The sequence below is a fragment of the Actinotalea alkalitolerans genome (genome assembly GCF_023369855.1).
Taxonomy (GTDB): Bacteria; Actinomycetota; Actinomycetes; order Actinomycetales; family Cellulomonadaceae; genus Actinotalea.
Map to the genome: position 1 here is coordinate 1 of NZ_JAMBPP010000018.1, position 56,997 is coordinate 56,997.

49 protein-coding genes, 1 pseudogene and 1 riboswitch (1 of these 51 only partly in view) are annotated in these 56,997 nt (G+C 72.3%); of the genes and pseudogenes, 26 read left to right on the forward strand and 24 right to left on the reverse strand.

Annotated elements, in window-relative coordinates:
- Positions 1 to 289: 289 nt before the first annotated feature.
- The 3 genes from M1R94_RS17815 to M1R94_RS17825 all read left to right on the forward strand — a co-directional run bounded on the left by M1R94_RS17815 (position 290) and on the right by M1R94_RS17825 (position 3,885).
- A complete protein-coding gene (locus M1R94_RS17815) occupies positions 290 to 1,789 on the forward strand; it encodes a nitronate monooxygenase (RefSeq protein WP_249383080.1) in 1,500 nt (499 codons plus the stop codon).
- 623 nt (positions 1,790 to 2,412) lie between these two features.
- A complete protein-coding gene (locus tag M1R94_RS17820) occupies positions 2,413 to 2,604 on the forward strand; it encodes a hypothetical protein (RefSeq protein ID WP_249383081.1) in 192 nt (63 codons plus the stop codon).
- Positions 2,605 to 2,712: 108 nt separating this feature from the next.
- Positions 2,713 to 3,885 carry a N(5)-(carboxyethyl)ornithine synthase gene (locus M1R94_RS17825; RefSeq protein ID WP_374109492.1) on the forward strand — a complete coding sequence of 391 codons (1,173 nt, stop codon included), beginning with the start codon at positions 2,713 to 2,715 and terminating at the stop codon, positions 3,883 to 3,885.
- Here M1R94_RS17825 and M1R94_RS17830 read toward each other — a convergent pair.
- On the reverse strand, positions 3,868 to 4,533 hold the full coding sequence (locus tag M1R94_RS17830) for a hypothetical protein (RefSeq protein WP_249383083.1): 666 nt from the start codon (positions 4,531 to 4,533) through the stop codon (positions 3,868 to 3,870). The two genes, M1R94_RS17825 and M1R94_RS17830, sit on opposite strands and share 18 nt — an antisense overlap.
- A gap of 144 nt (positions 4,534 to 4,677) precedes the next feature.
- Between M1R94_RS17830 and M1R94_RS17835 the strand changes: the two genes are divergently transcribed.
- On the forward strand, positions 4,678 to 5,937 hold the full coding sequence (locus M1R94_RS17835) for an arginine deiminase (protein WP_249383084.1): 1,260 nt from the start codon (positions 4,678 to 4,680) through the stop codon (positions 5,935 to 5,937).
- A 51-nt stretch (positions 5,938 to 5,988) separates the two neighbouring features.
- Here M1R94_RS17835 and M1R94_RS17840 read toward each other — a convergent pair whose 3' ends face one another.
- Positions 5,989 to 6,618, reverse strand: coding sequence for an NAD(P)-dependent oxidoreductase (locus tag M1R94_RS17840; protein WP_249383085.1), 630 nt, complete (start codon positions 6,616 to 6,618; stop codon positions 5,989 to 5,991).
- Positions 6,615 to 7,571: an NmrA family NAD(P)-binding protein gene (locus tag M1R94_RS17845; protein WP_249383086.1), complete on the reverse strand. Its 957-nt coding sequence runs from the start codon at positions 7,569 to 7,571 to the stop codon at positions 6,615 to 6,617. Before M1R94_RS17845 ends, M1R94_RS17840 begins: the two co-directional genes overlap by 4 nt.
- Positions 7,572 to 7,621: 50 nt before the next feature.
- Between M1R94_RS17845 and M1R94_RS17850 the strand changes: the two genes are divergently transcribed.
- A complete protein-coding gene (locus tag M1R94_RS17850) occupies positions 7,622 to 8,101 on the forward strand; it encodes a MarR family winged helix-turn-helix transcriptional regulator (protein ID WP_249383087.1) in 480 nt (159 codons plus the stop codon).
- Positions 8,102 to 8,109: 8 nt separating this feature from the next.
- On the opposite strand, the gene M1R94_RS17855 is transcribed toward M1R94_RS17850, so the two are convergent.
- Positions 8,110 to 9,147 (reverse strand): LysR family transcriptional regulator, encoded by a 1,038-nt coding sequence (locus M1R94_RS17855; RefSeq protein WP_249383088.1) that lies wholly within the window; start codon positions 9,145 to 9,147, stop codon positions 8,110 to 8,112.
- 95 nt (positions 9,148 to 9,242) lie between these two features.
- Here M1R94_RS17855 and M1R94_RS17860 point away from each other — a divergent pair, with 95 nt between their 5' ends.
- The 3 genes from M1R94_RS17860 to M1R94_RS17870 all read left to right on the forward strand — a co-directional run bounded on the left by M1R94_RS17860 (position 9,243) and on the right by M1R94_RS17870 (position 11,711).
- On the forward strand, positions 9,243 to 9,620 hold the full coding sequence (locus tag M1R94_RS17860; protein ID WP_249383089.1) for a DUF5997 family protein: 378 nt from the start codon (positions 9,243 to 9,245) through the stop codon (positions 9,618 to 9,620).
- 16 nt (positions 9,621 to 9,636) lie between these two features.
- A complete protein-coding gene (locus M1R94_RS17865) occupies positions 9,637 to 10,155 on the forward strand; it encodes a mycothiol transferase (RefSeq protein WP_249383090.1) in 519 nt (172 codons plus the stop codon).
- A gap of 173 nt (positions 10,156 to 10,328) precedes the next feature.
- Positions 10,329 to 11,711: a sensor domain-containing phosphodiesterase gene (locus M1R94_RS17870; protein WP_249383091.1), complete on the forward strand. Its 1,383-nt coding sequence runs from the start codon at positions 10,329 to 10,331 to the stop codon at positions 11,709 to 11,711.
- Between the two features lie 4 nt (positions 11,712 to 11,715).
- Here M1R94_RS17870 and M1R94_RS17875 read toward each other — a convergent pair whose 3' ends face one another.
- From M1R94_RS17875 to M1R94_RS17890, 4 genes are all read right to left on the reverse strand, one after another.
- On the reverse strand, positions 11,716 to 12,468 hold the full coding sequence (locus M1R94_RS17875; protein WP_249383092.1) for a Crp/Fnr family transcriptional regulator: 753 nt from the start codon (positions 12,466 to 12,468) through the stop codon (positions 11,716 to 11,718).
- Between the two features lie 13 nt (positions 12,469 to 12,481).
- A complete protein-coding gene (locus tag M1R94_RS17880; protein WP_249383093.1) occupies positions 12,482 to 14,464 on the reverse strand; it encodes a heavy metal translocating P-type ATPase in 1,983 nt (660 codons plus the stop codon).
- Between the two features lie 13 nt (positions 14,465 to 14,477).
- Positions 14,478 to 14,744, reverse strand: a complete 267-nt coding sequence (locus tag M1R94_RS17885) for a cation transporter (protein WP_249383094.1) — start codon at positions 14,742 to 14,744, stop codon at positions 14,478 to 14,480.
- Positions 14,745 to 14,853: 109 nt separating this feature from the next.
- A complete protein-coding gene (locus M1R94_RS17890) occupies positions 14,854 to 15,123 on the reverse strand; it encodes a DUF6343 family protein (protein WP_249383095.1) in 270 nt (89 codons plus the stop codon).
- 175 nt (positions 15,124 to 15,298) lie between these two features.
- Between M1R94_RS17890 and M1R94_RS17895 the strand changes: the two genes are divergently transcribed.
- Together M1R94_RS17895 and M1R94_RS17900 are read left to right on the forward strand one after the other, a co-directional pair.
- A complete protein-coding gene (locus tag M1R94_RS17895; RefSeq protein ID WP_249383096.1) occupies positions 15,299 to 16,621 on the forward strand; it encodes a TrpB-like pyridoxal phosphate-dependent enzyme in 1,323 nt (440 codons plus the stop codon).
- A gap of 5 nt (positions 16,622 to 16,626) precedes the next feature.
- The gene (locus tag M1R94_RS17900; RefSeq protein WP_249383097.1) at positions 16,627 to 17,763 is read left to right on the forward strand and encodes a dienelactone hydrolase family protein; all 1,137 of its coding nucleotides are present in this window, start codon (positions 16,627 to 16,629) and stop codon (positions 17,761 to 17,763) included.
- A gap of 52 nt (positions 17,764 to 17,815) precedes the next feature.
- Here M1R94_RS17900 and metE read toward each other — a convergent pair whose 3' ends face one another.
- Both metE and M1R94_RS17910 read right to left on the reverse strand, forming a co-directional pair.
- Positions 17,816 to 20,197, reverse strand: a complete 2,382-nt coding sequence (gene metE / locus M1R94_RS17905) for a 5-methyltetrahydropteroyltriglutamate--homocysteine S-methyltransferase (RefSeq protein ID WP_249383098.1) — start codon at positions 20,195 to 20,197, stop codon at positions 17,816 to 17,818.
- A gap of 116 nt (positions 20,198 to 20,313) precedes the next feature.
- Positions 20,314 to 21,267 (reverse strand): methylenetetrahydrofolate reductase, encoded by a 954-nt coding sequence (locus tag M1R94_RS17910; protein ID WP_249383099.1) that lies wholly within the window; start codon positions 21,265 to 21,267, stop codon positions 20,314 to 20,316.
- A gap of 4 nt (positions 21,268 to 21,271) precedes the next feature.
- Positions 21,272 to 21,366, reverse strand: a riboswitch (SAM riboswitch).
- A gap of 206 nt (positions 21,367 to 21,572) precedes the next feature.
- Here M1R94_RS17910 and M1R94_RS17915 point away from each other — a divergent pair.
- The 7 genes from M1R94_RS17915 to M1R94_RS17945 all read left to right on the forward strand — a co-directional run bounded on the left by M1R94_RS17915 (position 21,573) and on the right by M1R94_RS17945 (position 27,256).
- The gene (locus M1R94_RS17915; protein ID WP_249383100.1) at positions 21,573 to 22,721 is read left to right on the forward strand and encodes an LLM class flavin-dependent oxidoreductase; all 1,149 of its coding nucleotides are present in this window, start codon (positions 21,573 to 21,575) and stop codon (positions 22,719 to 22,721) included.
- Positions 22,718 to 23,347 carry an FMN reductase gene (locus tag M1R94_RS17920; protein ID WP_249383101.1) on the forward strand — a complete coding sequence of 210 codons (630 nt, stop codon included), beginning with the start codon at positions 22,718 to 22,720 and terminating at the stop codon, positions 23,345 to 23,347. Before M1R94_RS17915 ends, M1R94_RS17920 begins: the two co-directional genes overlap by 4 nt.
- Before the next feature lie 10 nt (positions 23,348 to 23,357).
- Positions 23,358 to 23,864 (forward strand): methylated-DNA--[protein]-cysteine S-methyltransferase, encoded by a 507-nt coding sequence (locus M1R94_RS17925; RefSeq protein ID WP_249383102.1) that lies wholly within the window; start codon positions 23,358 to 23,360, stop codon positions 23,862 to 23,864.
- Positions 23,864 to 24,796 carry a DNA-3-methyladenine glycosylase family protein gene (locus tag M1R94_RS17930; protein ID WP_249383103.1) on the forward strand — a complete coding sequence of 311 codons (933 nt, stop codon included), beginning with the start codon at positions 23,864 to 23,866 and terminating at the stop codon, positions 24,794 to 24,796. The genes M1R94_RS17925 and M1R94_RS17930 overlap by 1 nt, the downstream gene beginning before the upstream one ends.
- A gap of 103 nt (positions 24,797 to 24,899) precedes the next feature.
- The gene (locus M1R94_RS17935) at positions 24,900 to 26,459 is read left to right on the forward strand and encodes a histidine kinase N-terminal 7TM domain-containing diguanylate cyclase (RefSeq protein ID WP_249383104.1); all 1,560 of its coding nucleotides are present in this window, start codon (positions 24,900 to 24,902) and stop codon (positions 26,457 to 26,459) included.
- Positions 26,456 to 26,956, forward strand: a complete 501-nt coding sequence (locus tag M1R94_RS17940) for a GNAT family N-acetyltransferase (RefSeq protein ID WP_249383105.1) — start codon at positions 26,456 to 26,458, stop codon at positions 26,954 to 26,956. Before M1R94_RS17935 ends, M1R94_RS17940 begins: the two co-directional genes overlap by 4 nt.
- Before the next feature lie 63 nt (positions 26,957 to 27,019).
- On the forward strand, positions 27,020 to 27,256 hold the full coding sequence (locus M1R94_RS17945) for a DUF6480 family protein (RefSeq protein ID WP_249383106.1): 237 nt from the start codon (positions 27,020 to 27,022) through the stop codon (positions 27,254 to 27,256).
- On the opposite strand, the gene M1R94_RS17950 is transcribed toward M1R94_RS17945, so the two are convergent.
- The 4 genes from M1R94_RS17950 to M1R94_RS17965 all read right to left on the reverse strand — a co-directional run bounded on the left by M1R94_RS17950 (position 27,249) and on the right by M1R94_RS17965 (position 33,741).
- Positions 27,249 to 28,364, reverse strand: a complete 1,116-nt coding sequence (locus M1R94_RS17950; protein ID WP_249383107.1) for an FAD-dependent oxidoreductase — start codon at positions 28,362 to 28,364, stop codon at positions 27,249 to 27,251. The genes M1R94_RS17945 and M1R94_RS17950 overlap by 8 nt on opposite strands.
- A gap of 127 nt (positions 28,365 to 28,491) precedes the next feature.
- Positions 28,492 to 30,117 (reverse strand): FAD-dependent oxidoreductase, encoded by a 1,626-nt coding sequence (locus M1R94_RS17955; protein WP_249383108.1) that lies wholly within the window; start codon positions 30,115 to 30,117, stop codon positions 28,492 to 28,494.
- Positions 30,114 to 32,354, reverse strand: coding sequence for a molybdopterin oxidoreductase family protein (locus tag M1R94_RS17960; protein WP_283253626.1), 2,241 nt, complete (start codon positions 32,352 to 32,354; stop codon positions 30,114 to 30,116). The genes M1R94_RS17955 and M1R94_RS17960 overlap by 4 nt, the downstream gene beginning before the upstream one ends.
- Position 32,355: 1 nt before the next feature.
- Positions 32,356 to 33,741, reverse strand: coding sequence for an MFS transporter (locus M1R94_RS17965; RefSeq protein ID WP_249383109.1), 1,386 nt, complete (start codon positions 33,739 to 33,741; stop codon positions 32,356 to 32,358).
- A 228-nt stretch (positions 33,742 to 33,969) separates the two neighbouring features.
- Here M1R94_RS17965 and M1R94_RS17970 point away from each other — a divergent pair, with 228 nt between their 5' ends.
- Positions 33,970 to 34,911, forward strand: coding sequence for an aldo/keto reductase (locus M1R94_RS17970; protein ID WP_249383110.1), 942 nt, complete (start codon positions 33,970 to 33,972; stop codon positions 34,909 to 34,911).
- A gap of 25 nt (positions 34,912 to 34,936) precedes the next feature.
- On the opposite strand, the gene M1R94_RS21005 is transcribed toward M1R94_RS17970, so the two are convergent.
- A complete protein-coding gene (locus M1R94_RS21005; RefSeq protein WP_249383111.1) occupies positions 34,937 to 35,659 on the reverse strand; it encodes a YyaL domain-containing protein in 723 nt (240 codons plus the stop codon).
- 42 nt (positions 35,660 to 35,701) lie between these two features.
- A pseudogene (locus tag M1R94_RS17980) lies at positions 35,702 to 37,125 on the reverse strand (thioredoxin domain-containing protein); the annotation flags it as partial.
- Between the two features lie 287 nt (positions 37,126 to 37,412).
- Between M1R94_RS17980 and M1R94_RS17985 the strand changes: the two are divergent.
- Positions 37,413 to 38,258 carry a peptidoglycan-binding protein gene (locus tag M1R94_RS17985; protein ID WP_249383112.1) on the forward strand — a complete coding sequence of 282 codons (846 nt, stop codon included), beginning with the start codon at positions 37,413 to 37,415 and terminating at the stop codon, positions 38,256 to 38,258.
- A 6-nt stretch (positions 38,259 to 38,264) separates the two neighbouring features.
- Here M1R94_RS17985 and M1R94_RS17990 read toward each other — a convergent pair whose 3' ends face one another.
- Positions 38,265 to 38,885 carry a TetR/AcrR family transcriptional regulator gene (locus M1R94_RS17990; protein WP_249383113.1) on the reverse strand — a complete coding sequence of 207 codons (621 nt, stop codon included), beginning with the start codon at positions 38,883 to 38,885 and terminating at the stop codon, positions 38,265 to 38,267.
- 204 nt (positions 38,886 to 39,089) lie between these two features.
- Here M1R94_RS17990 and M1R94_RS17995 point away from each other — a divergent pair, with 204 nt between their 5' ends.
- The gene (locus M1R94_RS17995) at positions 39,090 to 40,433 is read left to right on the forward strand and encodes a DUF2254 domain-containing protein (protein WP_249383114.1); all 1,344 of its coding nucleotides are present in this window, start codon (positions 39,090 to 39,092) and stop codon (positions 40,431 to 40,433) included.
- 39 nt (positions 40,434 to 40,472) lie between these two features.
- Positions 40,473 to 42,134: a phospholipase D family protein gene (locus tag M1R94_RS18000; RefSeq protein ID WP_249383115.1), complete on the forward strand. Its 1,662-nt coding sequence runs from the start codon at positions 40,473 to 40,475 to the stop codon at positions 42,132 to 42,134.
- 167 nt (positions 42,135 to 42,301) lie between these two features.
- Here M1R94_RS18000 and M1R94_RS18005 read toward each other — a convergent pair whose 3' ends face one another.
- The 3 genes from M1R94_RS18005 to M1R94_RS18015 form a co-directional block, all read right to left on the reverse strand.
- Positions 42,302 to 43,666, reverse strand: a complete 1,365-nt coding sequence (locus M1R94_RS18005; RefSeq protein WP_249383116.1) for a ferredoxin reductase family protein — start codon at positions 43,664 to 43,666, stop codon at positions 42,302 to 42,304.
- A 256-nt stretch (positions 43,667 to 43,922) separates the two neighbouring features.
- Positions 43,923 to 45,275, reverse strand: coding sequence for an HNH endonuclease signature motif containing protein (locus M1R94_RS18010; protein ID WP_249383117.1), 1,353 nt, complete (start codon positions 45,273 to 45,275; stop codon positions 43,923 to 43,925).
- 165 nt (positions 45,276 to 45,440) lie between these two features.
- Positions 45,441 to 46,082, reverse strand: coding sequence for an arsenate reductase/protein-tyrosine-phosphatase family protein (locus M1R94_RS18015; protein WP_249383118.1), 642 nt, complete (start codon positions 46,080 to 46,082; stop codon positions 45,441 to 45,443).
- A gap of 166 nt (positions 46,083 to 46,248) precedes the next feature.
- Between M1R94_RS18015 and M1R94_RS18020 the strand changes: the two genes are divergently transcribed.
- Entirely contained in the window at positions 46,249 to 47,346 is a 1,098-nt protein-coding gene (locus M1R94_RS18020; RefSeq protein WP_249383119.1) for an LCP family protein, read from the forward strand.
- 4 nt (positions 47,347 to 47,350) lie between these two features.
- Here M1R94_RS18020 and M1R94_RS18025 read toward each other — a convergent pair whose 3' ends face one another.
- A complete protein-coding gene (locus M1R94_RS18025; RefSeq protein WP_249383120.1) occupies positions 47,351 to 47,917 on the reverse strand; it encodes an arsenate reductase/protein-tyrosine-phosphatase family protein in 567 nt (188 codons plus the stop codon).
- A gap of 49 nt (positions 47,918 to 47,966) precedes the next feature.
- Entirely contained in the window at positions 47,967 to 49,571 is a 1,605-nt protein-coding gene (locus tag M1R94_RS18030) for a tyrosine-protein kinase domain-containing protein (protein WP_249383121.1), read from the reverse strand.
- Between the two features lie 231 nt (positions 49,572 to 49,802).
- Here M1R94_RS18030 and M1R94_RS18035 point away from each other — a divergent pair, with 231 nt between their 5' ends.
- From M1R94_RS18035 to M1R94_RS18050, 4 genes are all read left to right on the forward strand, one after another.
- Positions 49,803 to 50,729 carry an NAD-dependent epimerase/dehydratase family protein gene (locus M1R94_RS18035; protein ID WP_249383122.1) on the forward strand — a complete coding sequence of 309 codons (927 nt, stop codon included), beginning with the start codon at positions 49,803 to 49,805 and terminating at the stop codon, positions 50,727 to 50,729.
- On the forward strand, positions 50,726 to 51,988 hold the full coding sequence (locus tag M1R94_RS18040; RefSeq protein WP_249383123.1) for a nucleotide sugar dehydrogenase: 1,263 nt from the start codon (positions 50,726 to 50,728) through the stop codon (positions 51,986 to 51,988). Before M1R94_RS18035 ends, M1R94_RS18040 begins: the two co-directional genes overlap by 4 nt.
- A 61-nt stretch (positions 51,989 to 52,049) precedes the next feature.
- Complete coding sequence (locus M1R94_RS18045) at positions 52,050 to 53,249, forward strand: glycosyltransferase (protein ID WP_249383124.1); 1,200 nt, start codon at positions 52,050 to 52,052, stop codon at positions 53,247 to 53,249.
- Positions 53,250 to 53,259: 10 nt separating this feature from the next.
- The gene (locus tag M1R94_RS18050) at positions 53,260 to 54,450 is read left to right on the forward strand and encodes an MATE family efflux transporter (protein WP_249383125.1); all 1,191 of its coding nucleotides are present in this window, start codon (positions 53,260 to 53,262) and stop codon (positions 54,448 to 54,450) included.
- Positions 54,451 to 54,460: 10 nt separating this feature from the next.
- Here the strand turns inward: M1R94_RS18050 and M1R94_RS18055 are convergent, their stop codons facing one another.
- Positions 54,461 to 55,798 (reverse strand): O-antigen polysaccharide polymerase Wzy, encoded by a 1,338-nt coding sequence (locus M1R94_RS18055; RefSeq protein WP_249383126.1) that lies wholly within the window; start codon positions 55,796 to 55,798, stop codon positions 54,461 to 54,463.
- 157 nt (positions 55,799 to 55,955) lie between these two features.
- A protein-coding gene (gene wecB / locus M1R94_RS18060; RefSeq protein ID WP_249383141.1) for a non-hydrolyzing UDP-N-acetylglucosamine 2-epimerase crosses the window boundary here: on the reverse strand, positions 55,956 to 56,997 show its 3' portion. Its footprint extends 92 nt past the window's final position; only the last 1,042 of its 1,134 coding nucleotides appear in the window; the start codon falls outside the window, past its right edge; the stop codon is at positions 55,956 to 55,958.

Sequence of the window (56,997 nt, forward strand, 5' to 3'; positions counted from 1 at the left end):
TCCTCAGGGTGTGCCGTTGAGAACGAACCTAGGCACCCGACCCCACCCACGCCGACACCCACGAGGACGAACCTGGGCCTGCCCGGCGTACCTCCCACGGACGACGAGGTCATCCTTCGCGCGGTGCTCTCGGGCGTCTCGAGGAGGAGCGCGGGGCGGGCCTCACCGGTGCAGGGCGGGTCGGGCGCGACCACCCGAGGGACCTTCGTCCTAGGTCTCCACGGGTCCCTGATGCGAACCTACGGTGTCGTAACCTACGCAACCGTAACCAATCAGTTGGGTGCCCACCATGTCCGCCCCAGCCCTCGAACGATCCGTCCCGCGCCAGCCGCCCCGCTCTCAGCCCGTCGTGATCCAGGGAGGGATGGGGGTCGCCGTCTCGTCCTGGCGCCTGGCCTCGTCCGTCGCCCGCGCAGGTCAGCTCGGCGTCGTCTCGGGAACCGCGCTCGACCTGGTGCTCGCGCGGCGGCTGCAGGACGGCGACGTCGACGGATCGGTCCGGCGGGCTCTCGCGGCCTTCCCGGTCCCCGTCGTGGCGGAGCGTGCCGTGGCGCGCTACCACCGTCCCGAGGGCCGCGCGCCGGGGCGCCCCTACACGCCGATCCCTCGGCTCGCGCTGCGGCAGACCCGGCTCGCCCAGGAGCTCACGATCCTCGGCAACTTCGTCGAGGTCTGGCTCGCCAAGGAGGGCCACGAGGGTCTCGTCGGCATCAACTACCTCGAGAAGGTCCAGATGGCCACCCCCGCCGCCGCCTACGGGGCGATGCTGGCCGGGGTCGACCACGTCCTGATGGGGGCCGGCATCCCCCGCGACATCCCGCACCTGCTCGACGGGCTCGCCGGTCACGAGACCGTCCGGCTGCCGATCGAGGTCGCCGGTGCGGCCGCCGGTGACCACGTCGTCGAGCTCGACCCCCGGGCGCTGCTGGGCGAGGACCTCCCCGCCCTGACCCGCCCGACGTTCCTGGCGATCGTCTCGGCCCACGTGCTCGCCGAGTACCTCGCCCGTGATCCCCACATCCGACCCGACGGCTTCGTCGTCGAGGGCCACCTCGCGGGTGGTCACAACGCGCCGCCGCGTGGGCGGCTGACCCTCGACGACCTCGGGCAGCCGGTCTTCGGCCCGCGGGACCAGGCGGACCTGGCCAAGGTCGCCGCCATCGGCCTGCCGTTCTGGCTCGCCGGCTCGGTGGGCACACCGGGTGCCGTGGACGCCGCCCGTGCCGCGGGTGCGGCAGGCGTCCAGGTCGGCACGCTCTTCGCGCTGAGCACCGACTCGGGGCTCGAGCCCGGCCTGCGGACGGACATGCTCGACCGGCTGCGCGCCGGGACCCTCGAGGTGCGTACCGACCCGCTGGCCTCACCGACGGGCTTCCCGTTCAAGGTCGCCCAGCTGCCCGGGACCCTCTCGGAGACCTCGGTGAGCGCCGCACGGCCGCGGCTGTGCGACCTCGGCTACCTGCGGACCCCGTACCTGCGCCCGTCGGGTGAGGTGGGCTACCGGTGCGCGGCCGAGCCGGTGCACACCCACGTGCGCAAGGGCGGCTCGGTCGAGGACACCGTCGGTCGGGCGTGCCTGTGCAACGCCCTGAGCGCCAACGTGGGGCTGGGCCAGACCCGGGCTGACGGCTACGCCGAGGAGGCGCTCGTCACGCTCGGTGCCGACCTGGACGGGGCACGCCACCTGCTGGGGACCCACCCCGAGGGGTGGACGGCCCTGGACGCCCTCGACTGGTTGCTGGGCGGGGTGTCCGTGACCCGGCCCGGGACGGCCACCGCGATCTCCTGACCCAGTCGGGCAGCGCCGCACAGGGCGAGGTCGTCACCGCTCCAGAAGCGGCCCGGGTCGTACCAGTTCGGCCGACGACCCGGGGCGAGCAGCCCCATCGCCTCGTAGGTGACCGCGACGATCTCCGCGCAGTACGCCGTCTCGAGGTTCCCCTCGGAGATCGCCCGGCGGAAGGTCGGTGTGCGTCCGTGCACCCAGCGGGTCACGAGCCGGGTGGTGGAGGGGAACGGGGTCCCGTCGAGCCGCGCGACGGTGTGCAGGATGGCGTCCTCGCCCGCGGCGTCCACCGGGTGGTCGAGCTGTCGCAGCCACGCCTGCTGGCCGTAGCGCTCCGACCAGGCGACCACCGCGTCGCGCAGGTCGTGCAGCTGCGCGCCGCGCTGGTGGGTGCCCGACCACAGGTCCGGCAGCGACCGGCCCAGCTCGGCGTGCCACATCAGGGGTGGCAGGTCGTCGATCACGACGGACATCCCGACGTGGTTGACCGGGCTGTTGGTGCCCACCTGGATGGCACGGTCGGTCATCCCGCGCCCCCGGAACAGCCAGACGTCTCCCGTCCGGGTCAGGTCGACGGCGCGGTCGAGGTCGATCGGGGTGCGGGGCACAGCGCTAGCGTAGGGACCATGCGATGGTGGCGGGTGCTGGGCGTGGCCGGGTTCGCCGGGGTCGCCACGACAGGTGTGCTGGTCGCGCGTGAGGAACGGCGCCGACGGGCCTACACCGCCGACGAGGTCCGGGAGCGGCTGCACGAGCGGCACGAGGCGGCCCTGCTGCCACCTGCGCCGACCGACACCCCCGCCACAGACCGGCACTGACCGGCCCTGACCGGCACTGACCGGCGACCCTGCGCCTGCGGCCATGACGTACTGTCACTGGGGCAGAGCCGTCCGGGTTCGGCGCGAAGGAGCGACCATGTCCGGTACGTGCCCGCTGTGAACCCTGCCGACCTGCTCTCCCTGGGAGTCGTGGCGACCTCCCGGAAGCCCGACGAGCGGCGGCTGCCGATCCACCCCGAGCACCTGGGGCGTATCGACCCGGACCTGCGTGCCCGCATGGTGCTCGAGGAGGGGTACGGCGACCGGTTCGGGACCAGCGACGCACGGCTCGCCCCGCTGGTCGGGCGGATCGCCCCGCGGGCCGAGGTGCTCGCGACCTCGGACGTCGTCCTGCTGCCCAAGCCGCAGGCCGCCGACCTCGAGGAGCTGCCCCACGGCGCGGTGCTGTGGGGCTGGCCGCACTGCGTCCAGGACCCGGTCGTCACCCAGGTCGCGATCGACCGTGGGCTCACCCTCATCGCGTTCGAGGCGATGAACCACTGGGCCTCGGACAGCGGCTTCGGGTTGCACGTCTTCCACATGAACAACGAGCTCGCGGGGTACAGCTCGGTGCTGCACGCGCTGCAGCTCGCCGGTGTCACCGGCGTCTTCGGACGTCCGCTGCGCGCCGTGGTCATCGGCTTCGGCGCCACGGCGCGGGGCGCGGTCACGGCCCTCGCCGGCCACGGGATCACGGACGTCACGGTGCTCACGCACCGGGGTGTGGCCGCCGTCGGCTCACCGATCCACTCGGTACGGATCGCCCAGCTCGACCACGACTACGTGGCCCCCGAGCGGAGCCACGTGATCACCGTCGGCGGCCGCATCCCGCTCGCCCCGTTCCTGGTCGGGCACGACATCGTCGTGAACTGCACGCTCCAGGACACCGACGCACCGCTGACGTACCTGCGCACCGACGACCTGGCGGGGTTCCGCCCCGGGAGCCAGATCATCGACGTCTCCTGCGACGAGGGCATGGGCTTCAGCTGGGCCCGGCCGACGTCTTTCGCCGACCCGGTCTTCGTCGTGGGCGAAGGCGTGACGTACTACGCGGTCGACCACAGCCCGTCGTTCCTGTGGAGCTCCTCGACCTGGGAGCTCAGCGCGGCCCTGCTGCCCTTCCTGCGCCCTGTCCTGGCCGGGCCGGACAGCTGGGACGCCGACGAGACGCTGCGTCGCGCGCTGCACGTGCGGGCCGGTCACGTGGTGAACCCGGCGATCCTGACCTTCCAGGGTCGATCTGCCGAGTACCCCCACGCCCGCTCAGACCCTCAGCGATGAACGTTCCCCGGTCCTCGCCGCGCCGGCCCGTCGAGCGAGGTGCTCGCACCGGCTGATGACGGCCTCGAGCAGCCCGACCAACCGGTCGTCGACCTGCATCCCGCCGGCGTTCACGACCGCCCGCACCGCGAAGTCGACGATCTCGCGCCCGGGGTGACGCGTGCCGTGGGTCGGGCTCAGCCCCGCGGTGTACTGCTCGGCCCACCGCGCGGCCGACGGTGCGGCGGCGAAGGCCTCGAGGGTCCACGGGTGCAGGTCGACCAGCGGCTTGCCGTCGGTCAGGGCCAGCAGGCGCTCGCAGGTCAACGCACCTGCGGCGAGCGGCAGGCGGTCCTCCTCGTGGACCACCGGCAGGGCGCGCGCGGCGACCAGCAGGGCGATCTCGTGGTCCCACCGGGGGTCGGTGCTGCGCAGCCCGATGACCGAGGGGACGAGCGGCGCCAACCTCGACCGCGCGTCGTCCGTCGTGAGGTCGTTGACGAGTCGCGCGAGGTGGGCCAGCAGCGGATGGGTGCACTCGGGGCTGTCGCTCCAGGGCTCGCCCGCGAGCACCCCGGCGATCTCCATGAAGCACGCGCCCTCATGGACGTCGTGGTGCCGGCCTCGATCCAGGAGCGGCAGACCCTCGGGTGCTCGGCTCATGTCCATGGTGCTCACCTCGACCGGTGCGTGCGACCTCGTGACCCCCTCAGTCTGCGACGGGGTGGGCGCGGAGGCAATGCCTGGGCGGGTCTCGCGCAGTAGCGTCGTGGAGGGCGTCGACCTCTCGGCGCGCCGGGTGAGGAGGCTGCCATGACCCCCGCGCCGTACGGCGTCCACTCCGAGGTGGGTGCGCTGCGCTCGGTGATCGTCCACCGTCCCGACCTCTCGCTCGAGCGGCTGACGCCCTCGAACCACCACGAGCTGCTGTTCGACGACGTGCTGTGGGTCGAGCACGCCCGGAAGGAGCACGACGCCTTCGTCGAGCTGCTGCGCGGCCGGGGGATCGAGGTGCACGAGCACCAGCAGCTGCTGGCCGAGGCCCTGGAGGCCGACCCGCGGGCCAAGCAGGACGCCGTCGAGCGGACGGTCAGCCATCTGACGGTCGGTCCGGTGATGGTCGACGACGTGCGGGCCGAGCTCGCCTCGTGGGACGGTGTGCGGCTGGCGCGGCACCTCATCGGCGGTCTGACCAAGGAGGAGCTCGGCTCGGCCCGGGGGGACGCCGGGTCGCTCGTGGCGGTCGCGGCACGGCCCACCGACTTCATCCTGCCGCCGCTGCCCAACTCGTTGTTCCAGCGTGACCCGGCGGCCTGGCTCTACGACGGGCTGTGCCTCAACCCGTTGTTCTGGCACGCCCGGCGGCTCGAGACGGTCAACCAGGCGCTGATCTACCGCTACCACCCGATGTTCGCCGACGCGGGCATCCGCTTCTGGTACCCGCCGCAGGGGGACGACACACGGCTCGACGAGGAGGACTTCGGCCGGGCGTCGGTCGAGGGCGGGGACATGATGCCGATCGGCCGCGGCACGGTGGCCATCGGGATCAGCGAGAGGTCCACGGCACACATGGTCGAGAAGCTCGCGCTGACCCTCTTCGAGGGCGGGGGCGCCGAGCGGGTCATCGCGGTGACCATCCCGCCGTCGCGCACCTACATGCACCTCGACACCGTCTTCACCTTCCTCGACGTGGACAAGGCGACGGCCTTCATGCCGGTCATGGAGGGGGCGACGGCCTACTCGCTGCGGCCGGGGGACCGGACCGAGAGCCTGGACGTGCACCCCGAGCGCTCGGTCTTCGCGGCGTTCGAGGACGCACTGGGCATCTCCTCGCTCGACGTGGTCCCGACCGGCGGCGACGACGTGCAGCAGGCCCGTGAGCAGTACGGCTCGGCCAACAACTTCCTGGCGCTCGAGCCGGGGGTGGTGGTGGGCTACCACCGCAACCAGTGGACCAACGCCCGGATCGCCGAGCACGGGGTCGAGGTGCTCGAGATCGAGGGCTTCGAGCTCGGCAAGGGACGCGGCGGGGCACGGTGCATGACCTGCCCGACACGCCGGGACGGGATCTGAGCGACCGCGGCGAACCGCGAGACGTACCGGTCGCGGGTGCGTCGGGGAACGTCAGGCGTTCGCGACCAGCGGGGCCTGCCGCGGGTACAGGTCCTCCTCGAGCACCCGGACGACGAACAGTCCCAGGTCGGCCCGGGTCATCGTGGTGCGCCTCGCGGACCGGTGCGCGTGGTGCTCGACGCGTCCGGTGGCCGGGCCGTCGTTCAGGCGCGGTGGTCGCACGAGCGTCCATCGCAGCGGGCTCCCGAGCCACACCGCGAGCTCGGCGGGCTTGTCGGTGACGACCTGCCCGCCCAGCCGTTGGAGCAGCGTGCTGATCAGGCGGTCCCGCCGGGACTTCTGGTCGCCGGGGGCGTCGACGCCCGCGCCGCTGATCCCGACGAACCGGTGCACGCCGCTGCGGCCCATCACCTCGGTGAGGGCTGTGGCGGTGTCCCGGTGCAGGGCGGGCTCCCGCCCCGACGGCCCGAGTGCGGACAGGACGGCGTCGGCACCCCCGACCAGCCGCGCCAGGACGGCCGCGTCCCGGGAGTCGCCGGTCACCACCTCGACCTCGTCCGCGTGGGTACCGAGCGCGGTGGGGTCCCGCACGAGGACCACGACGTCGTGGCCGTGGTCGAGCAGGGTGGTCAGGACGTGGCGCCCGGTCCGGCCGGTGGCGCCGAGCAGGGCCACTCTCATGCGGTGCTCCTCGTGGTCGTGGTCGTGGTCGTGGTCGTGGTGGAGGGGACGTGGGTGGTGGCCGTGGGGATCCAGGCCGCACGCTCACGGTGGGCGAAGGTCGTGAGGTCGATCGGCTCCCGGCCGAGCACGGTGCGCACGTCGTCGCTCAGCCCGGCGGCCAGGCCGAGCCGTGCGGTGGTGTAGATCGCGGAGGTGACGGCGACCATGCCCGGGCTCATGGCCAGGGACCGGCTCGCGTGCCGGGCGTAGCGCAGCACCCCGGGTCGTTCGTAGCGGATGCTGCGGCCGAGCTCGTCGCTCAGGATCCGGGCGACCTCGCCGTAGGTGAGCGCCCGGGGGCCGGTGACGGTCCAGGCGCGTCCGCGATGGGCGGCGGGGTCGGCGAGGGCGCGGGCCGCGACAGCCGCGACGTCGACGGCGTCGACGAACGCGGTGCGGCCGTCACCCGCTGGGACCACGATCCGATCGAGGTCGCGGACGTCGTAGGCGTGCGTCGTCGAGAGGTTCTGGTGGAAGAAGGAGGGCCGGACGAAGGTCCAGTCGAGCCCCGATCCGCGCAGCCACTGCTCGATGGTGTGGTGCGGCGCCACCTTGTTGCGTTCGGCGCCCTGGAGGGACAGGAAGACCACGTGCCGGACCCCGGCGTCGCGGGCGGCGGCCACGGCGGGCAGCAGGTCGCGCCGCACGTTGCCGACCGCGGGAGGGCGGACCAGGAACATCGTGCTCACGTCCGCGAACGCGGCGGGCCACGAGGTCGGGTCGGTGAGGTCGAGGCGGACGCTCGGTGACGGAGCATGGCCCGGCAGGTGCGGTGAGGGCGTCGCGGCGTCGCGGTCGGCGGGGACCCGGCGCGTGGCTGCGCGGACGGGCAGGCCGGTCGGTCGCAGGGCGTCGAGCACGGCTGAGCCCACCGTGCCGGTGGCGCCCGTCACCAGGATCGTCCCGTTCATGGTCCGTGCTCCGTCCGCAGGGGTGGTCGATGTATGTGTACGGTACACCTATGATGGATGACGGAGACCAGGACCTGCATCGCCTCGACCAGGCGCTGCTCGGCCTGCGGCGCTTCTTCGCAGCACCGCCGGCGGTCCTCGACGGGAACCACCCCGTCGAGCTGTCGACCCTCTTGGTGCTCGACGCCGTCGTCGGCGTGGGGGGCGGCGCGGCGACCGTCCGCCGGGTCGCCGAGCATCTCGACGTCACCGCCTCGACGGCGAGCCGCCTCGTCGAACGCGCCGCAGCTGTCGGTGCGGTCGTCAAGGTGCGGGGTGAGCACGACGCTCGTCAGGTGGTGCTGCACCCCACGCCCGACGGCGTCGCCCTCGCCGAGCGGGCGACGGCCTACCGGCACGCGCGGCTCGAGGCGCTCCTCGAAGGATGGTCAGAGCGCGATCGTCACGAGCTCGCCCGCTCGCTCGAACGGTTCGCGACGGCCGCCCGGGGCGGTGGTGCGGCGGCGTCGGACGGCGAGGGTCGGGTCTGACCTCCCGCTCACCGCCCGCCGCGTCGCCGGTTGCGTTGCTGGCCGCTTCCGGTGGCGCGGCGCGCCGACGAGCGGCGGCCCCCGGCGGAGCCTGTGCCGGTCCCCGCCGCCGGGCGCGGTGTCGCCGACGTCGCGCCGTCAGGGGCCGCACCTGCGGCCTCGGGGGCGGCGCCCGTGCCGGAGGACCCGCGTGAGCTGCGTGCCGTCCGGCCCCGCAGGATGCCGATCAGCTCCTCGACGAGGTCGGTGCTGCGCTCGGCCGGCCAGGCGAAGGCGATGTGCGTGGGGTCGATCCCGCTGACCTCGCGGTAGGTCACGTCCTTGCGGGCGTGCAGGCGGGCGACCGACTGGGGGACCACGAGCACACCCACCCCGGCGGCGACCAGGGCGACCGCATCGGCGGTCGAGCGCATCGCCGGCAGTGGGCGGACCGGCTCGGTGCGCAGCGCTGCGGCGGCCTCTCGCCACTGGGGCAGTGCGTCGGTGTCCTGGAGCAGGTGCTCGTCGACCAGGTCGCGGACGTCCACGTGGTCCAGGACCGTGGCGGGGTGGTCCTGGGGAACCACGACCACGGGCACCTCGGAGTAGAGCGGGATGAGGCTCAGGCCCTCCCGGTCGACCGGGAGCCGCACGAAGCTGACGTCGAGCGTGCCGTCGTGCAGCCCGGCCCCCTGGGTGCCGGGATCGGTCCGCACGATCTCGACCGGGACGTCGGGTCGCCGCTCGGCCCACACCCGGGTCCACTTGGTGACGGTCACCCCGGGGGCGATCCCGATGCGCAGCACGCGTGCCTCCGACGGCGAGGCAGGTCGCGCGTCGGCCGCGAGCAGGTCCACGGCGCGCGCATGCAGGGCCCGTCCGGCGTCGGTCAGCTCGGTGCGGTCGGAGGGCCGGACGAACAGCTCCGTGCCGAGCTGGTCCTCGAGGTCGACCACCGCGCTGCTCAGCGCACGGCGGCTGATGCCCAGGGCCGCCGCGGCACGGCCGAAGTGCAGGTGCTCGGCGACGGCCACGAACGAGCGCAACGCCACGAGGTCGACGTCCACCGTTCCTCCTCGCCCGCTCCGCCTGCTCAGCCACCTGCACGCGCCGGCCGGGACACCGACGGCGTCGGTCAAGGGTAGAGGGATACGCTCGTGCGATGACCGCTGGACGAACGACGCAGACCATGAAGCCCATGACGGCGGCGAAGAAGCTGGGCATCTACCTGCCGGCCACCCCCGAGTCCTTCCGCGAGGCGGGCGAGATCACCCGCTCCGAGCTCGCCCGGCTGATGACCTCCCCGCCCGAGTGGCTGGTCCGGCTGCGCGAGGCGGGCCCCCACCCGCGCGAGGTCGTGGCCAGCAGGCTGCGGGTCTCGATCGCGGGCCTGGCCAGGGCCGGGGTGACCGAGGCGCTGACCACCGAGCAGATCGAGGACCTCCGGCAGGAGCCGCCCGTCTGGCTCGTGCAGGAGCGGGAGACCTTCGCCCGGGTGCAGGCCGACGAGGAGCAGGCCGCCCACCGCCGCAAGGCCTGACGTCAGGGAGCTCGCCATGGATGTCGCCGCAGTGCTGCTGGACGCCTTCGGGCGGGTCCGCCAGACCGTCCACGACGCGGTGGACGGTCTGACCGCCGGGCAGCTCGCCGTCCCCGAGGACGGTCGGACCAACTCGATCGCCTGGCTCGTCTGGCACCTGACCCGCGTCCAGGACGACCACCTCGCCCAGGCGTTCTCGACCGACCAGGTGTGGACCACCGAGGGGTGGGCCGAGCGTTTCGAGCTGCCTTTCGACGCCGCGGCCACCGGCTACGGCCAGGACGCGCACGACGTGTCAGCGCTCGCAGGCGTGACCTCGGAGCTCCTGCTCGGGTATCACGACGCCGTCCACGCCCGCACCGTCGAGCACCTCGCGACGGTGACCGCCGAGCAGCTCGACCGGGTCGTGGACGAGGGATGGGACCCGCCGGTGACCCTCGGCGTGCGGCTGGTGAGCGTGCTGAGCGACGACCTGCAGCACGCCGGCCAGGCCGGCTACCTGCGCGGGGTCGTGACGCAGGCTGACGCGGGCTGACGCGGGCTGACGCCCGTCCCGTCGCGCCCCCGGCGACGCCCGGGGCGGGTGCGGGCAGCCACTGCCCTCAGGACCGGCCCTGCCCGGTCGATGGGACGGGTGAGCACCACGCCCCGGTGGGGCAGACCGCCGGCCGTCTCCGGTCCGGTGGCCCGGTGGGCAAGGAGCATGGCATGAGCACCCCCTTCGCAGCGTCCACCGCGGTCACCGCGGCTCGAACGGTGGACGAGGTCCTCGACCGTCGCGACGTGCACATGGTCTTCCAGCCCGTGCTCGACCTGCGCTCGCAGGAGGTCGTCGGCTACGAGGCGTTGGCGCGTGGTCCGGTCGGCAGCCCGTGGGAGAGCCCGCTCAACCTGTTCGCCGCGGCTCGTGAGCGCGGTCGCAGCGCCGAGCTCGACTGGGTCTGCCGTGCCGCGGCCTTCGCTGCCTTCCTGGAGGCAGGCATGCCGGCCTCGACCTCCCTGTTCGTGAACATCGAGTCCGACTCGGTGACCTCGGTGTGCCCGGCCGACCTGGTGGGCGTCGTCGCGCAGGCCGAGTCGCTGCTGAGGGTCTTCGTCGAGGTCAACGACCGCGCCCTGGTCGCCGACCCGGCCGGGCTGCTGGCCACGGTCGACCGGGCGCGCGGGATGGGCTGGGGCATCGCGCTGGACGACGTCGGGTCGAGCCGTGCGCCGCTGGCTGTGCTCCCGGTCGTCGGGGCCGACGTCGTCAAGATCGACCTGCAGCTGCTCGCCGGCTGCGAGGAGGAGGACGCCGCGGCGGTGGTGGTCGGTGTGCTGCGTCACCTCGAGCTCAGCGGCGGGTCGTTGTGCGTCGAGGGCGTCCAGACCCAGGAGGACGTGGAGTGGGCGCTGGCGATGGGGGCCTCCTACGGTCAGGGGCGCTACCTCGCCGAGGTAGGCCCGCTGCCGACCGGGACCGCACCCTCCCGCGGGGTCGTGCCCCTGCTCCAGGTGGACGGCGACGACGCCTCGGTCAGGTCTCCCTACGAGGTCGTGGACGACCTGCCGTCCCGCCGGATGGGCCTGCCGCAGATCGTCGACCTCGCCCGGATGGTGTCCTTCGCGGTGCGTGCCCCGGGTGCCAGGCCCGTCGTCCTGGCCGGCATCGCCTCCGACGGTGTGATCTCGCCCGAGGCCGCGGCGGGCTTCCCGCAGCTGTTCGACTCGGCGCTCCTGCTCGTCGTGCTCGGAGTGGGCGTCGGGGTCGAGCCCGTGCCTGGTCTGCGCGGCCTGAGGGTCGAGCCGCAGGACCCGTTGGCTCGCGAGAGGTTCCTCGTGGTGCTCGCCGCGACCGGCCCCTGCGCGGTCCTGGCACGCCCCGCAACGGACGGCGCACCCGGTCTGCACGACGTCGTCGTCACGCACGACCCGGACCGGGTCCACGACATCGCCCGACTGCTGATCCGGCGCATCCCCGCCGCGGGTGCGTCCGACGTGGCGCTGCCGCTGCCCGGGGTGGCCGGCGTCGAGGACACCCGCGGGCCCACGGAGCCCGTGGGTGCGGTGCCGACCCCGCGCGGCGGCTGGCGGGACCGCATCCGCGGTTGAGGGGTCAGGGAGTCCCGGCGAGCCGGGTGAGCCGTCCGTGGTCGACCAGTGCGGTCCATCGTCGACCTGTGTCGATGATCCCCTCACCCCGCAGCCGACTCATCACCCGGCTGACGGACTCGGGGGTGGCGCCGGTCATCGAGGCCAGGTCGGTGCGGGTCAGCGGGACCTGCAGCAACGTGCCGCCGCCGGGCCGTTCCTCGCCCACCGCGCGGGCCAGGGTCAGCAGCGTCGAGGCGACCCGGCTCTCCACCGAGGCCCCTGCCATCCGCCGCAGGGCGTCGTGCGCCTGCTCGAGCCGCCGTGCGACGTCGTCCAGGACGGCCAGCGCCACCTGCGGGTGCTCGCGCAGGACGGCCCGGAAGTCGGCCGCCGAGAGGGACAGCGCGCACGCAGGCGTGAGCGTCTCGGCGGTGTCGGGGTACGTCGTGTCGCCCAGCGCGGCGAGGGACCCGACGAGTCCGCCGGGGGAGACGACGTCGACCAGGACGTCCTGGCTGTCCGTGGCCGGGCGCACCACCTTGACCTGCCCGCTGGCCAGCACGAAGAGGTATCCGGCATCGTCGCCGATGCGGTGGACGGTCTCACCGGGCCCGTAGGCCCGCTCGCGGGTCCGGCGCTCGACGGCGTCCAGCGCCTCCGGGGAGAGGCCCGCGAAGTAGGGTGCCCGCGCGAGCACGTCGAGCCGTACCGGCCGCGGGCACGAGTGCGGCCCGGGCGGTCGGGCGAGCGGTGTGGTGCGACGGGTGGCGGCCACGGGTCCCTCCTCCTCAGCGTGCGGAGGGTGTCGCGGCGCCCTCGACGTCGACGGTAGCCCGACGCGTGCGCAGCAGCCGCATGCCGTTGGCGATGACGACGAGCACCGAGGCCTGGTGCACGAACATCCCCAGGGCCATCGTCACCCCGCCGAGCAGCACCCCGGCGATCAGCACGGTGACCGTCACCAGTGACACCGCGACGTTCTGGCGGACGGTGCGGACCGTGGCCCGGGCCAGCGCGACCGCCTCGGGGACGCGGAGCAGGTCGGCGGCCAGGAGCGCGACGTCAGCGGTCTCGACCGCCACGCCGCTCCCGGCAGCTCCCATCGCGATGCCCACGTCGGCGGCCGCGAGGGCCGGCGCGTCGTTGACGCCGTCGCCGACCATCGCCACGACGTGACCCTGGGCCTGCAGGGCGCGCACGGCGTCCAGCTTGTCCTCCGGCAGCAGGCCCGCGCGGACGTCCTGGATCCCGACCGTCGCAGCGACCGCCCGGGCGACCCGGGCGTCGTCGCCGGTGAGCATCACCAGGGTGGCGCCCCCGGCGCGGAGCGCGTCGACCGCGGCGCGTGCCTCGGGCCGGAGCTCGTCGGCGACGCCCAGCACCCCGAGCACCCCCTCGTCCAGCGCCACCACCAGGGGTGTGCGTCCGGCGGCGGCCAGGGCGCGGACCGTCTCGCGGGTCGCGGGGTCGAGGGTCAGCCGGGCGTCCTCGATCATCCTGAGACTCCCCACCAGCACGCGGTGCGTCCCGGTCCGGGCCTCGATCCCTCGGCCGGGGTGGGGCAGGACGGCGTCGGGCAGGGCGGGTGGGGTCAGGCCGGCCCGCTCGGCAGCGACCAGGACGGGGCGGGCCAGCGGGTGCTCGGAGCCGGCCTCGGCCGTTGCGGCCCAGTGCAGCAGGTCGTCGCGGGTGGTCCCCGGCGCGGGGATCACGTCGGTCAGCACGGGGCGTCCCCGGGTCAGCGTCCCGGTCTTGTCGAAGGCGACGGCGGTGATCCGGGCGGCGGTCTCCAGGTGCTCGCCGCCCTTGACCAGGATGCCGCGGCGCGCGGCCTGCCCGATGCCGGCGACGATCGAGACGGGGGTGGAGATGACCAGCGCCCCCGGGCAGCCGATGACCAGGAGCGTCAGGGCGAGCTCGACGTCGCCGGTGACGACGCCTGCCACCACCGCGCCGACGATGATGCCGGGGGTGTACCAACGCGCGAACCTCTCGATGAGCCGCTGCGCCGGGGCCTTCTCCTCCTGCGCCTGCTCGACCCGGTGGATCACGCGGGCGAGGGTCGTGTCCTGCCCGACCCCGGTCGCCCGGACCACCAGGAACCCGCCCTGGCTGATCGTCCCGGCGAAGACCTGGGCGCCGGCGGACTTCTCGACCGGGATCGACTCCCCGGTGATGCTCGCCTCGTCCACGGCGGCTCCGCCGTCGAGCACCCGGCCGTCGACGGGCACGCGGTCGCCGCTCTTGATGACGACCGTCTCGCCGGTCAGCACCTCACCCGCGAGCACCACGACCTGGATCCCGTCACGCAGAACGGTCGCGGTGCTCGGTGCCAGGTCGAGCAGCTCACCCAGGGCGCGACGCGTCCGTCCGAGGGTCATCGCCTCGAGGGCGTGCCCGACGGCGAACAGGAAGGTGACCGCGGCCGCCTCCCACCGTTCGCCGATGACGATCGCCCCCCCGGCGGCCACCGTGACCAGCAGCTCGATGCCCACCGAGCCCGTGCGGAGTGAGGACAACGCGCGGCGGGCGATCGGCAGGCCCGCGACAGCCGCGGCGAGGAGCATCGGTGGCGCACCCAGGTCCGGGCGGTCGGCGAGGTGCTCGGCGACCAGCGCGAGGGCGATGAGCGTGCCGGCGAGCAACGAGGTCGTCCAGGGTCCGCGCGCAGCGGACCGGACGCGGACCAGCACGTCGCCGCGCGTGGTTGGCGTGACGGCTCCTGGCGCGGCGGTCTCGGGGACGGGGACGGGGGGCACGGTGGCGGTCATGAAGGCTCCGGTCTCAGATCGAGGCGACGTGCGCGGTGTAGCCCGCGCGTGCCACTGCGGCCACGAGGGCCTCAGGCGTGGTGTCGGACGCGTGGGAGACCTCGATGCGCCCGGTCGAGAAGTGCACGGTCGCGTTGACCACCCCGGGCACCCGGCGCAGCTGCTTCTCGATCGTGGCGACGCACGACGGGCAGGTGAAGCCGGTGCTGCGCAGCAGGGTCTGCGCGGTCCGGGTCTGCGTCGGGGTCGCGGTGGTCGTGGGGGTCGGGCGTCCGGTCATGATCTGCTCCTCGGTCGGGCCACGGAAGGTGGCTCCTTCGACGCTAGGAGGGCCCGCGTGGCCGGACCATGACGTGCGTCAGGTTGCTGCACGGGATGTCGGCCGCCGGTCAGCCGGGCTCCCCGCGCACCTTGCGGCGGGTGACGACGACGAGGTCGACCGCGGCCACGACGGCCAGCAGCACGAGCCCGCCGACCAGGACACCCGGAGCGCCCGCCCCGCCCATCACCGCGGCGAGCGCCGCGCAGGTGACCAGACCGAAGGCCGCGAGCACGATCCGCAGGGTCAGCGCGCTGCGGGCCGGCGGCGCCCCGCCGATGCGGGAAGTCGGGTCGTGGTGGTCGAGCCGGCCCTGGGGGTGGGGGTCCTCGGGTGCCATGGCGTGATCTCCTGACGGGTGAGGTCTCGTGGTCTCCTCCCATCCTGCGGGGGTTCCGGACGGCGTGCGATCTGCCGCAGACCGTCCTGGCCCGGGTCCCGACCTCGGCTCGCTAGGCTCGTGGCGACGACCTGAAGGACTGCCCCCACCTCCCTCGACGACGAAGGACCGCGCCGTGAGCACTGTCGACCAGCCCGTCCCCGCCCCGGTGATCGCCCGCAGCACCGACCCGCTCGGCGTCGAGGTGCCGTCCACCGTCCCCACGCACTGGTACAACCTCAACGCCGACCTGCCCGAGCCGGTCCCGCCGCACCTGCACCCCGGTACCCACCAGCCGCTGACCCCGCCCGACCTGGCGCCGCTGTTCCCGATGGCGCTCATCGAGCAGGAGGTCAGCACCGAGCGGTACGTCGAGATCCCGCAGACCGTCCGGGAGATCTACGCCATGTGGCGCCCGTCGCCCCTGGTCCGTGCCCACCGGCTCGAACGGGTGCTCGGGACCAGAGCACGGATCTACTACAAGTACGAGGGTGTGAGCCCGGTGGGTTCGCACAAGCCCAACACCGCCGTCGCCCAGGCCTACTACAACGCGGTCGAGGGCATCACCAAGCTCACCACCGAGACCGGCGCCGGGCAGTGGGGCGCGTCGTTGTCGATGGCCTGCTCGCTGCTCGGGCTGACCTGCGAGGTGTGGCAGGTGCGGGCCTCCTACGACGCCAAGCCGTACCGCCGGTTCCAGATGGAGACCTACGGCAGCGTGTGCCACCCCTCGCCCTCGGACCTGACCGAGGCGGGGCGGGCCATCCTGGCCGAGATGCCCGACACCACGGGTTCGCTGGGGATGGCGATCAGCGAGGCCGTCGAGGCAGCGGTCAAGGACCCCGAGGCGCACTACTCCCTGGGGAGCGTCCTGAACCACGTGATGCTCCACCAGACGGTGATCGGCCAGGAGGTGCTCGTCCAGCTCGCCGAGGCGGGGGAGCGCCAGGCCGACGTGGTCTTCGGGTGCGCGGGTGGCGGGTCGAACCTGGCCGGTCTGACCTTCCCGCTCATCGGGCAGAACCTGCGGGAGGGGACGACCACCCGCTCGGTGGCCTGCGAGCCTGCCGCGTGCCCGTCGCTGACCCAGGGGGAGTACCGCTACGACCACGGGGACGTCGCGGGGCTCACGCCGTTGCTCAAGATGCACACGCTGGGCAAGGACTTCGTGCCGCCGTCGATCCACGCGGGCGGTCTGCGGTACCACGGGATGTCGCCGATGGTCTCGCACGCGGTGAACCTGGGACTGATGGAGGCGGTCGCGGTCGAGCAGGACGACGCGTTCGCGGGCGGTGTGCTCTTCGCGCGGGCCGAGGGGATCATCCCTGCCCCCGAGTCCACGCACGCCGTGGCCACGGCCATCGACTACGCCCGCACCGCCCAGGAGGGCGAGGTCATCCTCATCGGCCTGTCCGGCAACGGCGTGCTGGACCTGCCGGCCTACTCCGCGTACGTCTGAGCCGCGTGAGCGGCTTCGCGCACCTGGGCGCCTACAGCGACTGGGTCGCCCACGCGCCCGGGCCGCGGGCACGGGCTGCTCGCCCGCCGGCGAAGGACGTCCACCGGGCCGTCCGGGAGGTGCTCGCCGTTCCCGTCGATGCCCCTCAGGGTCCGCAGGACCTGCGCGTCGAGCACCGCTGGGTCGCTGACGGTGTGCAGGGCGAGGAGCTCTCGTGGTCGGTGGGCTTCGGTCCGCGGACCTCGGCCTGGCTCCTCGCACCGCAGGGCGCCCACGAGCCCTTGCCCGGGGTGCTGGCGCTGCACGGCCACGACGGGTTCAAGCTGTACGGCAAGGAGAAGATCGCCGACGGCCCTGAACCGGTACTGCCGGTCGTCGCAGCCCTGCGGGCGACGTACTCCGAGGGTCGGGCGTGGGCGAACGACCTGGCCCGCGAGGGGTTCCTGGTCCTGGTGCCCGACGTGTTCGGCTGGGGCAGCCGCCGGTTCCGGCTCGAGGACATGCCTCCCCTCATGCGGGTGCTGGGCCAGACCACCGCCGGGGTCGCCCCGCCCGACGAGGTGGGCGGCTCCACCCCGCAGGACGTCGCCGTCTACAACGCCGCGGCCTGGCATCACGAGCACGTGGTGGAGAAGTACTGCCGCCTGCTGGGGACCACGATGGCGGCGGTCGTGAGCCGCGAGGACCGGATCGCGCTCGAGGTGCTGCGCGGACGGGGAGCCGGGAGGATCGGCACCGTGGGGCTGTCCGGTGGCGGGTGCCGCTCGGCGCTGCTGCGGGCGACGAGCGACCACGTCACCGCCGCCGTCGTGGTCGGGATGATGAGCAGCTACGACGCGCTGCTGGACCACGACGTGGTCAACCACACCTGGATGCTCCTGCCCGGAGACCTGCCAGGACGGTTCGACTGGCCCGACGTCGTGGCGTCCGGAGCACCCGCGCCCCTCCTCGTGCAGTACGCGCGCGGTGACCAGATCCTCCCGCTCGAGGGCGCGCTCGCCGCGCACGGCCGGATCGGTGCCCACTACGCCGCGGCCGGGGATCCGACGGCGTACACGGGACAGTTCGTCGACGGGCCGCACGCGTTCGACCTGGCCATGCAGCGGGTCGCGTTCGACTGGCTGGCTGCTCACCTGCGCTGAAGGATCCTGCCGAGCCCTGCTGCTCACCCACCAGTTCGAGGCCGCCCTGTGCTCATAGCCGCGCGCGCACGGTCGCTGTGGCTGCGACGAGGTTCCGGAGCGCCGCCGCGACCTCCTGCGGCCGGCGGGTCTTCAGGCCGCAGTCCGGGTTGACCCACAGGCGGTCGGCAGGGACCGTCCGCAGGGCACGCTCGAGCAGGTCCTCGATCTCGGCGACGTCGGGCACGCGCGGGGAGTGGATGTCGTAGACACCGGGGCCGACCCCGCGGGAGAAGCCGGTCCGGCCGACGTCGTCGAGCACCTCCATCCGCGAACGTGCGGCCTCGATGCTGGTGACGTCGGCGTCGAGGGCGTCGATCGCCTCCATGACGGCCCCGAACTCCGAGTAGCACAGGTGCGTGTGCACCTGGGTGGAGTCCGCGACCCCGGACGTGGCCAGCCGGAAGGCGTCCACGGACCAGCGCAGGTAGGCGGGGCGGTCGACCGCGCGGAGCGGCAGCAGCTCCCGCAGCGCGGGCTCGTCGACCTGGATGACGCCCACCCCGGCCGCCTCGAGGTCCGTCGCCTCGTCGCGCAGCGCGAGGGCGACCTGCCGGGCGGTGTCGGCCAGGGGCTGGTCGTCCCGGACGAACGACCAGGCCAGGATCGTCACCGGGCCGGTGAGCATGCCCTTGAGCGGCCGGTCGGTCAGCGACGCCGCGTAGGTCGTCCACGGGACGGTCATCGGCTCCGGTCGCACGACGTCGCCCCACAGCACGGACGGTCGCGTGCAGCGCGACCCGTAGGACTGCACCCACCCGTGCTGGGTCACCGCGAAGCCCTCGAGCAGCTCCGCGAAGTACTGCACCATGTCGTTGCGCTCGGCCTCGCCGTGCACCAGGACGTCGAGCCCGAGCTCCTCCTGGCTCGCCACGACCTCGGCGATGTGGGTGCGCATCACGGCGGTGTACTCGGTCGAGGTGAGGTCGCCGCGCCGGTGCGCCGCCCGCGCCCGGCGGATCTGCGGCGTCTGCGGGAAGGAGCCGATCGTCGTCGTCGGCAACGGGGGGAGGGGGAGCGCGGCGGCCTGCTGCGCTGCTCGGACCGGGTAGGGGCTGCGGTGGTGGTCCGCGTCGGTCAGGGCCGCGACGCGAGCGCGGACGTCGGGGCGTTCGACGCCGGGCGCTGTGCGCCGGCTCGCGACTGTGGTGCGCGCCTGGTCGAGGGTCGCCGCGACGGACCCGGGCCCGTCGGTCATGGCGGCAGCCAGGGTCACGACCTCGCGGACCTTCTGGTCGGCGAACGCGAGCCAGGAGCGGATCAGCGGGTCGAGATCCATCTCCTCCTCGACGTCGTGCGGGACGTGCAGCAGGGAGGTCGACGTGCCCACGCACACACGGACGTCCGGCAGGCCGTCGGCCAGGCGGTTCAGGGTGCCGAGGGCGGCGTCGAGATCCGTCCGCCACACGTTGTGCCCGTCGACGACCCCGGCGACGACGCTGCGTCCGGCGAACCTGCCCGTCAGGGACGCGACGACGGCGTCCACGTCGCCGCGCACCAGGTCCACCGCCACCGCGTCGACGCCTGCGTCGGCGAGCACGGGCAGCGCGTCCCCGGCCGGGCCGTAGGGGGTGGCGACGAGCAGGGCGGGCCGGTCCGGGAGGGCGAGTCCGCCGGCCAGCGCGCCGTACGCGGTGGCGGCCGCGGCGAGCACCCGGTCCCGCGGCACGTCGCCGTCCGTGACGAGGGCCGGCTCGTCCAGCTGGACCCACGGTGCGCCGGCCGCGGCGAGCGCCCGCAGCAGGTCCCCGTACGCGGTGACCACGTCCGTGAGGCGGTCCAGCGGGTGGAAGCCCACCGGTGCGTCGTCCGCGGCCTTGGCGAGCAGGAGGAACGTCACCGGGCCGACCAGCACCGGCCGCCCGGTGACTCCCCGGCGGGCGGTGCCCAGGAGCTCGCGCACCGGCCGGTCGCCGACCAGCCGCACGGGGGTCAGCGGGCCGATCTCCGGGACGAGGTAGTGGTAGTTCGTGTCGAACCACTTGGTCATCTCGAGCGGCGGGCGGGTGCGGTCGCCACGGGCGAGGGCGAAGTAGCCGGCGAGGTCCGACCCGTCGGTCAGGTCGGCGAAGCGGTCCGGGACGGCGCCGAGCAGCGCGGCGACGTCGAGGACCTGGTCGTAGTAGGAGAACGACGACGGCACGGCGGCGTCCGCCGCACCCAGCCCCAGGGCCACCAGCCGCGCCGTGGTCCGCTGCCGCAGCTCTGCCGCGGACGCCTCGAGCTCGTCGACCGACGTCGTGCCGGCCCAGTGGGACTCCAGCGCGGCCTTGAGCTCGCGACGAGGTCCGATCCGTGGGTAGCCCAGGACCGTCGCCCGCGGGAAGGGCGGCACGGTGGTGGGGTCTGCCGTGGTGCTCGCAGGGGACGGGCTGGGGCTCCGGTGCTCGGTCATCAGGTCCTCGTCGGGTTCGGGTGTGGCAGGGCGGGCGGGCGGGCGGGCGGGTTGACGGACGGGCGGTGCGGTCGGGCGGTGGCCGTGGTCGCGTGGGCCGGGCGTCGGCGGCGCAGTCACGGGGCCGGGCGCAGGCCGGCGGCGTGCAGCAGCGCGGCGGTCGGCTCGTACTGGTCGAACGTGAAGACGTGCAGCCCGGGTGCGCCGGCGTCCAGGAGGGCACGGGCGAGCTCAGCCCCCAGTGCCGTCCCCGCGGCCGCGCGGCGCTGGGCGTCGGTCTCCGCGTCGAGCAGGTCGAGGACGTGTGGCGGGACGTCGACGCCGCTGATCTGCTGCAGGCGCCGTAGCCGGCCGGGGTCCGTGAGGGGCACGATCCCGGGCACCAGAGGGAGGGTCACGCCCGCCCTCCGCGCGACCCGGACGTACCGGGCGTACGACGCCGGGTCGAACACCACCTGGGTGATCGCGTAGTCCGCGCCGGCGGCCTGCTTGCCCAGGAGTGCCTGGAGGTCGCCGCACCGCGTCGGCGGGACGTCGGTGGGCAGGTGGTCCAGGGCCGCGGGTGCGGCCGCCACACCCACGCCGACCTCGCAGCCGGTCGCGGCAGCGAGGTCGCGGAGCAGGGCGACCAGGTCGCTGGCGCGGCCGAGCTCACCGTCGGCGGGACGCCCGTCGCCCCGGCGTCCGTCCGGGGGTGTGACGCCGGGCGGGAGGTCACCGCGCAGGGCGAGGAAGTCGCGCACGCCGTCGGCCAGGAGGTCTGCTGCGACCTCCCGCACCTGCGCTGCGGTCATGCCGGCGAACGTCACGTGGGCGACGACCGGGACGGTGCCCCGGGCCAGCCAGGCCGTGAGGCTCCGCGAGGCGCCCGTGGCCGCACCCGCGGCGCCGTACGTCACCGAGAAGAAGTCGGGACGCAGGCTCGCCAGCTGCTCGACGGTCGCGCGGAGGCGGGTGTCGCCGGCGGCGGTCGCCGCCGGGAACAGCTCGAAGGAGAGGCTGGTCGGCCCGGCGGCTCGGGTCAGCCGGCCGGCCACGCCGGTCCGGGGTCGTGCGGTCGCGTCGCTCATCACTGCTCCATCGGTCCTGGCGTGAGCACCCGCACCCTGTCACCAGGGGGGTTGCTGCGGCGTCGTCGAGCCAGATCTCTCGGCCGCTCTTGATGGGTCACCTGACGGTAGAGCGGCGGGGTGGCTCCAGGACACGGCCCTAGGTCCCAGGTGCCGGACCGGACGTCTCACCCCTCGGTCAGTGGCCGGCTCGTGGTGACATGCAGGTGCGCCGGGCGGTGCATGGTGGGGGAATAGAGGGCTGGGTACTGGAGTTCTGCCGGTGAATGGTTTAATCTTGAATCACCGCACGACAGGAGCGTGACATGCAGTTCGGCATCTTCAGCGTCGGCGACGTGACCATGGACCCCACCACCGGGCGCACGCCGACCGAGGCGGAGCGCATCCAGGCGATGGTGGCGATCGCGCTCAAGGCCGAGGAGGTCGGGCTCGACGTCTTCGCCTCGGGGGAGCACCACAACCCCCCGTTCGTGCCCTCCTCGCCGACCACGCTCCTGGGCTTCATCGCTGCCCGCACCGAGCGGATCGTGCTGTCGACCGCGACCACGCTGATCACCACCAACGACCCGGTGAAGATCGCCGAGGACTACGCGATGCTCCAGCACCTGGCCGACGGCCGCGTGGACCTGATGATGGGTCGCGGCAACACCGGTCCGGTCTACCCGTGGTTCGGGCAGGACATCCGCAACGGCATCGCGCTCGCGGTCGAGAACTACGCGTTGCTGCACCGCCTGTGGCGCGAGGACGTCGTGGACTGGGAGGGCAGGTTCCGCACCCCGCTGCAGTCCTTCACCTCGACCCCTCGTCCGCTCGACGGGGTCGCGCCGTTCGTCTGGCACGGCTCGATCCGCAGCCCCGAGATCGCCGAGCAGGCCGCCTACTACGGCGACGGCTTCTTCCACAACAACATCTTCTGGCCGATCGAGCACACCCAGCAGATGGTCCGGCTGTACCGCCAGCGGTTCGAGCACTACGGGCACGGGTCGGCCGACCAGGCGATCGTGGGCCTGGGCGGACAGGTGTTCATGCGCAAGAGCTCGCAGGAGGCGAAGCGCGAGTTCCGGCCCTACTTCGACAACGCCCCGGTCTACGGCCACGGGCCCTCCATGGAGGACTTCACCGCCCAGACGCCGCTGACGGTCGGAAGCCCCCAGGAGGTCATCGACCGCTACGCCACGATGCGCGACCACGTGGGTGACTACCAGCGTCAGCTCTTCCTGATGGACCACGCCGGGCTGCCCCTGACGACCGTGCTCGAGCAGATCGAGATCCTCGGCGAGGAGGTCGTCCCCGTGCTGCGCAAGGAGCTCGCCGTCGGACGGCCCGCCCACGTGCCCGACGCACCCACCCACACCGCCCGCGTGGCGGCGGCGGGCGGGTCGCGGACCTCGGGGATCACCGCGGTCGACGACGTCACGGGCGTCTCGCCCGAGCACGCGCAGGTGACCCGATGACCCGCACGCTCGCGGTGGTGACGGCCGGGCTGCGCTCACCCTCGTCGACCCGGCTGCTCGCCGACCGACTCACCGAGGCGGTGGTGCGCGCGGTGCGCGAGCACGGTCAGGAGGTCGTGGTCGAGGTCGTCGACCTGCGCGAGCACGCCCATGACCTGACCAACATGATGCTCACCGGCTTCGCGTCGCGCGGCCTGCAGGACGCGATCGGCACGGTCACCGGGGCCGACGGCGTCATCGCGGTCACCCCGATCTTCTCGGGGTCCTACGGGGGGCTGTTCAAGACCTTCTTCGACGTGGTCGACGACGGCTCGTTGGCAGGTACCCCGGTGCTGATCGGGGCGACCGCGGGCTCGGCGCGGCACTCGCTCGCCCTCGATCACGCCGTGCGACCGCTCTTCGCCTACCTGCGTTCGGTCGTGGTGCCGACCGCGGTCTTCGCGGCGACCGAGGACTTCGGGCGGGCGACCGGCTCGACCACCACCGACACCGAGCCGATGGCCGTGCGGATCGACCGGGCGGCCCGCGAGCTCGCCGCCCTGGTCGTGGCCCGCGAGCAGGACCGGCGCACCGGAGGGCCCGGGACGCTGACGGTCAGCTTCGAGGACCTGCTCTCCGGTCAGTGAGCGGACGCCGATGACGACCAGGCACGTCGTGGTCGGCTCCCCGGTCGGGGAGCTGACCCTGGTCGCGACCGATGAGGCGCTCACCGGCGTGTACATGACCGCGCACCGGCGGATGCCCGCGCTCGCGACGCTCGGCGCACCCGAGCCCACGCACCCCTGCCTGGTGCAGGCCGCGGAGGAGCTCGAGGAGTACTTCGCGGGACAGCGGAGGCACTTCGACGTCGCGGTCCACCTGGTCGGCAGCGAGTTCCAGCGACGCGTCTGGGCGGCCCTCACCGACATCCCCTACGGCGAGACCTGGACCTACGGGGAGCTGTCCGAGCACGTCGGTGCCGGGCCGCGTGCGGTGCGTGCCGTCGGCGGGGCCAACGGACGCAACCCGGTCTCGATCGTCGTGCCCTGCCACCGGGTCATCGGTGCCGACGGGACCCTCACGGGGTTCGGCGGGGGGATCGAGCGCAAGCGCTACCTGCTGGACCTGGAGAACCCGGGCCGCGTGGGTGCCACCCTGTTCTGATGCGACCTGCCCTGACGCCACGCCACGCCGAGCGGGTCGTCCTGCCCTGGGTGGGCCGGTACGCCGTCGAGCCGCTGCTGCGGTCCCTGGCCGCGCACGCCGTGCCGGGTCTCGAGTCGACCGACCTCGTGGCCGGGACGCACACCAGGGTGGTCCGCGCGCCCGGCGGTCCCGCCGTGGTGACCGTGGGCTTTCCCCGGGCACGTGACGCCGGGGCTCCCCAGGGTGAGCGCTCCCGCGTCGAGGGAGCGGTCACGCTGACCCTCGACCTGGCCGCACCCGGTGACCTGGCGGTCGTGCAGCGGGTCGTGCGCCGCTGGCTCGCCCTGGACGTCGACACCGGCCCCGCCGAGACGCACCTTGCCGCCCACGACCGGCTGCGGCCCCTGGTGCGCGAGCGTCCGGGCCTGCGGGTGACCGGCTGCGTGGACGGCTTCGAGCAGGCGGTGCTCACCGTGCTGGGTCAGCAGGTCTCGCTCGCCGCGGCGCGGACCTTCGCGGGCAGGCTCGTGGCGGCTCTCGGAGATCCGGCGCCGCAGGGCCGGACGGCCTTCCCCTGCGCGCAGCGCCTCGCCGCCCTCGAGGTCGAGACCCTGCGTGCCACCGTCGGGCTGACCCGGAGCCGGGCGCGCACGGTCGTGGGCCTGGCGGTCGCCTGCGCCGAGGGGCTGGACCTGGGCCCCGACGCCGACCCGGTCGAGGCCGCCGCGGGCCTGGGTGCGGTCGCGGGGGTCGGACCGTGGACCGTGGACTACCTCCGGTTGCGTGCCCTGGGCGACGTCGACGCCTTCCCTGCCGGTGACCTGGTGCTGCGCCGGGCCCTGGGGGCAGGGACGACCGCCGAGGTGGAGCACCTCTCCCAGGCGTGGCGGCCCTGGCGTGCCTTCGCGGCGCTGCACCTGTGGCACGGCAACGCCTACGGCGCCGTCTGACCGCCGTCCGGCACGCCGTCCGTCTCCCTGATCGGCGCGGACGACTCCTCAACGACGCGTCCGGCCGGCCGATGAGAGCAGGAAGCCGGTCGAGAGGTCTCCTGTGCCCACCATCGTCGAGATCGTCTCGCTGCTCGCCGCGGTGCTCGCCACCTCCACCGCGGTGCGGGTGTGGAGTCGTCGTCGGACCTCACCCCTGGCGCTGCCGCTGTCCCTGATGCTCGTCGGTGCCTCGCAGTGGTCCGTCGCACGGTCCCTGCTGACCCTCGCCTCCACCCCGGAGGCGGCCGTGCTGCTGAACTACGCGATCTACCCGGGGGTCGCCGTGGTGGTGGGCGCCTCGTTCTGGTACTTCCTGGTGCTCGCCGGTCAGCAGACGTCGCTGACCCCGCGGGTACGGGTGCTGCTGTGCATCCACCCCGTGCTGCTCTTCGTGGCGCTGGTCACCGACCCCTGGCACCGGCTCTTCCTGCAACCGTCCACGACAGCGGCTGGGGTCGTCACGGTCGATGTCGGCCCGCTCTACTGGTTGCACACGGCCTACAGCTACACGTTGCTCGTGGTGGGCTTCGTGGTGGTCTTCCGGGCCATGCGACGTGCGGTCCGGGGGCACCGGCACGTCTACGCGGTGTCGTTGGTCGCGGCCGCCGTGCCCTTCGCCGGCAACGTGATCACCCAGTTCGTGACGATCAGTGCCCGGGGCCTGCACCTGACCCCGGTGCTCTTCCTGGTGAGCGCCGCGATCTGGTGGTGGGTCGAGCGGTTCGGCAACCGTGACGGGCTGGTCCCGGTCCAGGCTCGCCAGGTGCTCGCCGCACTGACCGACGCCGTGGTCGTGCTGGACCACCGTGGCGTGGTGGTCGACGCGAACCCCGCCGCCCGTCGCCTGCTCAGGGCCTTCTCGCAGGACGACGGCGCGCGGGTGGTCGGCGCAGGCTGGCACGAGGTCGCCGGGGGAGGGCTGGCACGGGTCGCCCTCGTCCCCGGCGAGGTCACCCAGGTCGTCGACGGGGGAACGGTGACCGAGGTGCGGGTCACCGAGATGACGGCCGACCGCGCGCAGCACCTCGGGTCGGTGGTGGTGCTCCGGGACGTCACCGAGGTAGTGCGGCTGCGCGACGAGCTGGCCGAGCAGGCCGTGCGTGACGGGCTGACCGGCCTGCACAACCGTCGCCACCTCGAGGTCGTCCTGGCCGACGCCGTCGCCCGGGCTGCGGCCGAGGGGTTCCCGCTCAGCGCGGTGATGGTCGACATCGACCACTTCAAGCAGGTCAACGACGGGCACGGGCACGCGGTCGGCGACCAGGTGCTGCTCGGGGTGGCGACCATCCTGGCCGACGGCGTCCGGAACGGTGACACGGTGGCCCGGTTCGGGGGTGAGGAGTTCGTCCTGCTGCTGCCGGGCGTCGGTGCCCACGCGGCCGCGGAACGGGCCGAGGCCTGGCGCAGGCTCTGCTCGGACCTGGCGGTCGACACCCCCGACGGACCGGTGACCGTGACGATCAGCGTGGGGGTCGCCGAGCTACCTGCCGGCTCCGGGCCCGACGAGCTGCTGCGCCTGGCCGACGACGCGCTGTACGCGGCCAAGGCTGCCGGGCGCGACGTCGTGGTCGTCCACGCCGACAGCGCCCTGAGCACCGGGGATGGCATGCTGCGAGCGTGAGCGCGCAGCCCGTCCAGATCCGACCCCTCACCCGTGCGGACTGGCCCCGGGTCGCCGCCATCTACGCCGAGGGCATCGCCACCGGCGACGCGACCTTCGAGTCCCACGTCCCCTCGTGGGAGACCTGGGACGCCGATCACGCACCCGGGCACCGGTGGGTCGCCACCGACGACTCCGCGTCGGTCACCGGCTGGGCCGCCTGCAGCCCGGTCAGCGGTCGGTGCGTGTACGCGGGCGTGGTCGAGGTGAGCGTCTACGTGGCCGAGGCGGCGCGCGGCAGAGGCGTCGGGTCGGCGCTGCTCGCGGCCGTCGTCGCCAGCACCGAGGTCGACGGGGTGTGGACCCTCCAGGCGGGCGTCTTCGCGGAGAACACCGGGAGCCTGGCCCTGCACGCCCGGCACGGGTTCCGCACCGTCGGGGTGCGTGAGCGGCTGGGGCAGCGCGACGGGCGCTGGCGCGACGTGGTGCTGCTCGAGCGGCGCTCGACGACCGTCTGAGGCGTGCTCCCGTGCGACCGTCCCACCGGTTGCGGGCCCGGGACCGCTGGTTAGCGTAGGCGGATGACCAGTCCTGGCACCGACCTCGACCCCGACCAGACCCCCGGCCTCGAACCCGGTGGGTCGGTGGCCCCGGGTGACACGCCGCCGGCGGAGACCTCGACCACGGGCGGGGTCAAGCGGGAGCAGCCCGACCTGCCCTCAGGTCGCACCAACAAGGTCGTCTACGGCCTGATCCTCGGGGTCGTCGCCCTCGTCGTGCTCATGTTCGTCGGGTACGCGGTAGGCCTGATCACCTGACGTCGATGCCCTGCGGGCCGGCGAAGAGCCGGGACATGGCGTAGGTCGAGAGGTCCTTGCCCTTGATCTCGCTCGTCGCCCGGGGACCCAGCACCATCCGCGACCCGTCGTCCCGGGTGATCTGCGCCGCTCCTGCGTCGGGGCCCAGGGCGAGCACGATGCGCTCGGGTGCGGGGGTGTAGGTCGCGGAGGGCTCGCGTCCCTCGATCAGGTCCGTGATGTTCTGCGCCACCACGGTGGCGTGGTCACGTGCCGCGCTGATCCGCTTGTTCTCGCCGATGTCCGCGGTGTCGCCGATCGCGAAGACCGTGCGCTGGCCGTGGACGTTCAGGTGCTGGGTCACCGGGATGGTCCCGTCGTGGCGCAGACCGACCGACAGTTCGTCGTCGAGGTACTCGGTCCGGGCGCGGGTGCCGAAGCAGCGGAACCACATCTGCGCCTCGACGCGCGCCCCGGTGGTGGTCTCGACGGTGAACTGGCCGTAGGTGCCGACGTCGACCGGAGGCAGGTGACCGAGCGGGGCGCCGACCACGAAGGTCACCCCCCGCTTCTCGAGCTGGTGGCGCACCGAGTGCCGCAGCTCGGGCAGGTAGTCACCCGTGGTGAGGATGTCGGGCTCCTGCTCGACCACGGTGACGGCCAGCCCCGGGAACGCCGAGGTCAGCTCACCGGCGAGCTCGAGGCCCACCGGACCCGCACCCACCAGCAGCACCCGCTCGCACCGGGCGAGGGCCTCGCGCATGCGGCTGAGGTGCGCGACGGCGTCGGCTGCGCGGTTCTCCAGGAACCGCGCGGGGAACGGGTAGCTGGTCCCGGTGGCGAGCACCAGGTAGTCCGCCGGGAGGGCGTCGTGCGCCGAGACCCTGACCAGGTTCGGGGAGACCAGGCGGGCTTGGTCGTGGACGACCCGACCGCGCGTCAGGAGGTGGTCGTAGGGGTAGAAGACCTGCTTCTGCCAGCTCTCGTCGACCACGGCGCGCAGCGTCGCCGCCGCGTAGACGAACGCGTCCTTCGGCTCGACCAGGACGACGTCGGCCACCTCGTCGAGCGCTCTTGCCACGGATGAGCCGGCGAACCCGCCGCCGACCACCACCACACGCTGCTGCATCGTTCTCTCCTGGGGTGCCGTGGTCGGCCGGTGCACCGGCGTTCTCCAAGTGTGCCGTGCACCCTGTCGGTGTGGCGATACCGTCCATCCTCACGCGCCCCCCGCGCCGCGTCCGAGGACGAACGGCCTACCGTCGTCCGCCGGGCAGCGCCGGAGCCGGCTGCGACGAGCCGTCCAGCGCCGTGGCCGGTGGGGTTGCGGCGGCGACGGGGAGAGCCGCGTCCCCTCCGGTGCCGGGCACGGCTGCCGGGGGGTCGGTCCGGCGCAACCAGTCCACGATGCCGCAGACGGCCTCGGTGCAGCCGCCGCACCCGGTGGTCGCCCGGGTCTCGCGGGTGACCGCCTCGACGCTGCGCGCGCCGTGCCGCCAGCACGCGACCAGGTCACCCTTGGTGACCCCGTTGCACCGGCAGACCGTCGTGCGGTCGGGCATCAGGGTCGGCGAGGGCTCGGGCCCCGCGGCGGCCGCGGCGCCGCGCACCGGGCGGAGCAGCAGCTGGCCCGGGTCTGCGGGGACGGGTGTCCTGCGTGCGTAGGCGGTGGTGAGGTCGGCCGCGAGCGCGCCCGCGCCCACGCACGTCGCACCGACGAGCACACCGTCCGCGACGACGAGCTCGACGTGCCGACCCACCGAGGGGTCGCTCAGCCGCACGACCCGCGCGCCGTCGGCGTCGGTGGCATCGCCACGCACTCCCATGGTCACGACCTCGAGCCCGTGGGCCTTGAGACGCACGACGTCGGTCCCGTGAGGGGCGTCAGGGGGTGCCTGTCGGGTGGGCGCGGTCGCGGTCGGGGCCGGTGCCCCGACGGTCGCGAGCCGTGAGGCGAGCCGTCGTGCCTGGTCCCAGCCCTGCGCGATCAGCCCGGTGCTGCCCTCGGGAGGCTCGGCGCAGTCGCCGATCGCGTGGACGGCCGGGTCGGCGGTCGCGCCGTCGGCGCCCACGACGATCCCACGCCGCACCTCCAGACCAGCCCGTACGGCCAGGCCCGTCTCGGGGAGCGTCCCCGCGGTGAGCACCAGCAGGTCCGTGGCGAGCTCGACCTCTCCGTGCGCACCCCGCAGCCGGAGCCCACGGAGCCGACCGTCGGCCAGGAGCACCTCGTCGGTGACCGCGCCGGTCACGTGGTCGATGCCCAGGCGCTGCAGCCCGTGCACCACGGCGCCGGCTCCGGCCCCGTCGAGCTGGCGGTCCATCAGGTGCTCCCCGCCGTGGACCACCGTGACGTGCAGGCCACGGCGGGCCAGCCCGCAGGCCGCCTCGAGGCCCAGCACCCCGGCACCCAGGACGACGGCGCGGCGCGCGTTGACCGTCGCGGCGACGATCTCCCGGGCGTCGTCCAGGGTGCGCAGGGCGTGCACCCCGGCGGGCAGGGCCGCCGACCCGGTGGGTGCGTCCCCGGTCAGGCCGGTGATCTCGGGGACCCGGGCACGCGCGCCGGTGGCCAGGACCAGCACGTCGTAGGGGGTCCGGCTGCCGTCCGCGCCGGTGACCGTCCGGGCGACGCGGTCGATCGTCGTGGCGACCGTGCCGGGTCGCACCGACACCCCGGGGAGGTCGGTCCGCGGCAGCGTGAGGGACGCGACGTCGACGGCGCCGGCGACGACCTCGCTGAGCAGCACCCGGTTGTAGGGCTCGTACTCCTCGGCCCCCAGGACGGTCACCTCGAACCGGTCGGTCCCCGGCTGGCCCAGGAGGTCCTCGACGAAGCGCGACCCGACCATCCCGTTGCCCACCACCACGACGCGGGTCATCGGCGCACCACCTCTCGCTCGTCCCGCTCGGAGCGGTGCGGGACCCGGGGTGATGCCGGCCCGGGCGTCGCGGCACGGACGTCGACCGCGCACACCTTGAAGTCGGGCATGCCCGAGACCGGGTCGGTCGCGTCGGAGGTCAGCCGGTTGGCGCTGCCGACCCCGGACCAGTGGAAGGGCATGAACACCGCGTCGGGCCGGGCCGACGGCGTCACGTGGGCGACGGCCAGCGCGGTCGCCCGTGCCGAGGTGATCTCGACCATCTCGCCGTCGGCGACCCCGAGCCGGTCGGCGAGCAGCGGGTGGATCTCGGCGTAGGGCTCGGGCTGCGCGGCGGCCAGGGCGGGTACCCGCCGGGTCTGTGCGCCCGACTGGTAGTGCTGGAGCACCCGCCCGGTGATCAGGTACACCGGGGCGTCGGGGCGCAGGTCGTCGTGCGGACCGTGGTGGTCCACGGCGACCATGCGCGCCCGGCCGTCCGATGTGGGGAAGGTCCGGGTGAACAGCCGTGGTGTCCCGGGGTGCGCCGGCTGGCCGGCGGGTCGGGCCGGGACCGGCCAGAACAGCCCTCCGCGCGTCGCGTCGTCCTGGTCGGCTGGGTCCTGCCCGGCTGCCTCGACCGCGTCCAGGCGGGCGTGGCTGAGCCCGCTGTAGTCGGCAGGCCCACCCGCGCTGGCCCGGGCGAGCTCGTCGAAGACCACGGCCGGGTCGGTGGGGAATCCCCGGGTGACCCCGAGCCGCTGCGCGAGGTCGTGCAGGATCTCGAGCTCGGACCGCACACCGGCAGGGGGAGCCAGGGCACGACGGCGCCGCAGCACGCGGCCCTCGAGGGAGGTCATCGTGCCCTCCTCCTCGGCCCACTGCGTGACGGGCAGCACGACGTCGGCCAGCAGGGCCGTCTCGGAGGGCACCACGTCGCAGACGACCAGCAGGTCCAGGGCTGCGAGCCGCCGGCGCACCGCGTCGGCGTCGGGGGCGCTGACCACCAGGTTGCAGCCGTGCACCAGCAGGGCACGCGGTCCCTGCGGGGTGCCCAGCCGGCGCAGCAGCTCGACCGCGGGCACGCCGGGCCCGGGAAGGTCGTCGGGGTCCACGCCCCAGACGCCGGCGACGTGGGCGCGGGCCGCGGGGTCGTCGATCCTGCGGTAGCCGGGCAGCTGGTCGGACTTCTGCCCGTGCTCCCGGCCGCCCTGCCCGTTGCCCTGGCCGGTGATCGCGCCGTACCCGCTGCCGGGGCGTCCGGGCAGGCCCAGGGCCAGGGCCAGGTTGATCGCCGCGGTCACCGTCGCGGTCCCCTGGGTGCTCTGCTCGGCGCCGCGCCCGGTCAGGATGTAAGCCCCTGCCCCGCCGTGCAACGGGCTCGCCGCGGCGAGCAGCCGTGCCGCATGACGCAGGTCGGACGCGGGCACCCCGCACACCGCCTCGGCCCGTTCGGGCCACCAGGCGGCGACGCTGCGGCGGACGTCGTCGGCCCCTGTGGTGCGCTCGTCGAGGTAGGAGGTGTCGGCCAGCCCCTCGGCCCACACCACGTGCAGCAGGGCCAGCAGCACCACGAGGTCCGTGCCGGGCACGGCCTGCAGGTGCATCCCCTTGTCGTCGTCGGCCAGGGCCGCGGTGGCCGAGTGGCGCGGGTCGACCACGAGCAGGCCACCCTCCGCGCGGGCCCGTGCGAGGTGCGCCGAGGAGGGCGGCATGGTCTCGGCGAGGTTGGAACCCAGCAGCAGCACCGCCTGCGCACCTCCGAGGTCGGCGAGGGGGAACGGCAGGCCCCGGTCCACGCCGAAGGCCCGGTTGGCTCCCGCGGCGGCGCTGGCCATGCAGAAGCGGCCGTTGTAGTCGATGAAGGGTGTCCGGAGCACGACCCGGGCGAACTTGCCCAGCGCGTACGCCTTCTCGTTGGTCAGGCCGCCGCCCCCGAAGACCGCCACCGACCCGGGGCCGTGCTCGGCCTGCAGGCCGAGCAGCCGACCGGCGACCAGGTCGAGCGCCTCGTCCCAGGTGGCGGGGTGCAGCTCGCCGTCCTGCCCGCGCAGCAGCGGGGTGGTCAGACGGTCCGGGGCCCGCAGCACCTGGGCGCTGGTCCAGCCCTTCTGGCACAGGCCACCACGGTTGGTCGGGAGCTGCCGGCCGGTGACGGCCACCGGTGCCCCGACGGCGCGTGCGGCGTCGTCGGGGGCACCGAGGGTCATCGCGCACTGCAGCGCGCAGTACGGGCAGTGGCTCGCGGTGGAGGTCAACTCAGATCCCCGCGGCGCTGATCGCCGAGCCTCGCCGTTGGTACACGGCCCAGGTGGTGAAGCCCATCACCAGGTACATCCCGACGAAGCCGAGCAGGGCGGGCTGCAGGCTCCCGGCGAGCTCGTTGGAGATCGCGAAGCCGCGCGGGATGAGGAAGCCGCCGAAGGCGCCGATCGCCCCGGCGATGCCGATGCAGCCGGCCGCTGCCTTCCGGGCCACCGCGGCCCGCTCGGGGGTCGTCGCACCGACCTGGAACACGGCCGGGATCATCCGGTAGGTCGCGCCGTTGCCGATGCCCGTCGCGACGAAGAGCAGCAGGAAGGAGCCGAGGAAGAGGCCGAAGCTCGCCTGCTCCAGGGCGAGCACCGCGCCGACGGCCCCCGTCGCCATGATCGCGAACGAGGCGATCGTCACGCGGGCCCCACCCCACCGGTCGGCCAGGATCCCGCCGGCCGGGCGGGCCAGGGAGCCGACGAGCGCCCCCAGGAAGGCGATGCTGAGGGTCACCTCGGGGAACTGGTTGCGCAGCAGGGTCGGGAACGCCCCGGAGTAGCCGATGAACGAGCCGAAGGTGCCGATGTACAGGAACGAGATGATCCAGGTGTGGCGGTTGGACGTCGCCGCACCGAAGGCGCGGTAGTCGGCCCTCGCACCCGACAGGTTGTCCATCCGCCGCCAGGCCAGGTAGGCGGCCAGCACGATGAGCGGGATGAACATCACCCCGGCACGCTCGAGGTGCAGCCCGGCCGCACCGACGATGACCAGCGGGACGGCGAACTGGACCGCGGCGGTGCCGAGGTTGCCTCCCGCGGCGTTCAGGCCCAGGGCCTTGCCCTTCTCCCGCTCGGGGTAGAAGAACGAGATGTTCGCCATCGACGAGGCGAAGTTCCCGCCGCCCAGGCCCGCGAGCGCGGCGACGACCAGCAGCATCGCGAACGAGGTGTCGGGACGGGTCACCACGAAGGCCAGGGCGCTCGCGGGCAGCAGCAGGAGCAGGGCCGAGATGATCGTCCAGTTGCGCCCGCCGAAGAGCGGCACGGCGAAGGTGTACGGGATCCGCAGGGTCGCCCCCACCAGGCTGGGCACGGCGATCAGCCAGAACTGCTGGTCGATGGTCAGCGCGAAGCCGGCGGTCGCGAGCTGCGGCACGACGATGCTCCACGACGCCCAGACGGCGAACCCGAGGAACTCGGCGAAGATCGAGGGCCAGAGGTTGCGCTGCGCGACCCGGCGCCCCCCGTTCTTCCAGAAGGACGGGTCCTCGGGGTCCCAGTGGTCGATCCAGCGACCGGGCCGCGAGACCGGTGCGAGGGTCTGCTCCGGTGCGGGCGCTGCGGGCCCGTGCGGGCCGTCCGGGTCGGTCTGGGTGAGGGTCGGTGCCGTCATCTCGGTGCCTCCTGCGTCGACGGTGCAGTGCGGGGTGGCGGCCGGCTCGCACGCCTGGCTCGTTGACGTCGACGGTAGGGACGCGGTGTTTCCCCCGGTGGTCCCCGGGTGTTACCTCTACGGAACAGTCACCGCACGCCCGCTCGACGGTCGCTGTGAGAACTGCGGCGACCGACGTGCCCCGGGCCTCCCGGAGGTGGCCCCGGTGGTCTCGGCTACGGTCGATCCATGCGACGACGCCCCCTGGGATCCACCGGACTGTCCGTCTCACCGGTCTGCCTGGGCACGAGCCCGCTGGGCAACATCGGGCTGTACGGCGGTGAGGTGACCGTCGAGGAGGCGGTCAGCACGGTGCTGCGGGTCCTGGAGGGGCCGGTCACCTTCATCGACACCTCGAACAACTACGGCGACGCCGAGCGGCGGATCGGTCTGGCGCTGCGCGAGGCCGGAGGCCTTCCCGACGGCTTCGTGCTGGCGACCAAGGTCGACCCGGTCCGCGGGTCGGGTGACTTCTCCGGCGCCCGTGCGCGCACCTCGGTCCAGGAGAGCCTCGAGCGGCTCGGGGTCGACCACCTGCAGCTGGTCTACGTGCACGACCCGGAGATCATCGACTTCGACGAGGCCACCGGGCCCGGTGGCGTGGTCGAGGCCGTGGTCGAGATGCAGCAGGAGGGCCTGATCGAGCACATCGGGGTGGCCGGCGGACCGATCGACCTCATGCAGCGTTTCGTGTCCCTGGGGGTGTTCCAGGCCGTCATCAGCCACAACAGGTACACGCTGGTCGACCAGTCGGCCTCACCCCTGATGGACCAGGCGGCTGCCGCGGGGGTCGCCATGGTCAACGGCGCCCCCTACGGCGGCGGCATGCTCGTCAAGGGGCCCGTGGCCTTCCCGCGCTACTGCTACCGCGACGCCGGGCAGGCCACCGTGGACCGCGTGCTGGCGATGGAGCGGGCCTGCGCCGATCACGACGTCCCGCTGGCCGCCGCGGCGCTGCAGTTCTCGCTGCGTGAGCCCCGGATCGCCTCGACGATCGTGGGGATGTCGCGGCCCGAGCGTGTCGAGCAGACCCTCGCCCTGGCTGCGACGCCGATCCCGGACGAGCTGTGGGTCGTGCTCGAGGAGCTCGCCGCACCAGGCCGGACCGGTATCGACCACGAACGGGACTGAGCCCGAGCGCCTGCTGGACCGACCCTCAGGGCGTGAGCTGCGCCGCGAGCTCGACGGGGTCGGTCGTGGGACGGTCGCACACGAAGCCGCGGCACACGTAGGCGGTGGGACGACCGCCGCTCATCGGCCGGTCGGCCAGCAGGGCCACCGGTGACCCGGCAGGCTCGTCGCCGGTCCCGACCGCCAGCACGACCCCCGGGGCCGTCGTGGCCCAGGTGGTGCGACGCAGGGCCTGGGTGGCCGGGTCGTCGACGGGTCCGACGACGGCGACCTCCCGGGGGCCGTCCAGCGCTGCCTCCGCGACGGCCAGGGCCCATCCGGCGGCCCGCGGGTGACGGGAGGAGATCAGCAACGGCTCGGTCAGCGCCCGCCGGGCGACCTCACGGTGCTCGCGCGACCCCGTGAGCGCCGCGTAGGTGAGCAGGGCCCCGGCTGCTGCTGCCTGACCGGAGGGCGTCGGCCCGTCCGCGACGTCCCGCGGGCGGCGGATGCGCGCCAGGACCGGGTCGGTCTGGTCGGACGCCGTGTCGAAGAACCCGTCGACGCCGTCCCGGAACCGCTCGAGCACCGAGTCGAGCAGGCGGCCCGCGCGGGAGACCCAGACCTGCTCCCCGGTCACCTTGTACAGGGCGAGGAAGCCGTCCGCGACGTGTGCGTAGTCCTCGAGCACGCCCGGGGCGGTGCCCGCCACGCCGTCGCGTGAGGTCCGCACCAGGCGTGCGGTGCCGTCGACGTCGCTCAGGTGCACCTCGACCAGCAGCTCGGCGGCGGTGCGGGCGGCATCGACCCACTCACGCCGGTCCAGCAGCGCCCCGGCCTCGGCCAGGGCTGCGATCGCCAGGCCGTTCCACGACGCGACGACCTTGTCGTCGCGGGCCGGGCGGGGCCGGGCCCCCCCGGGCCCGCGGGGGGGGGGGGGGGGCCCCCCCCCACGGGGGCGGGGCCCCGCCGCCCCCCGCCCCGGGCGGGGGGGGGGCCCGCCCGCCCCCCCCCCGGCGCGCCCCCCCCCCCGCCGGGGGCCGGGCGGGGCCGCTCCTCGCGGGCCGCGAGGAGCTGGTCGCGGACCCCGACGTAGCGGGCGACCTCGTGCGGGTCGGGGTCCGCGAGGAGCTGGAGCACCGAGGACCCGTGCTCGAAGGTGCCCTCGGGCGTGACGTCCCAGAGCCGTGCGGCCCACGGGCCGTCCTCGGGTCCGAGCGCCGCGAGGAGCTGGGCGGGCGTCCACACGTAGAACGCGCCCTCGCGCCCCTCGCTGTCGGCGTCCAGCGCCGAGGCGAGACCGCCCTGCGGGGTGAGCAGCTCGGCGAGCAGCCAGTCGGCGGTCTCGCCGACCACGCGGTGGGCGAGCTCGGCGCCCGTGGCGCGCCACCAGGTGGTGCACGTCCGCAGCAGCAGCGCGTTGTCGTAGAGCATCTTCTCGAAGTGGGGGACCACCCAGTGCGGGTCTACGGAGTACCGCGCGAACCCGCCGCGCAGCTGGTCGTAGAGTCCGCCGCGCGCCATCGAGCCCAGGGTGTGCTCGGCCATCCTCAGGGCCTGGGCGTCACCGGTGCGGGCGTGGTGACGCAGCAGCCACTCCAGCACCATCGACGGCGGGAACTTGGGTGCACCGCCGAAGCCCCCGTGAGCGGCGTCGTAGGAGCGCCGGATCTCGACCAGCGCCCGGTCCACGGCGGGCTGCCCGACGACGTCCTCGTCGGGCAGGGTCTGCGGCACCCGCTGGGCCAGGGCCTCGCGGATCTGCGTGGCGCTGGCTGTGACGTCCCCCCGCTGCGTGCTCCAGGCCGACGCCATCGCCTGGAGCACCTGAGCGAAGGAGGCCATGCCCTGGACCGGGACCGGGGGGAAGTAGGTGCCGCAGTAGAACGGTTCGCCCTCGGGGGTCGCGAAGACCGTCATCGGCCAGCCGCCCTGGCCGGTCATGGCCTGCGTGGCCTCCATGTAGACGGCGTCCACGTCCGGGCGTTCCTCGCGGTCGACCTTGACGTTGACGAAGTGCTCGTTCATGAAGGCGGCGACGGCCTCGTCCTCGAAGGACTCGTGGGCCATCACGTGGCACCAGTGGCATGCCGCGTACCCGGTCGAGACCAGCAGCGGCACGTCACGGCGGCGGGCCTCGGCGAACGCCTCGTCGCCCCACTCGTACCAGTCGACCGGGTTGTCGGCGTGCTGCTGGAGGTACGGGCTCGTGCTCGCTGCCAAGCGGTTCGGCATGGGGCCTCCTCCGGCGTCGCCGACGTCTACCAGGTGTGGTGCCGTCGTCTGCCACGGTGACACACCACCAGCAGGCCCGCCGCTCCGCGCGGTACCCGGGGGCCGTCCGGGCAGCCCGTCGGGGCGACGGTTCGGGCAGCGGACGCAGCCCCCGGGTCCGCTCGTGCCGTCCTTGACGGCGCTGCGACGGGGACCGAGCGTGGGAGCACCGGTGACCGTGCGCACACGTGTCCCGTCGCAGCGTCGCCGAGGGAGCTGTTGCGTCGTCGAGGGAGGGGAACGCACCCGTGAGCGCTTTCAGCATCGACATGTCCCACCCGTTCCGTGAGGGGTTCACCCGGGGCCACGGCGGCCCCAACACGGGCGGTCACCAACCGCCGGACTGGTACATCCAGTACGGGATGGATCTCGGCGCGACCCCCGGAACCGTGGTGCACGCGGCGTTCGACGCCCACATCACCCGCTACCACCCCCACGACCCGGCCAAGGACAGCGGCCGGGTCTTCGGCGCGCAGCTGTTCATGCGGTCGCCCAACGACAGGATGGGCGGCTTCTACACCCACCTCACCGCGGTGCCCTCGCACGTGGCCGCCGGGACCCGGATCACGCGGGGCGAGGTGCTCGGGGAGGTCATGCCCTACGGCAACGCACCCCACCTGCACCTGGCGCTCGTCGAGATCATCGGCGGCGCGCCGAACGGCCGCTACCAGGGCGTCGACCTCTACCAGCACTTCCTGGCGACCGCGGGCTCGTCGGCACCGGTGAGCATCACCTTCGCCCAGGACGGCACCCCGCCGTCGGTCGGCGCCGGGGGAAGCAGCGGTGGCGGAGGTGGCGGCGGCCGCGGCGGAGGAGGAGGCGGAGGAGGAGGCGAAGGCGGAGGCGGCGGTGGCAGCAGCAGCAGCGGTGGCAGCCCCGTCCAGCTCGGGAGCCTGCGTGAGGTCCAGCGGGCGCTGGCCATGCTCGGCTACGACCCGGGGACCGCCGACGGTATCGACGGCCCCCGGACCCAGGCGGCGGTCCGCGTCTTCCAGGCCGCCCGTGGTCTCGCCGTCGACGGCGTCGTCGGCCCGCGCACCCGGACCGCCCTGGCGGCCGCGCTGGTCGAGCAGGGGCTGACCCTGCAGGGCTGAGCGCCCTCAGCCGTGGTCCTGGCCTGTCATCGGTGCCACCGGTCCGGTCAGGTACCGCTGCAGCGTCGGGGCGATCGCCGCGACGACCTCGTCGTGCGTCGCGGACGCCAACGGTTCCATCGCCAGCACGTAGCGGGCCAGCACGAGGCCCCCGATCTGGGTCGCGACCAGGGCGCTGCGCGTCTCTGCGAGCACCGGGTCGGGCTCGACCCGGTTGACCACGGGACGCACCCCGCGGGCCAGCACGAACTCCTTGGCGAGCCTGGCACCCCACTCGTGCTGGGTCGCCGTGCGCACCACCGCGAGGATCGCCGAGGACATCGGTGAGTCCCACAACCGCAGCACGGTGCGCAGCGTCCCTTCGGCGAGGTCCTCGACGGGTCCGGCGACGACGTCGCGCAGCAGGTCGGCCAGGTCGACCGGTGCGCGGACCGATTCCATGAACAGGACGCTCTTGGAGCCGAAGTGGTGACGGATCATCGCCGCGTCGACGCCTGCCCGCGCGGCGATCTCGCGCGTGGTCGCGGCGTCGTAACCCCGCTCGGCGAAGACGTCCCGTGCGGCGCCCAGCAGGGCCTCACGGCTGTCCGACGGTCCGGGCCGGCGCCCGCGGCGAAGGGTGCTCACGGGCGGCTCACCTCGTGCCGGATCGACGTCCCCACCGGGCTCGACACCGGGCTCGTCACCGGGCTCGACGCGGGGTCGTCGGGGTCCAGGGGCGCCGTCACCCTGCCAGGGTAGGGCGGGTCCGGGAGGGGGACGACGTCGAGGCCCGTGTCGCCGGGGCCGGTCGTGTCGCCGCACCCCTGCCGGCCTGGCAGGGTGGGCCAGGTGAACCTCCTCCAGCGGGTGAGTGAGCGGTTCTGGTTCATCCCTGCCGTGCTGTGCGTCGGTGCGTTCGTCCTCGCCGAGGTGCTCGTCGCGGTCGACCAGCGCATCGTCGGTGCGGCGATCCCCGCGTGGGCCGAGATCGTGCTGTACCGGGTGGGGGAGAGCGGCAGCCGTGACGTCCTCGGGGCGATCGCCTCGTCGAGCCTCGCGGTCGCAGGGACGACCTTCTCCATCACGATGGCGGTGCTGGCGCTGACGTCGTCGTCGTACGGACCGCGACTGGTCCGTAACTTCATGGCCGACCGCGGGAACCAGGCCGTGCTCGGCGTGTACGTCGCGACCTTCCTCTACAGCCTCCTGGTCCTGCGTGCCATCCGAGTGCCCGGCGACCCCGGTGACCAGGAGGCCGAGGTCTTCGTCCCGCACCTCGCCGTGAACGCGGCGGTCGTCTTCGCGGTCGTGAACGTGGGTGTGCTGATCTACTTCATCCACCACATCAGCGACTCGATCCAGATCTGGACGTTGGCCGCAGGCGTCCGCGGGGACCTGCATGCGGCGGTCGAGCGGCTGTACCCGGCCGACGTCGGCCGCAGCCGCCCGCCGGGCGATGCGCACGGGTCCCGAGACGGCCTGCCCGACCACGTGGCACGCGAGGGTGTCGCGGTGCATGCCGACGGTCCCGGGTACCTCCAGTACGTCGAGGACGAGCGGTTGATGTCCGTCGCGCGGAAGAACGACCTGGTGCTGGCCCTGCAGGTCCGGCCCGGCCAGTACGTCCTCGAGGACACCGCGGTGGTCCTCGTCCACCCGCCCGGCCGTGCGGACGACCAGGTCCGGGCGGCGTTGGGCCGGTGCTTCGTGGTGGGGGACGCCCGCAGCCCGTACCAGGACGTCGAGTTCGCGGTGCAGCAGCTCACCGAGATGGCGGTCCGCGCGCTCTCACCGGGAACCAACGATCCCTACACGGCGCAGAACGCCCTCGACGACCTGTCCACCGGGCTCGCCGTTCTGGCGCAGCGGAAGGTTCCCGCACCTGAGCGGTACGACGAGGACGGTGCGCTGCGGGTGCATGCGCCGCGCGTCGAGCTGGAGAGCCTGCTCGACCAGGTGCTGGACAGCATGCGGTGGTACGCGGTCGGGGCGCCGTCGGTGATGCACGCGACCCTCGAGCTGGTCCGGCGGACGGGCGAGCACGCCCGGTCGGTGTCGGTCAGGACCCACCTGGTGGGCCACGTGAGGCTGCTCCGGTCGGCGTTCGCCGCGGCAGGGCACCACCGCCACGACGTCGACCGCTTCGAGGCGCACGCGGACCGCGTCGTGGCCCTGGTGACGCAACCCGCCTGAACCACGGCGGCGGGTGCGCGGGTGTGGGAGTTTGGGCTGGTGCCCCGAATCCCGATCCCCCTGCGGCGCGACGGCCACCGGCTGACTGCGCCCACCCTGCTCGACGTCCCGGCCTCGCAGAGCGGCGAGGAGGCGCACGACTGGTTCCTCACCGCCTCGCAGCGGGGCAACGACGCGACCCGGCTGCGCCCGTGGACCCAGGGAAACAGGGTCAGGGCGCTGGTGCACGGCAGCTCCTACTTCGCGGCACTCGCCGGACGTCTCGCACGGGTCGGTCAGGGCGACCTGGTGATGTTCGCCGACTGGCGCGGTGACCCCGACGAGCGGGTGGCGGACGAGGGCCCCACGGTGTCCCAGGTCCTCGCGGGTGCCGCGCAGCGTGGTGCCTCCGTCAAGGGCCTGCTGTGGCGCTCGCACCTGGACCGGTTGCGCTTCTCGGGCGAGCAGAACCGGAACCTCTCCCAGGACGTCAACGACGTGGGTGGCGAGGTGCTGCTCGACCAGCGGGTCCGACCGTTCGGCAGCCACCACCAGAAGTTCTTCGTCCTGCGCCACCCCGGCGCTGCGGGCGACGACATCGCGTTCCTGGGCGGGATCGACCCCGCCCACGGCAGGCGTGACGACGCCGATCACCGTGGTGACCCGCAGTCCGTGGGGTACTCCCGGTGGTACGGCGACACCACGGCGTGGCACGACGTCCAGATCGAGCTCCAGGGCCCGGTGGTGCGTGACGTCGAGGACGTCTTCCGGGAACGGTGGGAGGACCCGGCTGCGCTCTCCCGTCTGCCGTGGCACGTGCTGCCCGACCTCGTCCGACGCCTGGACCGTGACGCCGGCGAGCTGCCCGCACCGATGCCCGACCCGCCCGCGGCCGGGACCTGCGCCGTCCAGCTGCTGCGCACCTACCCCAACCGGTGGCCCGGCTACCCGTTCGCCCCCGACGGCGAGCGGAGCGTCGCCCGCGGCTACGCCAAGGCTCTGCGGCGGGCCCGGAGCCTGGTCTACGTCGAGGACCAGTACCTGTGGTCGACCGACGTGGCGAGGGTCTTCGCCGACGCGCTGGACCGCGAGCCCGGGCTGCACCTGGTCGTGGTGGTCCCGCGGTACCCGGACCAGGAAGGGCGTCTGGGGCGATCAGCCGCACGCCTGGGTCACGCCCAGGCGCTGGAGATGGTGCTCGCGGCGGGGGGCGACCGGGTCCAGGTGCTCGACGTCGAGAACCACCTGGGTGAGCCGGTCTACGTCCACGCCAAGGTGTGCGTGGTCGACGACGTGTGGGCCACGGTGGGCAGCGACAACTTCAACCGGCGGTCCTGGACCCATGACTCCGAGCTCACGGCCGCCGTGCTGGACGACGAGCGCGACGGCCGCGCGCCGGTCGACCCCGCGGGCCTGGGCGACGGCGCCCGGGTCTTCGCCCGCTCCCTGCGGCTCGAGCTGTGGCGCGAGCACCTGGACCGTGACTCCGACGACGACCTGCTCGATCCGTCCGAGGCGGTCGAGCTGGTGCGCCGCAGCGCTGCGGCCCTGGACGCCTGGCACTCCGGTGGGCGCGTCGGCCCTCGGCCTCCCGGCAGGCTCCGTCGGCACGTGGCCGAGGTACCCGCCGGATGGCAGCGGTGGGTGAGCGCACTGCCGTACGGGGCGGTGCTCGACCCGGACGGACGGCCGCCGCGGATGCGGGTCCACGGTCACCACTGAGGGCGCGGTGCCCTCAGCCGGGGTTCTGGAGCGCCACGAGAGCGAAGACGACGCACGCGACGAGCAGCAGGACGGTGACCGCGACGACGGCCCGCAGGGTGTACTGGTGGCGCACGGTGCAGCTCCTCGGGGGCGTCGGTCGTCGGTCGTGTCAGTTGTCGCTGGTCTCAGACGAGGTCGAACAGCTCGAGGTCGAGGTGGCCGGCCGGCACGCCACGTGCGAGCAGCGCCGCCTGGACACCGTCCATCATGGGCACCGGCCCGCAGAGGAAGTAGCGTGCGCGCTCGGGGTGGTCGCCGAGGTGGCGGTCCAGCACGGCGCCGTCGATGAGGCCGCTCTCACCCGTCCAGCCGTCGTGCGGCTCGGCGAGCACGTGCACCACGGTGAGGTGCAGGCGTTCCTCGAGGTCGGTGAGCTCGTCTCGGTACGCCACGTCCTGCCAGCTCTCGTTGGCGTAGAGCAGCAGGCAGGGTCGCCGGTCCCCACGGTCGGCCAGGGTGCGCAGCATGCTCAGGACGGGTGAGATGCCGATGCCTCCGGCGACGAAGACGAACCGCGGGCCCTCGTTGCGTTCGTAGCTGAAGACCCCGTACGGGCCGTCGAGGTAGGCGCGGGTCCCGGGCCGGAGCCGGCCGACCGTGGAGGTGAAGTCCCCGGCCTCCTTGATCGCGAACGTCACGGTCCCGTGCTCGTCGGCCGACGAGGAGAACGAGAACGGGTGCTCACGCACGGCGAAGGGGCTGCGGTCGATCGTGAGCCAGGCGAACTGTCCGGGGGAGAACCGGACGCCCTCGTGCCCGAGGGGTCGCAGGGTGAGTGTCCACACCCCACCGCGCTCGGCCTCGACCGAGACGATCTCCCATCGTCGCCGGCGCAACCGCCACGGTTGCACGAGGTAGACGTTGACGAGCAGTGCGACGAAGACCGCCGACATGAGGATCCACAGCCCGCGCTTCCAGAAGCCGTCGACGTAGTACCCGACCCGTTCGATGTGGATCAGGGCACTGACCACGACGGTGACGGCGAGCGCGCCGTGCAGCACCCGCCACGCCTCGTAGGGCAACCGGAACCGGGTGCGCCACACCGAGGTCACGATCAGGGCGACGAGCGCGAGGATCGAGGTCTGCCCGAAGCGCGCGGTCCAGTCAGCGGTGACGGGGTTGAGGATCTCGGCGAGCGCAGGGTCCTGGATGACGATGATCGCGGGGTGCGCGAGGACGAACCCGAGCGCCACGAAGGAGATCATCCGGTGGTAGTTCAGCACCACGTCCAGACCGTAGGGCGCGGTCACGGCCGAGAACCGGCTCACCGTCGCGAACTGCAGACCGAGCAGGGACAGGCCCACGAAGCCGAGCCCCACCGACAGCTCGAGCCAGAAGCCTCGCCCGGGTGGAGGGTTGGCCGTGACCGCGACCACGAGCGGGGTGACCCCGACGAGCAGGTACATCAGCAGCCATCCGGACCCCTTGGCGGCGGCAGCCGCCCCACCCGCGGGGGAACGGGTCGGCGCCTCGCCGTCAGCTGGTGTCATCGGCGTCCTCGATCGTCACGGTCGGTCCACCTGCGTACGTCTCCACCCTGCCTGGGGCGACGGCATCCTGCGAGCCGAGCCGAGCCACCCGAGCCGAGCTACCCACCCGAGCCGAGCCAGCCACCCGAGCCACCCGAGCCGAGCCAGCCACCCGGGCTGAGCCACCTCTGGCCGAGCAGAGCAGAGCCGAGCCACCCCACCCCGCGCCGCGCCCAACGTGCACCCTTGGCGGGACCGGTGACCGATCGCCCGTGACTCAGTGTGCGAGCACCACCTGCCGTCCGTGGTCGCTCGTCCGTTCGCCTGCTCGGGGCGTGCCTCTGGCAGGCGGGGCGCCCGGCCACGTCGCGGTGCCTGCGGAGTACGTCACCTCGTCGCCGGGCCTTCGGACTGTCCAGCCGGTCTCGGACCGGTGGATCACCAGATGTCGCCGATGCACGAGGTCGTGGTGATGCCAGCACAGGAGGATTCCGTTGGCCACCGAGGTGCGCCCGCCAACGTTCCAGGGTTCGACGTGGTGGATCTCGCCCAGGCGCGGCGGAGCCGAGCACCCGGGGTAGCGGCACGAACGGTCGCGGGCCACCACGGCCCGGCGTAGCTGCCCCGAGTACGTGCGGTGCGCGCGGCCGACGTCCAGCACGCTGCCGGTCGGGCCGAAGACGATCCGGGTGACCTCGCTGTCGCACGCGAGCCGGGCCAGGAGACCTGGCGTGATCGGCTCGCCGTCCTCGAGCTCGGCAGGCGCCAGGCCTGCCCCCTGCTCAGCCGATGGACCGGCGTTGCCCTCGAGCGCCTGGAACGTCTCCCACGGGACGTGGACCGACAGGTGCGGACGCACCTGTGCTCCGCCCCCCGCGAGGCCTTGGTCCAGGACGACCCGAGCGAGCCCGGCCAGCGCGGTCGCGTTCCGCTCGTCGGCGCTGCGGGTGTCGTCGGCCGCGGGAACACCGGTGATGGCTCGTAACGCCGTCTGCAGTGCGGTGCCGTGCTCGAGCGTCAAGAACCCCTGGAACGTCACGCCGTCCTCACGACGGGAGAACGTCAGGTACTCCTTGGCCTGGGCTCGCTCGTGCTCGGCCTCGGCCGCCTCGGCGTCCACCCGGATCGCCCAGCGCCGGACCTCACGCCGGTACTCGTCGACCCCGGTGCGGCGAGCCCTGTCGAGCAGGTACGTCTCGTTGCGGTCGGCCCTGTCGCTCCGAAGGGCGGCCCGACGTGCGTCGGACGTCGGGGCGAGTCTGGCCAGCACCTGGGCGTGCTCGAGGGTGATCTGGCCGTCGGCGACGGCTCTGCCGGTCGAGGTGAGGTCCGCGTCCAGCGCCCGTCCGAGCGCTGCTTCCTGACGAGCGGCACCGACCGACATCGAACGTTGCCGAGCTGCCCACTGGGGGAAGGTGCGCGCACCGGAGGCCTCCCACCGCCCGTCCGCCTCGACCCGGTGCAGCAGACGGGCGGCGAGCAGCTGTGCCTGGTCGGCGACGGCTCGCAGCGTGGTGTGGAGGGATCCCGCCAGCAGAGCGTCGATGCCGTCGACGTCGGCAGACATCAGGGCGCTGGTGGCGGCGTGGAGGGACGCGATCTGCTGCTGCAGCCCGTCGGCGTCTGCCACGGTCACCCTCCTCGCCCTTGTCCTCCGTTCGAACAAGTGTACGAGCAGCCGCTGACATCGGGCCGTCATCCCCAGGGGCGATCGCCGTCACGGGGCAGGGACGATCGCCGTCACCGGGCAGGGGCGATCGCCGGCACGGGACGTCGACCGTCTCGTCCCACGCTGCTACCCCTGAGGGCGACCGCCCGGGGTGGGGGACCGGCCAGCCAGTCCACCCATGGCGTGCAGCCCGCGCCACTGGCTCGGGGCGGCGGCCCCGGCGATGACGCGGGCGCGGGTGCGCAGCTGGTCGAAGGTCGCCTCGTACTGGCTGAAGGTGCCGCCGTAGGGATCCTCGATGTCGTCCGCGGTGACGTCGGCCAACGAGCGCCGTCGCGCCGCGGCCAACGGGATCAGCGCGCTCAGACGTTCGGCGGGTGTGGCCTCGGGCAGGTCAGCGAGGTCGACGGCCGCCGTGAGGCGTGCGAGCTCGCGCAGGGTGAAGGTCCGGCGGACGGCCGGGGGGTGCAGGTTGACGACGTCAGCGCGGTGCTCCCGGGTCATGGTCAGCACCAGCCCGGCCTCCCGGAGCATCCCCGCGGTGACCTGCCGCGCGGCGAAGCCCTCGGTCGGCAGGCCGGCGAAGTCCATCAGCGTGGCCATGTGCGCGGTGATCGGCGCGCCGACCACGGCGCGCGTCCCGGCGCTGGCCACCGAGACGTCGGCGCCCGGGCCGATCTCCGCCTCGAGCAGTCGCTCGGCGGCCGGCGACCGGCAGATGTTCCCGGTGCAGACGACGAGGACGTTGAGGTGGAGGTCGCGGCTCACCGATCCAGTGTGGGGGCTCGTGCCCGATTTGTGTAGGTATGGCGAACGGTTGGTTCGGGAGTCAGGGCTCGGTGACCATGGAACCTTCACCAGTGGCCCAGAATCCTCACGCCTCGACCGGCGGAGCACGCCAGGCGGGTTGTCCGGGTGCCCTAGCGTGTTCTCCGTGCCGGACCACGTAGACGACGTAGATCTCTTCCAGGACGTGCCGCGCGAGGAGCGACCCCGTCGCCGCCTCCGTGATCGCTGGGTGCTGGTGACGGCGCTCTCGTTGATCGGTGTGCTGGTGCTCGGGGGTCTCACGGCGGCGCTCGTCCTGCGGAACAACCTGGACCGCAACGTCGAGCGGATCGCGGACCCGTTCGAGTCGTTGCCGACGCGTCCGCCGGTGGCCTCTGCGGAGCCTGGTGCGGCGTCCGACCGGACACCGATGAACATCCTGGTGGTGGGCACCGACAGCCGGATCTCCGCGGGGGACCCGAGCCAGTGGGAGCGCGGTGGTCAGCGCACCGACGTGATGATGCTGGTGCACCTCCCGGCGGACCGGGAGTCGGCGTACGCGATGTCCATCCCGCGTGACTCCTGGGTGGACATCCCGGGGCACGGCCAGGCGAAGATGAACGCGGCGTTCTCCTACGGCGGCCCGAGCCTGCTGATCCAGACCTTCGAGCAGCTCACCAACGTACGGATCGACCACTTCGCGGTGACCGACTTCGAGTCGTTCACGTCGATCACGGACTCCCTGGGCGGGGTGCAGCTCACCCTGAAGAACGACCTCCTGGCGCGCGACCGACGGACTGTCCTGGTACCCGCGGGGATCCAGACCCTCGACGGTGAGCAGGCGCTGACCTATGTCCGGGAGCGCAAGACCCTGGCCCGCGGTGACTTCGACCGGGTGCAGCGGCAGCAGGCCTGGATGCGGGCGATCTTCCAGAAGGTGCTGAGCGAGCAGACCGTGCAGAACCCGACGCGCTGGGTGCCGTTCCTGGATGCGGTGACCAGCTCCGTCGCGGTGGACGAGGGCCTCACCATGGACGTCATGCAGGACCTGATCGGTCAGGTCCGCAACCTGCGCTCGGCCGACATCGGCTTCTTCACCGTCCCGATCCAGGGGACGGGCACCAGTGCGGACGGGCAGAGCATCGTGATCCTCGACCAGCCCGCCTTCGACGACCTGATGGCTGCGGTCGCCCAGGACGACCTCGGCACGTTCCTCGAGCAGAACCCCGACGCGGTCGACTCGCTGCCGTCGGTGGCGCCCTGAGTGCTCAGCCGCGCGCGACGGCGGCGATGACGTCAACCGCCGGACGGAGCTGATCGAAGGACTCGCGGTACAGCGACTTGTCCCCTCCCCAGGGGTCGACGACGTCGTCCTCACCTGCGGGACGTGCGTGCAGACCACGCTGCGACGCCGCGATCGGGGCCAGTGCGGCGAGGCGCGCGGCCGGGGTGCCCGAGGGGATCTCGTCTGGATCGATCGCTGCGGCCAGCCGGGCGAGCTCGCGCAGCGTGAAGGTGCGGCGTACGGCGCCCGGGTACAGCTCGACGATGCGGGACCTGTGCGAGCGGGTGAGCCCGATGACCAGGTCGGCCTCGCGCAGCAGCCCCTCGGTGAGCTGGCGGGCGGCGAACTCCTCGGTCGCGGCGCCCGCCGCCCCGACGAGCTCTGCCATCTCTCGGGGCATGGGGGCGCCGACCATCGCTCCGACCCCTGCGCTGGTGACCTCGACCCCTGAGTCCGGACCGAGAGCCTGGGTCAGCAGCCGCTCGACAGCGGGCGACCGGCAGATGTTGCCGGTGCACACCACGAGGACTCGGAGGTGATGAGCGGTCATGAGGTGGCTCCTGTCGGGTCGGCGGACGGTCGTCGGCAGGGCTCCACGGTCAGGGCTGCTGGGAGTCGTGCCCGCCGATGATCGGTCGGCCTGGCCAGGTGGTGGCCCCGGTGCCCTCCGGGGAGCCGAGGAGGTCGTCGAAGGAGCTGACCTGGGAGTCCCTCGCGGCGACCCGCGTGGTCGTGCGCCGTGGCGGAGTGCGACCGTGGCGCTGAGGTGTCGTGTCCGGGATCGCGGCGGACGACGCGGAGCGCCGCCGACCAGCCCTCTTTCGGTTCGCCTTCTTCGTCATACCGGTGCTTGTGCTCGTCGGCGAGTAGTCGTAGTACGTGTAGTTCTCGCCGTGCTTGCGCGACAGGCCGTTGAGCACGATGCCGAGCACCCTGGCGCCGACCGTCTCGAGGGAGCCGATGGCGTCCCCGAGCTGTGCTCGGTGGAGCTTGCCGGAGCCGACGACCACGAGTGCACCCCCCGCGAGCTTGGCCAGGATGGCTGCGTCGGTCACCGGCAGCAGGGGTGGGGTGTCGAGCAGCACGATGTCGTACTGGCGGGTCAGGTCGGCGAGCAGGTTCGCCATGGACCGGGAGCCGAGCAGCTCGCTGGGGTTCGGTGGGATCTGGCCGGACGGCAGGACGTGCAGCAACCCGTTGCCCCAGGGCTGGACGACGTCCTGGACGCTGGCGCGTCCGATGAGCACCGTCGTCAGCCCGACCTCGCCCTCGATGCTCATGTACTCGGCGACGGACGGTCGACGCAGGTCGGCGTCGACCAGGATCACGCGTGATCCGGAGTCGGCGAGCGTGATCGCGAGGTTGATGGAGGTTGTCGACTTGCCCTCTCCGGGTAGCGCAGAGGTCACGACGATGGAGTGCGGCCGGTCGGCGATGTCGAGGAACTGGAGGTTGGTCCGCAACCGGCGGAAGGCCTCCGCACGCAGGCTGTGAGGGTTCGTCTGGACGATGAGCGGATGTTTCGGGGCGTCTTCGTCGTAGCCGACGGTGGCGATGACAGAGGTATCGGTCACGTGCTTGACGTCGTCGTCGGACCGGACCTTGGTGTCCAAGATCTCACGGAGCAAGGCGATCCCGAACCCCAGTGCGAGACCGAGGACGAGTCCGAGCGCGACGTTGCGCTGGGGGTTGGGGCTCGCCGGGTCGAGGGGCACCGTCGCCTCACGCACGGTGTTGATCTGGACAGGGGAGGGCTGGCCGTCGGCCGGCTGCTCGAGCTCGGTGACCTGGGTTGCCAGGCTGATCGCCACCGCGTTGGCGACGTCACGCGCCTCCTCGGGATCCTCGCGAGTGACCGAGATGTTGATCAGCACTGTGTCCAAGGGGGAGCTCGCAGCGATCGAGCGGCCGAGCCCCTCGGGAGAGTCCGTCAGGCCAAGCTCATCGATGACCGGCATCAGCACGCGAGGACTGGTGACCAGATCCGTGTAGGACTTGACCTGGCGCTGGGTGAAGTTGCTGCCCTGGACGAGGTCCGCCGTGGTCCCTCCGGTGCGCACCGAGACGAAGACCTGCGACCTGGCCTGGTAGGTGGGGGTGGCGAGCAGTGTCACAGTGATCGCCGACGCCACGACGAGAAGCGCGACTAGGAGGATCGAGACCCAACGCTTGCGTAGGACTGCCAGGTAGTCGTGAAGTTCCACTGCATGCTCCTGCTCCGTGCGGCGTCGTGGCCGCAACCGACCTCGGGTATGTTCTCACGCCCGGTCCGGGACCCCGATGCGCCGAGCACCATTCTGTGCAGTTGTCCGGAATGCCCATCTTCCATGGTCCGGTGGCGGCCTCCTCCCTGCCGGAGGTCATCCGTTGGTGCGGCCGGCGCCAACTACAGTGGCGAAGGCGGCGAACGCCACACCGCAGATGAGAGGAACCGCATGCGCCTGTTGATCACGGGAGGAGCCGGATTCATCGGCTCAAACCTGACCAAGGCCGCGGAGGCGGAGAACATCGACGTCACGGTGCTCGACGACCTCTCGACGGGCCATCGGGCCAACCTCGACGGCACCCGCGCCAGGTTCGTCGAAGGATCAGTTCTTGATCGTCGGTGTGTTCGCGACGCGCTCACCGGAGTCGACACGGTTGTCCACCTCGCGGCACTCGGCAGCGTCCCGCGTAGCATCAAGGACCCGATGGCGAGCCACATGGCGAACGCCACCGGAACGCTCACCGTTCTGGAAGAGAGCCGGGATGCGGGTGTCGAGCACATCGCGGTGTCGTCCTCCAGCTCGGTCTACGGGATGAACCCCGCCTTGCCCAAGGGCGAGCGTGAGTGGGTGCGCCCCATGAGCCCCTACGCCGTCTCGAAGCTCGCCGCTGAGCAGTACGTCCTGGCCTATCAGCAGTCCTTCGGCATGCGGACCCTGGCCTTCCGGTTCTTCAACGTCTATGGGCCGGGACAGCGTGCAGGTCACGTGTACGCGGCGGTGATCCCGGTCTTCATCGACGCGATGCTCCGAGGAGTCCCGCTGCCGATCAACGGCGACGGGTCGAACTCGCGGGACTTCACCTACGTGCGCACTGTCTGCCAGGTCCTCGTAGATGCGGCGACGCGCCGCGTCACCCACCCCGAGCCGGTCAACCTCGCCTTCGGGACCAACACGACGCTCACCTCGCTCGTCGACACGCTGCGCGACGTCTCGGGCAGGCCGGTCGAGGTCGAGCACCGTGAGCCGCGGCCCGGGGACGTCAGCCACTCACAGGCGGACAACGCCACGTTGCGCTCGCTCTTCCCTGACATCGCGCCAGTGACCCTGGACCGAGGGCTCACCGAGACGTTGGCCTGGATGGAGGCGTCACGGTGAAGAAGCTCGTTGTCATCGGCCAGGGCTACGTAGGCCTCCCCATGGCGCTGCGCGCCGCCGAGAAGGGATTCGTCGTCGTCGGTCTCGACACGAACGAGCGGATCGTTCGTGAGCTCGGTGTCGGACGCTCGCACATCGACGACGTCTCCAACGAGGAGCTGGCTGAGGGGCTTGCCGCGGGCTACACCGCATCGAGCGACCCGACCTGCATCGCCGATGCAGACGTCGTCGTCGTGTGCGTCCCCACTCCGCTCAGTGTCGATGGGGGCCCGGATCTGCGCCCGGTCGAGTCGGCGGCGCGGACCATCGGTCAGCACATCAGGCACGGGGCACTCGTCGTCCTGGAGTCGACGACGTATCCGGGCACCACCGAAGAGGCCTTCGCGCCTCTGGTGAGCGGTGACCTCGAGATCGGCCGGGACATCCACGTGGCGTTCTCTCCCGAGCGGATCGACCCGGGCAACGCGACCTTCGGCGTGCAGAACACGCCCAAGGTGGTCGGTGGCCTCACCCCGGCGTGCACGCGTGCGGCGAAGGACTTCTACTCCGTGTTCGTCGACGTCGTCGTGGAGGCGAAGGGTGCCAAGGAGGCCGAGATGGCCAAGCTCATCGAGAACACGTTCCGCCACGTCAACATCGCCCTGGTCAACGAGATGGTCCGGTTCTCCCACGAGCTGGACATCGATCTCTGGGACGCGATCGACTGCGCAGCGACCAAGCCCTTCGGGTTCATGGCGTTCCGTCCCGGTCCGGGGGTCGGCGGCCACTGCATCCCCGTCGACCCGTCGTACCTGAGTCACCGCGTCAAGGCCCAGCTCGGGTACGCGTTCCGGATGGTCGAGCTCGCCGAGGAGATCAACGCTGCGGCGCCCCTGTACGTCGCCGACCGGTTGTGGCAGGCGCTCAACGACAACCGAAAGTCGGTGAACGGCTCGAAGGTGCTCCTGCTGGGAGTCACCTACAAGCCGGACATCTCCGACTGCCGCGAGAGTCCGGCTGTGCCGCTCGCCCAGCGGCTCGCGTCGTGGGGCGCTGAAATCAGCTATCACGACCCGTTCGTCCCGCAGTGGTCTCCGCGAGCAGGCGCGGCGAGCTTGTCCAGCGTCGAGGATCCGTACCGGGCCGCGTGCGAGGCGGATGCCGCGATCCTCCTGCAGGCCCACCGCCACTACGACCTCGAGCGGCTGGCCGCGGAAGGCTCGCTGCTGCTCGACACCAGGGCTGCGCTTCCCTGGGGTGGTGGGGTCAACCGCCTCTAGTGAGTCCACGAGAGCTCAGCGCATCCACTGATGCTCCCTCGACCCCCTCCCGGAGGCGTGAATGCATTCCAGCCCCCATGAATCGACGCTCATCGTGGCGACGGACGTGCGAGTGATCGAACGCGAGGAGAGCCGGTTCGTTTCGACTCATCCGACAGTAAGTGTCGACAGCCTTGAGCGATACCTCCTGACCGGGCTGGAGTGCCGCCTTGTCGCACGCGTCGCCGAGCCGACCAGCGACAGGGCGGTTGGGGATCTGGCGCATCCACGCCTCACGGTCATCCCGTTGTACGGCGACGACAAGAAGCTGAGCGCCGTACGACGGGTGCTCGCAACTGTGGCGCAGCTCATTCGCGTTCCCATCTCACGCGGTGACATCGTGGTGGTCAGGCTCCCGGAGTTCATTGGCGTCCTCCTGTGGTTCCGCGCGAAGCTCGCACGGGCGGTGGTCGTCTCGAACGTCGTGGCCGACGTGACGGCTGTCCGCGAGCACTTCGGGCGGGCGGCACCCGCAGGGACCTGGCTGCTGCGTCGTGCTGTCAGATGGATGGTTGCCCGCTCCTCGGCGACGGCCTACGTCACTCGCCGTACGTTGCAGGCGCTCTACCCCCCTCGATCGACCGTGCCAAGCATCAGTGCGAGCAACGTGCGACTTGGGCCCGAGTCCTTCACCCACGCGGCCCGCACCTATGACCATGTCGGACCCGACAGCACCGTCCGTTTGGTCGCAGTTGGGTCGCAGGAGTCGCTCGCGAAGGGCCACGACTTCTTGATCAGGAGCCTGATGCCACTGAAGGGGACGGGGCTCTCGGTGACCCTGGATCTGGTGGGAGAGGGCTCGTGCCAAGCTCAGCTGGTGGCGCTCGCTCAGCAGCTCGGCGTCGAGGATCGGGTGAGGTTCCTGGGCTTCGTATCTGACCGTACGTCATTGAACGCCACGCTCGACGCGGCGGACTTCTTCGTCATGCCCTCTCGAACGGAGGGCCTACCTCGAGCGATGGTCGAAGCCATGGCGCGAGGACTGTGCTGTATGGGCTCCGCCGTGGGCGGCATCCCGGAACTGGCTCCGCCCCAAGCTCTGTTCAGGGTCGACGACGTGGAGTCGTTCCGCCAAGTCCTGATGCGCCTGGTCAGCGACCCGTCGATGGCGGGACGAATCGCTGCGCAGCAGTGGAGGGACGCCCTGGACATCAGCAACTCTGCGAAACCAGATCGATTCGCGCAGTTTCTGACCACACTCGGTAGACGCGATGGCGCGTAGTCGTCGGCGCGTGATCCTTGGACTGGTCGACCAAGGTCTCTCGAGCGCCAGCAACGCCCTGGTTCTCGTTGCCTTCGCACGAAGCAGTGGTGTGGAACAGTTCGGCCGGCTTGCTCTGATCTTCCTGATCCTGACGACGCTCCTAAGCCTCACGCGCGGCTTCTTGGGAGTGCACCTCGTGCGTCTTGGTGGCGACCACCGGAGATTGGTGGTGGAAGGGCGCTTTGCCGTCGCGACCGGCATCCTTCTCGGTTTGACTGTCTCGCTGGTTGCGATCCTTGTGTGCTACGCGATCGGTGCCGCCCCAGCGGTCTGGGTGCTTGCACTTGCACCGCCATTCATCATCTGGCAAGACGTGCTTCGCTACTACTCAGTCGCGTCTGGGAGGGCGGGTTCGGCAGTCCTGTCCGACGGCCTGTGGTGTGTGGGAAGCGTTGCAGCGGTTGTGCTAACCGCTCTCTCCACTCAGGTTTCACCGTTCCACATCAGCCTCCTGTGGGTGTCCTCAGCAGCAGCGGCGCTCCTCGTCCTCGCCACGACCGTGCCGCTGCCACCACGGTGGCGAGGACTCCGCGAGTGGATGGCCGACGGGCGGGCAGAACGGTCGTCCTTCGGGCTCGAAGGAGTCGTCTCCGCTCTGAACAGTGTGGCTGTGCTTGCTGTGGTCACGGCCATACTCGGTCTGAGCGCCACCGCGGCGCTCCGTGGCGCGGGGACGATCATCGGGCCCCTGAGCCTCCTGATGTCCGCACTGCCACTTGTCGTCATCCCGGAGCTTGCGCGAGGGGGTGCCGCTCACGATGGTCGCGAGGCTTGGAGAAGGCTGCGATGGTGGGGTTTGTCGATCAGTTTGCTCGCACTCTCCATAGGAGTGATCGCCCTCGTATTGCCTTCCTCCGTGGGGACCGCTCTGCTCGGTGAGACGTGGCCGTACGCGCAGCGAGTGCTGCCGCTGATGGCGCTGGAGTACGCAGCACTTGCATGGCTCCATGCGGCGGGCGCCGGATTCCGCCTCCTTGGTCAGGGGCGGCGTCTTCTCTCGATCCGGGTGCTGGCGGCCGTCAGTGCTCTCGGCGCAGCCGGCTTGTTGGCGTTGACCGGCGATGTTGTGTTTGTGGCTGCAGGTCTGGCACTCGTTGCGATGGGAGCCGCCGTCGTTGCCGTGATCGTACTTCGTGGTGTCGGTCCTGCGACCAATTGATGCATGTGCCTCAGTGGCCGTGATCACGATCAGGCTGCCGGAGAGACGGTGCGGAGTTGTGGCTGCGTCGGGCCGGGTCCGTCGACCGTCTCGTCGAGACCGTCCTGGCGTAGGCGAACAGGATCGTCGCCAAGATCGAGGGGATGAGCAGACTCTTGATGGTGCCGAGGGCGTCGGAGCGAATCGCGACGGGAAGCACGATGACGAACAGTGGGTAGAGAACTGCCCTCGTCCGGACGATGGGCCACCCTGTCCGAGCATGTGCCCATGCGCCGAACAGGCCGAAGACGAAGCACGCCACGAACAGGCCAATCGCTCCAAAGTTCAGATAGCCCTCAGCCGGGACACTGAAGGCAAGGCCCTGGTTTGGATTGGTGAATCCGATGAGGTCCCTGAAGGCATATGTCCCGGTATCGTACGGCGGTCCGAAGAGGCGATTAGCGACCGGCGACGGAAGCTGCCTCAGGAGGCCTGAGACATAAGTGCTGCCCGAAGCGTGGACAACGGTGGAAGGGACCTCCAGCGCCGTCGCGCCCGTGGTGTAGGTAGCGACTGACCAGTCTGTAAGGACGGTGCTCAGCGCGGAAGCCGTCGTTGATACCGATCTGGCTGCGTCCCGGTAGGCCAGTACACCCACCGCGAATGCGAGCATAGCGCCGAAACCGATCGCGATACGTCTGAGGCGGATCCTCGCTCGTGTTGCCGCATAGAAGACCGCAAGCAGAACCATGAGGGCTGTTCCGCGTTCTCCGGAGAGGCCCATTAGGGCTACCACACCGAGCGCAACCCCCCAGTCGTAGACGGTCATGAGGCCGGTCGGTCTCTTCGCACGGTGGCTGGAGAGAACGATGAGCACTGCGATGGGAGTGAGGATTGCGGTGAGCGATTCTAGTGTCTCAGCCGTGCCGTAGGTTGTCTGGCCGGCGCCGCGCACCAAGAGCGCCCCAGTGGCTACGTCTCGTGCTGACACGGCCAAGGGAAGAAGCATGAGGATGCGGGCGGCCGTCAGGAGTGTCCGCCTGTCGTGCGGTATAGCTTGTTCGTCGCGGCGGGGCGTGAACCTCATCCCGAGACCTAACGTCGTGCCGACGACCGCGAGGCTCATGAGCAGAGGCGTCAGGTTGGACATCCTGGCAGCGCCGAATCCGAGAAACGAGCTGCCGTTCACAAAGATCGCCCAGGCCGGGGTAAGGAATGACATCGCGATATACGCGTTCGGGAAGAGCAAGGGATCGAATGCATCGAGGTAGCCCTTGTCTGCGCGCGACCTACGCATACCGATGGCTATTCCCACAGCAGATGCTGCCGCGGCGAGGATGAGAGGAACTCGAGGGTCTCCGAAACTCAACGTGGCCAACGTCGCGAGGAATCCTGTCGCCAGCGCGGCAAATATCGCAAGAAGGTGAGGGATTACGGAATGATGTCGCGCATCACCATGAAGGGGTGTTGTTGGTGACCGGTATCGTCGCGCCTTGGGTGACCTGAGCGTTACGGCTCGACCGGTGTCAGAGGTCACGAACACCTGCCCATGCGAAGTGTCGCCTAGCGGTGGACTGGATGAATGCCGCGACCCGGCTCGAGGTGTCTTCGACGAGGTAGTCAGCCGGAGTCGCGCGCCGTCGTTCGCCCCTGGCCAACCTGGTGCCGCTGACCAGGCGCACCGCCGCCACGACATCCCGCGCGTCGAGCCCTGTCATCACGATCCCCCCCGTGTCGAGCGCCTCGGGCCGTTCGATCGAGTCCCGCAAGGTGACCGCGGGGAAGCCCAGGATCGTCGACTCCTCGGCGATGGTGCCCGAGTCGGACAGCACGCACCGTGCGCCCAGCTGGAGGCGGTTGAAGTCGTGGAAGCCGAAGGGCTCGTGGAAGACGACTCCCTCGGGCTCGGTCCAACTCGGGAGGGCTTCGAGCCGCTTGCGTGTGCGGGGGTGTGTCGAGACGTAGATCGGGAGCGCCCACTCGGTGCGCACCGCCGTCAGGCAGTCGAGGAGCATCTGGAGCCGGGCGGGGGAGTCGACGTTCTCCTCGCGGTGGGCGCTGACCAGGAAGTACTCGCCCTCGGTGACCCCCAGGCGGGTCAGGACGTCCGAGGCATCGATCTGCTGGCGGTAGTGGTCGAGCACCTCACGCATCGGGGAGCCGGTGTGCAGGATCCGCCGGGGGTGCAGCCCCTCCGCCAGGAGGTTGCGGCGGGCGTGCTCGGTGTACACGAGGTTGAAGTCAGCCACGTGGTCGACCATCCGGCGGTTGGTCTCCTCGGGGACCTTCTCGTCGAAGCACCGGTTCCCCGCCTCCATGTGGTAGACGGGGATGCGCATCCGCTTGGCCATCACCGCGGCGATGCAGCTGTTGGTGTCACCCAGGACGAGCACGGCGTCGGGCCGCTCGGTGAGCAGCACCTCCTCGGTGCGGATGAGCGTCTCGCCCAGCACCCTGCCCAGGGAGGACGTGTCGACACCGAGGAGGTGGTCGGGGGCGCGGATCCCGAGATCCTGGAAGAACACCTCGTTGAGCGTGAAGTCGTAGTTCTGCCCGGTGTGGACGAGC

Bases quoted from the DNA above. Each gene is read 5' to 3' on its own strand.
- M1R94_RS17815 (WP_249383080.1), top strand. From the start codon at position 290: ATGTCCGCCCCAGCCCTCGAACGATCCGTCCCGCGCCAGCCGCCCCGC.
- M1R94_RS17820 (WP_249383081.1), top strand. From the start codon at position 2,413: ATGCGATGGTGGCGGGTGCTGGGCGTGGCCGGGTTCGCCGGGGTCGCC.
- M1R94_RS17830 (WP_249383083.1), bottom strand. From the start codon at position 4,533: ATGGACATGAGCCGAGCACCCGAGGGTCTGCCGCTCCTGGATCGAGGC.
- M1R94_RS17835 (WP_249383084.1), top strand. From the start codon at position 4,678: ATGACCCCCGCGCCGTACGGCGTCCACTCCGAGGTGGGTGCGCTGCGC.
- M1R94_RS17840 (WP_249383085.1), bottom strand. From the start codon at position 6,618: ATGAGAGTGGCCCTGCTCGGCGCCACCGGCCGGACCGGGCGCCACGTC.
- M1R94_RS17845 (WP_249383086.1), bottom strand. From the start codon at position 7,571: ATGAACGGGACGATCCTGGTGACGGGCGCCACCGGCACGGTGGGCTCA.
- M1R94_RS17850 (WP_249383087.1), top strand. From the start codon at position 7,622: ATGATGGATGACGGAGACCAGGACCTGCATCGCCTCGACCAGGCGCTG.
- M1R94_RS17860 (WP_249383089.1), top strand. From the start codon at position 9,243: ATGACCGCTGGACGAACGACGCAGACCATGAAGCCCATGACGGCGGCG.
- M1R94_RS17865 (WP_249383090.1), top strand. From the start codon at position 9,637: ATGGATGTCGCCGCAGTGCTGCTGGACGCCTTCGGGCGGGTCCGCCAG.
- M1R94_RS17870 (WP_249383091.1), top strand. From the start codon at position 10,329: ATGAGCACCCCCTTCGCAGCGTCCACCGCGGTCACCGCGGCTCGAACG.
- M1R94_RS17880 (WP_249383093.1), bottom strand. From the start codon at position 14,464: ATGACCGCCACCGTGCCCCCCGTCCCCGTCCCCGAGACCGCCGCGCCA.
- M1R94_RS17885 (WP_249383094.1), bottom strand. From the start codon at position 14,744: ATGACCGGACGCCCGACCCCCACGACCACCGCGACCCCGACGCAGACC.
- M1R94_RS17890 (WP_249383095.1), bottom strand. From the start codon at position 15,123: ATGGCACCCGAGGACCCCCACCCCCAGGGCCGGCTCGACCACCACGAC.
- metE (WP_249383098.1), bottom strand. From the start codon at position 20,197: ATGACCGAGCACCGGAGCCCCAGCCCGTCCCCTGCGAGCACCACGGCA.
- M1R94_RS17910 (WP_249383099.1), bottom strand. From the start codon at position 21,267: ATGAGCGACGCGACCGCACGACCCCGGACCGGCGTGGCCGGCCGGCTG.
- M1R94_RS17915 (WP_249383100.1), top strand. From the start codon at position 21,573: ATGCAGTTCGGCATCTTCAGCGTCGGCGACGTGACCATGGACCCCACC.
- M1R94_RS17920 (WP_249383101.1), top strand. From the start codon at position 22,718: ATGACCCGCACGCTCGCGGTGGTGACGGCCGGGCTGCGCTCACCCTCG.
- M1R94_RS17925 (WP_249383102.1), top strand. From the start codon at position 23,358: ATGACGACCAGGCACGTCGTGGTCGGCTCCCCGGTCGGGGAGCTGACC.
- M1R94_RS17930 (WP_249383103.1), top strand. From the start codon at position 23,864: ATGCGACCTGCCCTGACGCCACGCCACGCCGAGCGGGTCGTCCTGCCC.
- M1R94_RS17945 (WP_249383106.1), top strand. From the start codon at position 27,020: ATGACCAGTCCTGGCACCGACCTCGACCCCGACCAGACCCCCGGCCTC.
- M1R94_RS17950 (WP_249383107.1), bottom strand. From the start codon at position 28,364: ATGCAGCAGCGTGTGGTGGTGGTCGGCGGCGGGTTCGCCGGCTCATCC.
- M1R94_RS17955 (WP_249383108.1), bottom strand. From the start codon at position 30,117: ATGACCCGCGTCGTGGTGGTGGGCAACGGGATGGTCGGGTCGCGCTTC.
- M1R94_RS17965 (WP_249383109.1), bottom strand. From the start codon at position 33,741: ATGACGGCACCGACCCTCACCCAGACCGACCCGGACGGCCCGCACGGG.
- M1R94_RS17970 (WP_249383110.1), top strand. From the start codon at position 33,970: ATGCGACGACGCCCCCTGGGATCCACCGGACTGTCCGTCTCACCGGTC.
- M1R94_RS18005 (WP_249383116.1), bottom strand. From the start codon at position 43,666: ATGACACCAGCTGACGGCGAGGCGCCGACCCGTTCCCCCGCGGGTGGG.
- M1R94_RS18025 (WP_249383120.1), bottom strand. From the start codon at position 47,917: ATGACCGCTCATCACCTCCGAGTCCTCGTGGTGTGCACCGGCAACATC.
- M1R94_RS18035 (WP_249383122.1), top strand. From the start codon at position 49,803: ATGCGCCTGTTGATCACGGGAGGAGCCGGATTCATCGGCTCAAACCTG.
- M1R94_RS18045 (WP_249383124.1), top strand. From the start codon at position 52,050: ATGCATTCCAGCCCCCATGAATCGACGCTCATCGTGGCGACGGACGTG.